Here is a 57,671-nt window from a genome sequence, read left to right on the forward strand (position 1 = left end):
TGATGCGGGGCCTGATCGCGTTCGGCTTCGCGGCCGATGATGAAGTAATCAAGATCGGATTGATCTGATGCCTCATGCCGGCCATAGGAGCCGGTAACCACGACGCAGAAGGTATCACCAGACAGGTTCTTGCCCAACGCATCGCGCATCTCCGCCAGACGGGTGGCAGAGTATTCCTGATTGGTTGCGATGGTCTTGGGTAACAAGATCGGGACAGCCTCTTGGTACAACTCGTTGATTACCAAGTATCTGCCTATCGCTTAAAGATTAATACCGCGTTTAACTGATATGACTTGGGGGCGATTAACGCGATTAACGCGATTAACGCGATTGACGCTTAAGCAAAGCAAACCATAGTTTGTCGGTGTTTCCCATTTGCTGAACGCATCTGCCCCACAATCCTTGCGAAAGAATACCTCGCCATGAACATTTCTGATCTGCCATTTGGTACTACAGACTGGTCGCGCATTGAGACCACCGAACATGTTGGCGAAGCCGGCATGGCAACATGGCGAACACAGAAATTTGGTCCGATCCGGGTCCGCATGGTGCAATATTCGCCGGGTTATCTGGCCGATCATTGGTGTTCGAAGGGCCACATTTTGCTGTGTCTTGAGGGCGAACTGGTGACCGAGCTTGAAGACGGTAGGACCTTCGTCCTTAAGCCGGGTATGAGCTATCAGGTGGCGGACAATGCCGAAGCGCATCGCTCATCGACGGAGACCGGTGCGACACTGTTTGTTGTCGATTAGGTAGAAACAAACTCTAGTCGAACAGACTTGCCGCAGCAGCCTGTTGGGCCGGGTCCGTCAGGCTGCCGACACGACGCAGGAACGAGTTTTTTTCCTCGTAATAGCGTTTGGAAAGGTCAGCAAAGCAGCGAACTTCGACATCCTTGTTGATGTGGAACTCGCGACGCGGAACCTTGGCTTCGTTCAGATCAAACGTGCTGGCCGATACGCTGATCTGGTTGTCCACGGCATCGGCAACGCCATCAAGTTCAATGCGGTTCTTAAGGCTATGCAGGAATTTCTTGAAGGCCGGGTGGCTGTTCAGGAATGCCTTTTCGGTCAGCAGGAAATCATCGGCGGCAAAGTCCGGGGCATTTTTCACGACAAATTCGCGGCACAGATGGTCGGTGGCAAAGCACATCGGACCAAAGATGAAGTTGCGATAGATGTCTTCTTTGAGCTGCCAGAACTTATCCAGGCGCTTGAGCGAGTCTGCATCAAGCTTGACCGCAGCCTCAAGCAGCAGGCGCGGATGGCAATGCACATGGTTGGGATGCACATAGGTTTTTGTGCGGCTGATGCCCTCAAGCGTGTCGATATTGACCGGGCCGGAGAACAGGCTGGCATGCGGGTGATTGGACTTCTTGGAGAGAAGCGCGATCACTTCATCAGGATCGACATTATGTTTGACCAGCAGATGATTGACCGACAGGTCGAGCTGAACTTCACCCGTGATGATCTGATTGGTCAATTGATGGTGGTTGCGGTTAAACCGTCTTGCAAATTCCGGTTCCAGCGTATGGGAAAACGGTCCATGGCCGATATCATGCAGAAGGGCTGCAGCGCCCAGTAGATCACAATCGGCATCCGAGAGGCCCATCAGGCGGCAATAACGCTGCGAGAGCAGGGCGACGCCGATGGTGTGGTCATAACGGGAATGGCGGATATTGGCCGGGCGTCCGTTCGGGTGGAACAGATAATCAATGGCACCCAGGAACGAGATTTCGCGTAACCGTTCAAATGCATGAGAGGCGATCAGCTTTTTATGCAGCGGCCGATCAAAGGCCGAAGCGATCTGCGCACGTTTGAAATGGTAGTTATATTGCGGGACATCGCGAAACAGCAGTTCCCATTCGGCAATGTCGGCAGCGTTGAAGTTGGTGTCAAACAGATCGCCAATTTCCGGTCCGTCATTTTTGGCGGCCTTGAGCGCGGCAGATTCCTTTTGTGGTGCGGCAGGCTTGGCCTCCGCGCGCGGTGCAAAAAGATCTAGCTGCGGTTTGGGACTCATGTTTTAGACGGATACACTGTGTCGGTTGTTACGGGCGATACCGCAGGCATAAACGGATTTTCCGGCCATGTCATTGCGGTTTTTCCACAGGCCTGACCCGCAAAAGGCGGCTTCAGACAAGGTTGTTGTCGAGTTGATGCGAAACGGTGGTAAAAGCACACCGTTTTCACCATAATAATAGCTCATAAACACAAACGGTTAACAACACGTGACACGGCACGCATCCGAGCAAGCTTCTGATCAGGCTTTTGGTCTCGCTGGGGGAAAGAAACAGGTGGTGGCATTTTTGCGCAAATTGCCAAAAGCCCGTCTGTCTGCGTTCTTGGCGGGAACCAGTGCTGCTGTTTCGACGCTGATTCTCTCCTCCTCGATCCATGCGCAAGAAAAGTTTCGGCCCGTGCCGTCGCCAGATGCACCGGCACCTGATGGCATTGGCGCGACCATTTTTGGAAGCCTTGCTGGTTTAAGCGATCAGGACTGGCTTGTCGTGGCATTGGCCGCGGCAATTGGTGCGGGGATTGCCGGTTGGGTTGGCTGGCGCCTGTCATTGCGGATGCGCCGCCATCTTGAAGAGGTTGAGGATCACGAGCACGAATTGGCCGGTGAGACCGAGCTTTTTACCCATTTGCTGTTTGCCGGTCCCGACCCGGTTTATTATTGGAACCAGCAGGGATTTGCCGAGGGGGCAAGTCCGTCGCTTCGCCGGGCGTTTCAGTTGGGCAATGACGGGCGTTTTCCTGATCTGCTTGATATGTTGCGCGATGAGGATGCCAAGGCGCTTAAGGAACGGGTTCGCAACCTTAAATCCGGGCATGACCGGTTTGAGCTTTGGATCACGACCCTTGATGAACGGAAATTCCATGTCACGGGCATGGCCGCACGCAAAGACCGGTCATCGGCGGTGTTGGCGCATGGTTTGTGGTTCCGTGATGAAACCCGTCATTCGCGCGAACGTGAAAGCCAGTTTGGTGATTTTCAGGCGCTGAAGCACGAAGTATCGGGCTTGCGGTTGTTGCTTGATAGCCTGCCCTTCCCGGTTTGGCGGCGTGATAGCGAGCTTCGCCTGATTGATTGCAACGACGCCTATGCCGACGCGGTTGAGCAGCCAAGCATCGAAGATGCGCTGGCCAATCAATCGGAAATCGGAGCGGGAATTATCCCCGATCAGGGTAAGTCATTGGCCGCATCCGTACAGCGCAATGGTGAGGGCCTTACACGCGATTATCACGTGGTGATTCGCGGTGATCGTAAATTGCTGCGCATCACCGAATCCCCGTCACGCCAAACCGATGGGTCGGAAGGCCTGATCGGCTTTGCAATTGATTGCACCCCGGTCGAAGAATTGCAGTCTGATCTGTCACGCCATATTCGCGCCCATGCCGAGGTTCTTGAAAACCTTGGCACTGCGATTGCGGTTTATGGTGGGGATAAGGGGCTTATCTTCTTTAACACTGCCTTCACCAAGCTTTGGGATCTTGATGATGAATGGCTGTGGTCCGAGCCGACCCATGATGATGTTCTCAGGCGTCTGCGTGATGAGCGCAAACTGCCGGAAGTCACCGATTTCACACAGTTCCGCAATACCGAGAACCAGCGCTTTACCGATCTTCTTAAGCCTGAAGAAGATCTGATGCATCTGCCAAATGGCATGACGCTCAGACGCTTTATCTCGCCCCATCCGTTTGGCGGACTGATGTTTGTCTATGAAGATGTCACCGACAAGCTGGTTCTTGAAAGTTCCTATAACACCCTGATCGCGGTTCAGCGCGAGACGCTTGAAAGCCTGCATGAGGCGGTCGGCGTGATCAGTGGAGATGGGCGGTTGCGCCTTTATAACCATGGCTTTGCCGATCTTTGGGGATTGGATGCGGCATTCCTGGATGCGGCACCGCATCTGGCCGATGTTGTGGAAAAGGCCAAGGATTATTGGCGCGAACGCGATGATTGGGACAAGTTCAAAAGCCGGATGGTGGCACGTATCACCAATCATGAGCCGATGAATGGCCGACTTGAGCGATCAGACAACACGATCATTGATTTTGCGATTGTGCCGCTGCCCGATGGGGCTGTGATGATGTCTTATATTGATGTCACCGATACGATCCGGGTCGAACGTGCGCTTCGCGAACGCAATGAAGCGCTTCGGACCGCCGATCAAATGAAGTCTGATTTCATTTCGACCGTGTCACGTGAACTGACCAAGCCACTGGATCATATCAATGGCGAATCTGATCGTTTGATCCCGCATCTGACCGGCAATGTCGCGCGGTCTGTCGAAACGATCCGGGCCGAAGCCCAAAGCATGCTGGCACTGGTGGATGATATGCGCGATCTGGCGACATTGGGATCGGGGCAAGTTGCACTTGAGCTTGATACGGTTGATCCGCGCCGCTTGCTCCGCTCGCTCGAGGCACTTACACGTGCGCGTCTGGCTGAGCTTAACGTGTCGCTGCGGCTTTATTGTTCGCGCAATATTGGCTGGATGGTGGCTGATGAACGCCGCCTGAAACAGGCTTTGTTTATTCTGGTGACCAACGTGCTGCGCACAGCACCAGAGGGCAGCGAAGTGTCGGTTGTTGCCCGTCGTCGTGGCGATGATATCGATATTTCGATCTCGCTTTCGGATGAAGCTCCACAGCCGATGCTGTTTGAAGGTCTGCGCGATGGTGAAAGTCCATCGGCCCGCCGTGCGCTGGGTATGGCTATGGTCCGGGCTGTGGTGGAGATCCATGGCGGTCGGGTCAAGATCAGCCGCGATGGGCGAGAGATTGCCTGTATTCTGCCTGCGGGCGAGGAAAGTGATCTGGGTTAGGGTAGCTAAACACCAAGACACGAAAAAGGCGCCGAAATCGGCACCTTTTGTTTTTGCGACGTTGTCTTCTCAGTTTGATCAGACGGTGTAGGGAACGTCCTTGCCAGCAATAAAGGCATCAATGTTATCAAGCGCACGGAAGCCCATGGCATTTCGGGTTTCAACCGTAGCCGAGCCCAGATGCGGCAGCAGGAACGTGTTTTTAAGATCGCGATAGGACGGTTCGATATTCGGCTCACCGGCAAACACATCCAACCCGGCAGCGGTCAGTTTGCCTGATTTCAGGGCTTTGATCAGGTCCTGATCATTGACCACATCTCCACGCGCGGTATTGACGATGATCGCGCCATCCGGAAGTTTCGAAATGAAGTCCGAATTCACCATTCCACGCGTTTCGGGGGTGGATGGGCAATGCAGCGACAGGAAATCACAATGGGGCAGAAGGCCCTCAATACTGTCGTGATAGGTCGCGCCATATTCCTGATCCGCGGGCAGCTGACGACGGTTGTAATAATGGATTTCCATATCAAAACCGCGCGCACGTTTGGCAACCGCCTGACCGATCCGGCCCATGCCAACAATGCCAAGCTTTTTGCCCGTGACCTGCGTTCCCATCAGATGGGTCGGACGCCAGCTTGACCAGGTTGCATTACGGACTTCGGCCTCGCCTTCGCTGGCGCGACGTGCAGCACCCAGGATTAGAAGCCAGGCGATATCAGCAGTCGCATCCGTCAGAACGCCCGGCGTGTTGCCAATGATGACGCCCTTTTTCTTGGCCGAAGCAAGATCGATATGGTCGGTACCCACCGAGAAGGTGGCGACGATTTTGACACTTTCTGGAAGTGCGTCAAAAAACTCTGCATCAATCGGATCACCAACGGAAACAAGGGCTGCGTCCGCACCGTGGCAGAGGGCCAGGATTTCGTTGCGTGACAGCGGGTCGTCGTCTTCCTGGGTGCGGATGTCATAGGTTTCGGCAGCGCGTTTCGCGACAGCTTCTGGCAGTCTGCGGGTCACGGCAAGGACGGGTTTCATTCGGTATTTCTCCCTGATGAGGATGATTATTTTTCGATTTGTATTGTTAGAATAGCTGTCCAACAGCCAGACGGATACCGATTGATGTGATCACCATCGATAACAGGAAATCGGCCATGACAATGGCGCTTGCCGTCGGGATCGCAACGGAGAGTGTGAGCTTGGCGATATAGACGCCATAGACCAGCATGGCGAGAACGGCGATCATCACGAACCCGCCCGCGCCCAGTGACGGGAACAGAATGCCGAGCAAAAGGGCGACCAGATAAACCGCCATCTGCAAAACGCTTGCCCAGTTATAGACGGTGATGAAGGCAACATATCGTTCGGCGCGGCCCAGCATTGGAATGATGTGAAACATCACAAGCGGGAATGCGACCCATTTGATGACGTAGGCAATCACCTCAACCACCATATAGCGCGCGACCGGAAAGTCAGCGGGTGCGTCAAACAAATCGTGCCAGCGCAAAAAGGCGAATGCCGGAAAAACGATGATGGCAGCCAAGAAGGACCGCCAAAATCCATCCATCGAAAACTCAAAATACTGCAGACCATTGGCATCGCCACGGGCAATGCGCCAAGTGCCGTAAAGGGCGCGCAGGGTTTCAGACGAGGTGCTCATATGGGGCTGTGTTTCCGGGCGTGGACGAAATGTGGGTCCAGTCTGTCTAGCAGGCTGATCGCGACAGTGAAATAGCTTATCCCTGATTGCCCTTCCTTCACAAGATACCCGCAAGGAACGTCTGTTGCTGTACCCGGCCAAACCGGTCGGGTTGATGGCAACATGAGGTGGCGGGACCAGGATGGGCGACAAATCGGACGAATATGCGTTGCGCTTGTCCTATCTTGAACAGACAGATGCCAATTCACTTGCCGTCGCGCGCCTTTATCTTGAAATGGCAAGCAACCAAACACCCGATGATCGCGATCAGGCATTGATCCTGTTTGATAAGGCAGATGCGATATTTGCCCGGCATTTGCCAACCGCGCGCGATGCCGCGATAGCCGGGTTAGCGCTTAGTCTTAATAATCGCTCAGCCCTTGAGATCGAGGCAGAGCAATGGGATTGGGCGGTTGATGCGGCAAGCCAGGCGGTCGAGCTGAGACGTGATCGATTGCGCAATTGTATCGGGCGCAAGGATGATGTTGAGCGGCTTGATCTTGGCTACTCGATCGCGGCCTTGGTCCTTGCCCTGCGCGGAGCGGGGAATATTGATCTGGCACGTGATGCTGCGGGCGAGGGGGTTAAGGTTCTTGGGACCTTTGCGGGGCAAGGCAATCAGGAAGCCTTCATTCTTCTGACCAGGCTTATCTGCATCTATGCCGATCTGTGTACTTCGACCGATCAGCTGCCTGATGCCGGATTGCTTCTGCCGCTTGCCAAGGCGTTCTATAGCAGTCGTAAGGACCGGAAGTAGTGCATATGAAAACGGCCGCAAAGCGGGGTTTGCTTCGTGGCCGTTCAGATTGGGGGGCGGATCAGCGGGTGCTGCTGACCGACCAGGTCAGGGATGCCTCGCCATTTGCGGGTACCTTGATTTCCCATTCAATCAGGCCCGGTTGCGGGCGTTCATGTTTGTGGCTCTCGGATGTAACGGTCCAGTCACTTGGGACATTCTCGCGAATGGTGATGGTTTCTTCGCGGTCGCTTGTATTGCGGATGTTCCAGCCAAGATCGGCAGCAACTTCGTCCGGTAAGTTCGGGCGTGCTTTGCGCGAGAAGGATTTAACGTCACGCGTGCCGGAAATGTCGCTCGCCTTGCCAAGGCGAAGCGTTGCTTCACGTCCGACCGGGGTCAGGGACACATGGTCATCGGCGAGATAGCCGGTGTCACCGGACGGGGTTTTGGCATAGATGCGCACAAGACCATCCGGCCACGGGCTTTTGGCATCCTTGCCACCTTCATTGGTGATTTCGATTTGCAGATCAGGTCGAACAAAATCACCCTTGCCGGTGCCGGCTATGCCGTACGGATTGCTTGCGGCTTCGAAAACCGCACGGCGTTTTGCAGGCAGGGTTTGCGTATCAAGCAACGGCAGGATTACAAAATCCCCATCTTGCATCGAAAGGCCTTCGAACGGGCCGTAGACATGAAGGTTTTCGAAGCTCTCGCGATTGGCACCGTCTGCTGCACCGGTGCTATCTGCCATGGCAGACATCATCATTTCGGTGCGTGCGGCCTTCATCATTGGTGGTTGCTGCGCCCGGTTGGGATCACCAGCGACCAGACGTAACTGGGCACCGTCATAGCTGCTGCCGGAATTGTTGGTTACGCGTGCGATTGCCGAAAGTTTAAGCTGGTTTTCAGCGCTGTCGTAATGCGCGACATAGGATGTGTTCCAGCCAATCCCGCCCAAAAGATACGCCATCGAGATGTGATCCAGTGGTGCACTGGTGGCGATATCGGCATCAATTGATGGGGTAACCGTGAAACCGTTTGGCAGATCGGAGATAATGATTTGATCAAGCGGGATTTGCTCGATACCCGCATCGGTTCGCACCAACGCAATGTGAGTTACGGCCAAAAGTATGCCTTCTTCAAGGTCGTCATCATCGCGGCGGATGGTGACGGTTTTGCCAATCTGGGCCTTGAGCAGCGTATCAAGTGCGCTATAGCCGTTGGTTCGGTTGCGAAGAGATGTCCAGACCAGATCACTGTCTGTTGCTGTTCCCAGCAGAAGCAAGTCATCCATGATCGTTCCGGGTAGATCAGCCAGACGCAGCAGGCTTTGCCCATCAGGGATATTTGCCGTGCGCTGTTCGGCGATTAGCGACAGGTTGCCGGGATAAACGGTGAGCTGCAGTTTGCTACGGTTCTGGGCGGGGACGGCGATGGCCGGGCTGGTGTTGTTGCGGTTTTCGACCGAGTCTTGTGCGCGAACTGGTTCGATATCCTGTCCGAAAAACACTGCCGTGCCCAACAGTGCGGCCAGTGCAAAACGATTGCGTAATGCTGCAGACATTCCCGATCCCTTGTCTGGTTATGTAAGTTTTGTCGACGCTACCCTTGCGCGAAAAAGTGGCAGGATCAAGGACATGTCGGGACGAATTCAAGGGAGTGACATAGGCGCAAAACAAAACGACAACGCTTCTTATGCGTTGTCGTCTCAGAGCGATATGGACAGAAGGAACATCTAGCTCAGCTCGTGATGGTATGAGTAACCACTGCTATCAGGCAAATGATGTTGGAAAGCGGCCTGTCGGGAAGTGTCGATGAAGATCGGTGCGCGCAAGTTCACCGACATGATAACATCTCCATCATCAGGTTTGTGCAGCGTTACGACGAGCAACACAGCGCCGTCCTCTTTCTTGATGCCGTAAATCCCAAAGGCTTGTTCAAGGTGTTCCGGCTTGAGAGTGTCGCTCTCAAGATTGTAGGGGGCGACGATGAAAGCGAGTTCCGGCTCAGTAAGGGACTGCATGAGAATAAAGGTTGCGCCACCTTCACCAGGAAAAGTCGCCAGAGCAAAGACGTTGTGATCGGGAAAGCCCTTGAGCCCTGCAGGAAAATAGATGGCCTTATCCCATGAAAACTCGCGTTCACCGAACAAGGTTTTCAGTTTCACAGCCGTTGGAGCATCGCCCGCATCTGGTTGATTTAAATCTGTCGTCGATACCATCGCTTTCTCCCCCATGACTGTAAGTCAGAGTTTACCGTGCAATATGAAAAGCATTTTGGATCGGTATGCCCGAAATTCAAGGGCTTGGCCAATATGCTTGGTGTTACGGTTGAGTTTTATCACGATTGTGTAAACAGAACGCCAACAGGCTCGCTAAATCCTTTGACCTGAATGGTTTCTTTCTGATTGTAGCGACCAAGCAGCACGGGTGCGCAAATCGGCGCTTCTTCGACGAGTTTCTTGGCAAATTGCGTGCTTAGAACCGCATCGCTGGAAAGCTCGCGGGTGGCCTTTTCAAGGCGCGCGGCAAGATTAACCGTCGCCCCGATGACGGCCGGTGTGACGGCTTCGCGTTGGCCGATATCGCCAACAACCGCGGGGCCGAAATTCAAGCCAACTCCGATCTTGAGCGGTTCGCCCGCATTGGCCGGATCACGTGCCTGCCATTCCGCGACTTGGGTTATGATGGCTTGTGCTGTGCAAAAGGCATTGGCTGCGGGCTTTTCCAGATCATCAAAGGCCGCAAAACTCGCCATCACAGCATCGCCAATATATTTCTCGACAATACCGCCATAGGCCCCGATTTGCGAGGTCGCGATCTGATGGAACTGGTTGAGAAACCGCATCACTTCTTGCGGGTCGCGTTTCTCTGCAAAGCGTGAGAAGCCGATAATGTCGGCAAATAAAATGACGCAGTCACGTCTTTCACCAACGCGCACCGGCTCATCACGATCCGCCAGTTGATCGGCAAGGGCGGTTGGGAAATAGCGCGCAAGGTTGCCATGGGCACGTTCGGCAGCCGCGAATTGATTAATCAAAACACGCAGTCGCGAAACCATCACCGCACAAGCAAGCGTAAAGACAATGACGATAATGACCTGTTCGGCCAAGGCGGAGATATCGACAAATTCCGGCAGGTTATAAGTGTCGATAATTTCCTGCTGGGTCGGGTTCCATTCATCCCCGAAATGCTGCGAGACAATGACACCAGGCCGTGTCATCAGCCACCAGATCGCCGCACACCATGCAGTAAACAGCCAGAAGCCAAACCAAAGGATCAGTCGGGGTGAGAAGGTCATGATGACCAGCGCCATCATGATCATGGAAAAGACCACGCCGCGGTCACGCACAACGAATCCATAAAGCCATGCCGGGTGATCAAGAAACGGGTTGAGCGGGTCCGGGACGACCGAGACATAAACGATCAATCCAGCATCAATCACGGCCAGAAGATAGATCATCCAATAGGATTTGCTGCCACGAAAGGCGACAAACAGCTGGATGAATACGCCTGGGATGAACCAGCCAAGGACTTCAAGAAGGGTATAGAGCTTGCCGGTAGGCGAATCCGGTTTGCTAAACAGCAACAGGATGAAGGCCAGCATGCAGATGCGCAAAAAGGCAACAAGGATCAGCCCGCGTTTTTCTTCGCGGGCGACAAGCCGATCAAACAGCGTTTCAGAAGGCTCAGTTTTTGATGGCATCAGCAAGAAGTTGTTTCAGCCCGTCGCTATCCTTGATCACCAAACGGCCATCACGGCGCGTGATCATCCCCTGTTTTTCAAGTTCACGCAGTTTCTTGTTCACCGCTTCACGGGTCACACCAAGCATCAATCCAAGTTCCTGCTGAGACAGCGGAAGGGCAATGCGAATGCCCTCCGGGTCCGGACCGCCATGACGTTCGGCAAGCCACAGGATGCGCTTGATCAGGCGCGCTGTGAGATCAAGGAAATTGGCATCTTCAAGCAGATCACTGACCCAGCGCAGACGACGGCACAAAAGGGCCGTGATGTGACGGCGCAGCGGTGCTTCGCGATCAAAAATCTCAAAGAAGTCATCACGTGAAATGAATAGAGTTCTGGTCGGGCCGACAGCACGCGCGGTTGCGGTACGCGGTTCGCCATCAAGCAACGCGATTTCTCCAAATACAGCACCAGGTGCCAAAACGTTCAGAACGATTTCCTTGCCGGTTTCCGAAACTGATGAAATGCGAACCTTGCCGGCCTCAACCGCATAAAGACCATCCGCAGGTGCGCCCTTTTCAAACAGCAACTGGCCGTCTTCAAGGCGTTTGACCGTGGCCTGACTTGAGAGCTGTTCAAGCAATTCGGGGTCCAGATCCTCAAACAGGAAGCTGCCTGCCAAAATGCGCGAAGCAATTTTTGCGAGTTGCGGAGAAGTTGGGCCGTTTACACTGTTCACAGGATTCACTTTGGAAATAGCGTTATTTCAAGGATCGAATCGATAAATTTCCCAGCCAAAGTAGCACAAATAACCGGATTTACAGCAAGCTGTTTTCCATTCTGTGGATAAGAGCAGCCTCTGCGCCAAACCGGCTGGAAATATGTCGTTTGGGCATGTTTGATCATTTTCTGCGCTGGAACTTCTTGTGACGATCCCCAATTTGAGAATGGGTCTTTGAGTGGTTTTTACGTGAATTTTGCGGCCTGGAGCACAGCAATTTGAATGTGTCTTACGAAACGAATTGTCGAAAAATCCATATAAACTGCTGTTTTACGGTAAAATATAGAACGTTTGACAAAATCTCCTATGTTTTTTAAATTATCCTAATTCCGAAATCAGACTGCTCAAGAACAAGATTGTCAAAAGCAACCACGGTCTGCGGGATTTCGTTCAATCGGGAGGAAGTAATGAAGATGATTTCCAAAGGTGCCCTGTTCGGCGCCGTTTCAATGGTCGCCGCGTCTTTTGGTTTTAATGCGCAGGCAGCCGACGTGACCCTGAACTTTGCCCATGTTGACCCGGCAGAGTGGACCACCTCGAAAAAAGGTGCGGCGTCACAGGTCTTTAAAAACATTGTTGAAGCAGAATCCGCTGGCCGTATTGAGGTCGCGCTATTCCCGGCCGGAGCGCTGGGTGGTGAAACGGACCTTCTGCAGAATACCCAGGACGGTACGCTGGCCATGTCGATGGTTTCAGGTCCGTTCTCCAAAGTCTGCCCTGAGGCAGCTGTTCTGGACATTCCATATGTATTCCCGAACGCCAACGTTGCCTGGAACGTTCTGGATGGTGATTTCGGTAAAGAACTTGCTGCTCATTGCCTGGAAAAAACCGGCCTGCGCACGCTGGCTTATGGTGAAACCGGTTTCCGTAACTTCACCAACTCCAAACGCGCTGTTGCAGAACCGAAAGACATGGAAGGTCTGAAAATCCGTGTCATGACCGTTCCGCTGTTTGTGGAAATGGTGAAGGCCCTTGGTGGTGACCCGACCCCGATTCCGTGGCCGGAAGTTCCGACTGCCCTTACCACCGGTACGGTTGATGGTCAGGAAAACCCGATCAGCGTGATCTATGCCAACAAGTTCTATGAAATGCAGAAATACCTGACGCTTGACCGTCACGTATATGGCACCGACTTCATCGTGATCAACGAAGCAACCTATCAGGCGCTGTCTGAAGCAGATCAGGCGCTTCTGCGTCGCGCTGCGGGCATTGCTGCAAATGTTGGTCGTGCGATCCAGCAGTTCAACTCTGCCGAAGGCGTAGCCAAGCTGGCTGAAGAGGGCATGGAAGTAACCACGCCGAGCGCAGAACAGCTTAAGGCATTCCGCGATGCGGCTCAGCCTGCTGTGATCAACTGGCTTTCCGGTCAGATTGATGCCGAGTGGATTGAAAAGCTGCAGACTGCCGTTTCAGAAGCTGAAGCTTCGATGTAATCGGTATTGGCGGGCCTGATACCCCTCCTTGTATCCGGCCCGCCCTTTTTTCCCGTCACCGTGCTTCCAAAAGCATAAGAATTTTCCGCGATGATCCGGGGGAACCCATGCAACGCGCCGAGAATGCGTTTAAGCGTTTGCTCGCCGGACTTTCGGGGCTCAGTATCCTCGTTGTCTTTGGTGTAGTTTTTGCTGGCAGTGTAAGCCGCTACCTTTTTCTTCCCCGCTGCAATGGAGCGAAGAAGTCGCGAAATACGCGATGATCTATGGCTGCATGTTTGGTGTGGCTTACGCCTATCTGCAGGGTACCCAGATTACGTTCAGTATTGTGATTGATACCGTCCCAAGCGCCTTGCGTCGCAAGCTCGCCGTGGTTGTTGATGCCGCGACCCTGGTTTTGGGTGGTGTACTTGCCTATGCCGGATGGATTTTTGCTGCAAAGCGCGGCGGTATTGTTGCCTCAGGCATTGGTATTCAGATGTATTGGGCGCAGATCGCCCTGACCATTGGTGGTGTTTGCCTTGTGATCGCAGCGATCCTGCGCCTTGCGTCCGCCCTGAATTCGAAGCCGACCGGGGGTGAGGCATGATTACTGGCGTTACCCTTTTTGTATTGCTTGCGATTGGTGCACCTGTCGCCTTTTCTATCGCGCTTGGTCTGGTGGCCTATATCAGCACCGGGACCTTTGGCATTGATCTTTTGCCGCAGCGTATTTTTGCCGGCATGGACAGCTTTACCATTCTGGCGATCCCGCTGTTTGTTTTGGCCGGCGAATTGATGAATGCCAGTGGCATCACATCGCGTGTGATCAATCTGGCCAATGCATTGGTGGGCCATGCGAAGGCCGGACTGGCGCAAGTCAATATCTGGTCTTCCGTGATCTTTGCCGGTCTATCTGGTTCTGCTGTTGCGGACACATCGGCGATTGGCCGTATCTTTATTCCATCGATGGAAAAAGAAGGTTATCCGCGTGATTTCGCGGCGGCTCTGACCGCTGCATCCTCGGTGATTGGCCCGATCATTCCGCCAAGCATTCCGGTCATTATCTATGCGCTGATCACGACCAATGTGTCGGTACCAGCCCTGTTTTTGGCCGGGATTGTTCCGGGCGTTTTGCTGGCAATTGCGTTGTCGGTTTATGTGCGCTTCTTTGTGAAGAACTACGCCAAACCGCGCGAACGGATGAATGTCGGTGAGAAGCTGAAAGCCGTCTGGAATGGTTTGATCCCGCTTTTCATGCCGGTCTTTGTGATTGGCTCGATCCTGGCAGGGATCGTGACGCCAACAGAGGCCGCAAGCTTTGCGGTGTTTTATGCGCTGGTTGTTGGCCTGTTTATTTTCCGCGAGCTAAAGCCATCTGATCTTCCGGGCATCTTTTCCGGTGCGATGCGCAATTCATCAAGCATCCTGATCATCATGGCGACCGTTGCTGCAGCCAACTGGTTCATGACTTTTGCCGGTATTCCCCAGGCAATCAGCCAATTCGTTCTGGGCTATGTCGACAGTCCGGTCACCTTCCTGATCCTGATTAACCTGATGCTTCTGGCGGTTGGTCTGGTGCTTGAAGGGATTGCCGCGATGCTGGTTCTGGTGCCGATCCTGCATCCGATTGCGATCAGCCTTGGCATCGATCCGACCCACTTTGGCATCATCGTGATCTTTAACCTGATGATCGGTTTGATTACGCCGCCTATGGGGTTGTGCCTGTTTGTTGCGGATGCGGTTGCCGGGGTCGGAATGGCCAAAATGATCCGCGCGATCATGCCGTTCTTCATCGTCGAACTTATGGTGCTGATCATCATCACCTTTGTTCCGCAGATCGTGACCTTCTTGCCTAACCTGTTTGGATTTTAGGATACCTGTCCATGTTGAAACTCGGTCTTATCGGTAAAGGCATTTCGCGGAGCCAGTCAGCACGACTGCACGTATTGCTGGGCCGTATGTGCGGGAAGGATGTTACTTACGATTATCTCGATAGCGATCAGATCGCAGACTTTGATCTGATCAAGCAACTGACCACCTGTGCGGAAACCGGCTATGCCGGGGTCAATGTGACCCATCCCTACAAGACCAGTGCGCGCAAGCTGATCACGCCGCGTAAACGGCTTCCCGAAGCATTGGGATCGGTCAATACCGTGGTGTTCCGTGAAGATGGCTGGCGTGGGGACAATACCGACTTTGTTGGTTTTATGCGTGGGTATCGCGGGCAGTTTGGCGATGCCAAACCGGGCACGGTCTTGCAGCTTGGTGCGGGTGGAGTTGGTCTGGCAACGGCATTTGGTCTGCGTGGATTGGCGGCTGATAACATCCTGATCCACGACAAGGATGTTGCACGCGGCGAGGAGCTGGTTGCGACGCTGAAGGCGGCGGATGCCAACGCGACTTTCATCACCGAAGACGCGCTTTCAGATGCTGTCCGGTCTGCCGATGGTTTGATCAATTGCACACCGATCGGCATGAACCAGTATCCGGGCAGTCCGTTTGATGCAGACCTTCTGGGCGGACAGAAATGGGCCTTTGATGCCGTTTACACCCCGGTCGAGACCGCATTCCTGCGATCAGCGGCGAAATCGGGGATTGAAGTCATGACTGGCTTTGAACTCTTCTTCTTTCAGGGTATTGAAGCATTCGAGGTTTTCAGCGGGGCAGATATTGATGCCGATGCTGCAAGAACAGAATACTTCAATGCCTATCCCGAGGCATTGACGGGTTAGGGGGAAACATGAGCAGCAGCACAGTTGCCGAGACAGTCTATAACGAAATTCGCGACGACATCCTGTATGGCGAATTGCAGCCGGGCGTGAAGCTTAAGCTTGAAGCGCTCCGCGAACGTTATAGCGTCGGGGTCAATACGCTGCGCGAAGTGTTGAACCGTCTTGTCGCATCGGGCTTCGTATTTGTCGAAGGCCAGAAAGGTTTCCGTGTTGTCGAAACATCGCCGTCCAATTTCAAGGAATTGACCGCGATGCGGCTGTTGCTTGAATGCGATGGCCTGACGGCATCAATGAAACACGGTGATGTGGAATGGGAGGCCCGCGTGGCAGCGGCCCATCACAAACTGGCCGCGATCGAAAAGAAGATGATGCTTGAAGACAGTCGTGAATTGACTGTCCGGTGGAGCCAGTATGACCGGGAATTCCATCAGGCCCTGATTTCGGCCTGCGGGTCTGACCTGCATCTGCGCCTTCACCGCGAGATTTTCGATCAGTTCCGACGTTATGTCGTGATCGAACTGAAAACCCACGGGTTCCGTGGGCAGGAAATTATCGACGAGCATCGTGCACTCTGTGAGCTGGCATTGGCCCGTGACGCGGATGCTGCGATTGCACGATTGACCGATCATATCGAAACATACCGTCATCGTTCTCAGGACTGATTTGACGACCGGGCTTTGTTGCCCATTGCCTTGGCAGGTCGCGCTATTCATTCCTGAGAAGACCGGTGTTCTATTTGCGTAGCCCGGAGGGATAATATGCTGACCTCGATTGCCACAGTTTCACTGTCAGGCGACCTTCAGGAAAAACTCGATGCCATCGCCGCTGCCGGCTTTGACGGTGTCGAAATCTTTGAAAACGATCTTCTGTCCTTTGACGGATCACCTGCCGATGTCGGCAAGACGATCCGTGATCTTGGCCTGAAGCTTGTGACCTTCCAGCCGTTCCGCGATTTCGAAGGTATGCCTGAACCCCAGCGCACCCGTGCGTTCGAACGTGCCGAGCGCAAGTTTGATTTGATGGAAGAACTGGGCACCGATCTTTTGATGGTGTGTTCGAACGTATCACCCCATTCGCTGGGCGGTCTTGATCGTGCAGCAAAGGATTTGGCGGAGCTTGGCGATCGTGCGGCCAAGCGCGGACTTCGCGTCGCGTTCGAAGCACTTTCATGGGGCAAGCATATCAGCGATTATCGCGACAGCTGGGAAGTGGTGCGCCGTGCCAATCACCCCAATGTCGGTTTGGTGCTTGATACTTTCCACATTATGGCGCGCAAGGTGCCGCTTGATGCGATTTCATCAATCCCGGGCGACAAGATTTTTCTGGTTCAGGTCGCAGACGCACCAACCCTTGAGATGGATGCATTGTCCTGGAGCCGTCATTTCCGTTGCTTCCCGGGCCAAGGTGACTTTCCGCTTGATGAGTTCATGCGCAATCTTGCCATGACCGGTTATGACGGGCCGCTGTCACTTGAGATTTTCAACGATCAGTTCCGGTCAAGCTCGACCAAGAACGTTGCCAAGGATGGTCTGCGTTCGCTGATCTATCTTGGCGATGGGGTTGAGGGCGTTAAGGTCGGTGAAAAGGGCGCTGACCTTCCGCCCAAGGCGCATGCCAAGGAAGTCGGCTTTGTCGAGTTTGCGGTTGAAGAAGAGACCGCCGACAAGCTTGCCAATCTGTTTGCAGGGCTTGGTTTTGAAAAGCGCGGCAGCCACAAGACCAAAGCGGTTACCTGGTGGAAGCAGGGTGATATCAACCTTGTGATCAATTGCGACAAGGACGGTTTTGCCCATTCTTACAACATCGTGCATGGCCCGTCGGTCTGTGCGGTGGGGCTTAAGGTCGATGACGCCAAGGCCACCCTTGATCGTGCGCAGTCATTGCTGGCCGCACCGTTCAGTCAGGCGGTGGGCGAAGGTGAAATTGAAATGCCGGCCATCCGTGGTGTGGGTGGCAGCCTTGTTTACTTCCTGGATGACCATAGTGAACTGTCGCGCATCTGGGATGTGGAGTTCGAACCTGCCAAGACCGTAGACAATGCCAAGGCGAAGCTTCGCGCGGTCGATCATGTTTCCTACTCGATGCAGTATGAGGAAATGCTGACTTGGCTTCTGTATTTCACCTCAATCTTTGATCTGGGCAAAATGCCAACCCTTGATATCCCTGATCCGGGCGGGTTGGTGCAGAGCCAGGTGGTGCAAAGCGATGCGGTGCGTTTGATCCTCAATGGTTCGCAAAGCCCGCACACCCAGCATTCCCAATTCCTGAACGAGTTCTTTGGCAGCGGCGTTCAGCATCTGGCGTTTTCAAGCGATGATATCTTTGCCTCGGTCGATTACTGCATCGCCAATGGTGTGGAGATTCTGCCGATCCCGGAAAACTATTATGACGATATCGAAGCCCGGTTTGGCTTGGAGCCAGAATTGCTGGATCGTTTGCGCGCGCGCAATATGCTCTATGATCGGGATGACGAGGGTGAATATTATCAGGCCTATACGCGCACCTTTGCCAATCGTTTCTTCTTTGAATTGGTAGAGCGTCGCGCGTATCGTGGGTTTGGGGCGGCCAATGCGCCGATCCGGCTAGCATCGCAAACGCGGATGAACCGTCGAAACGAAGCAGCGAAATAGATAAACGACCGAAACACCGGGCCTCAGGGGAACAAAGAAATGAGCGTGCAGGAAATCCTTGTCATTAACGGACCGAACCTGAACCTGCTTGGGCAGCGTCAGCCGGAAATCTATGGTTATGACACGCTGCAAACCATCGAAGCAAAATGCGTGGAACTGGCAAAGGATCTGAACGTTTCTGTGCGGTTTGGTCAGTCAAACCACGAAGGCGCGATCATTGATATGATCCACGAAGCCCGCGAAAAGTCGGCTGCCATCATCATCAATGCCGGGGCTTATACCCATACATCGGCTGCGATCCATGACGCGCTAAAAACCTTTGATGGTTATATTATCGAACTGCACATCTCCAACCCGCATGCCCGCGAAGAATTCCGCCACAAAAGCTGGATCAGTTCGGTTGCAGATGCAGTGATGGCCGGTGCCGGTGCATATGGTTATGAGCTGGCAACCCGTCTGGCGGCAGAAAAGATCAAAGCACGCTAAAGTCAGGTTTGAAATTTCAAGTCATTAGGTGGGTTTGTGTTGCTTTTGTCTGGAAAAATGATTTGAAAAATCACGACATGGCATTCAAAGGGGCAGCATCAGGCTGCCCTTTTTGTTTGCGGCTTAAAGCGTGTCAGACAGAGCTTCTTGAACGAAGGGCTGCGGCCAATGTACCGTCATCAAGATAATCAAGTTCACCACCAACCGGGACACCATGGGCAAGGCGTGTGACCTTGACCCCGGTTTCGATCAGGCGTTCGGTGATGTAATGCGCCGTTGTCTGACCGTCGACCGTGGCGTTGGTGGCAAGGATGACTTCAACTACCGCACCCGAACGCACGCGATTAACCAGCTGATCGATTTTCAGATCATCCGGGCCGATGCCATCGAGTGGTGACAGGGTGCCGCCCAGTACATGATATTGGCCCTTAAACGATGCACCGCGTTCGAGTGCCCAAAGATCCTGAACTTCTTCGACCACACAGATGATGTCGGTACCGCGATTGCCATCGGCACAGATGTGGCAGGGATCGGAGACATCGATATTGCCGCAGTTCGAACAGGTTGTCATGGCCTCGGCCGTTTCATGCAGCGCATCGGCCAGCGGGATCATCAGGGTTTCGGGCTTTTTGAGCATCTGTAGAACCGCACGGCGGGCCGAACGCGGGCCAAGGCCCGGCAAGCGCGACAGAAGCTTGATCAGATTTTCGATTTCCCGTCCGGTCATATTGATCCCGTTTATGGTGTTAGTGTCCTGATCTTGTATCAAAAACAAAGGGCGGCGCAATGCCACCCTTTGCTGCGTACCATCAAAGTACGAATTTTATCGCGCGTTCGATGCGTGATCAGAACGGCAGTTTGAAGCCTTCCGGCAGGTTCATACCGCCGGTGACGTCTTTCATCTTTTCCTGAACGGCGGCCTCAACCTTGACCTTTGCATCGTTATAGGCAGCAACGATCAGGTCTTCGAGGACTTCGGTGTCGTTCGGGTCAACGATGCTTTTATCAAGCGACAGGCCACGCATTTCGCCTTTGCCGTTCAGCATCACTTTGACCATGCCCGCGCCGGACTGGCCTTCGATTTGGAGTTCAACCAGACTTTCCTGCATTTCCTGCATTTTGGTCTGCATTTGCTGGGCCTGTTTCAGCATCCCTGCAAGGTTCTTCATAGCTCGTCGTCTCCTTCGAGATAAAATGCGTCGTCATATACTGAACCGCTTTCGTCTTCTTCGCCCTCGGTCATTTCCTGACCCGGTGGCAGATGGACGGCAACGATTTTGGCTTTTGGTAAACCATCAAGAATGGCCTTGACCAGCGGGTCTTGCGAGGCGTCAGCCTTACGCTGTTCAAGGGCTTCAAGTTCCTGTTCCTTAAGCGTCGGTGCACCTTCTTCGCGCTCGGAAACACTGACCAGCCAACGTTGACCGGTAACCGTGTTGAGCGCCTTGATCAGCTGGGTCGACAAATCGGAACGTGCACCGCGTGCCGGGCGAAATTCAATCCGGCCCGGTTCGTATTTCACCAGATGCATATAGTTTTTGACCTGCATGGCAATGCCGGTCGTTTCGCGTTCCTTGCCCAGAAGTTCGGCAACTTCGGCAAAGCTTTCGGGCATTTTGGCATAGGCAACCTGGGCGACCTGTTCTGGTTCGCCAAGCGGATCCGGGCGGCGTTGTGCAACGGCTGCGGCACCGCCGCCACCACTGACGACCTGCATACGCGGGCCGGGGCCGCCCCCATTTCCGCCACCACCTTGCGGGGCGCTACCCCCGCCAGCATTGGCCATATCCTGACGCAGCTTTTTGATCAGATCACCGGGCGGCGGCATTTCAGCGGCATAGGCCAGGCGGATCAAGATCATTTCAGCAGCCTGAATGGGCGATGGTGCGATCCGGGTTTCTTCAAGACCCTTAAGCAACATCTGCCAGGCGCGGGTAAGCTGCGGCATAGCAAGCTTGGCGGCGATTTCCTTGCCGCGTTCGCGTTCGATCTGCGACACGCCCGGATCATTCGCAGCATCAGGCGACAGCTTTACACGCGTCAGCCAATGGGTCAGATCAAGCATGTCTTGCAGCATCACGGCCGGATCACCGCCAAGTGCATATTGTGCACTTAGAAGTTCCAGTGCCTCGTTGATTTCGCCTTTCATGGTGAAATCAAACAGATCGAAGATGCGTGATCGGTCCGAGAGACCCAGCATGTCACGGACCTGCTGGGTGGTGACTTTACCTGCACCATGCGAAATCGCCTGATCAAGCAGGCTCATACCATCACGAACAGAACCGTCAGCTGCGCGCGCGATCAGCGCGACGGCCTCTTCTTCAATCTCGGCCTTTTCCAGCCCGGCAATGCGGGTGTAGTGCGCGGCCAGTTCATCGGTCTGAACACGACGCAAATCAAAGCGCTGACAACGCGACAGAACCGTGATCGGGATCTTGCGGATTTCGGTGGTGGCAAAGATGAATTTCACATGCTCTGGCGGTTCTTCAAGCGTCTTGAGAAGCGCGTTGAACGCACTTTTCGAAAGCATGTGCACTTCATCGATGATGTAGATCTTGTAGCGGGCCGAGGTCGGGCGATATCGCACACCTTCGATCAGTTCGCGAATGTCATCAACGCCGGTACGCGACGCGGCATCCATCTCCAGAACGTCAACATGGCGGTCTTCGGCGATTGCCCGGCAATGTTCGCACACACCGCAGGGTTCGATCGTCGCCCCGCCTTTGCCGTCCGCACCGATACAGTTCAGCGCGCGTGCGATGATACGGGCGGTCGTAGTTTTACCAATCCCGCGCACACCGGTCAGGACAAAAGCATGTGCCAGACGGCCACTTTCAAGCGCGTTTGACAGGGTCTTGACCATTGGCCCATGGCCGATCAGCTCATCAAAGGTTTTCGGGCGGTATTTCCGCGCAAGAACCTGATATTCGCTTTTGGCTTCTGGTTCGGCCACAGCGGCGGGCACGGTTGCTTCCGCAGCACCAACTTGTTCAGCCGAGGTCGTTTCACCTTCAGGCGCTGTTTCGCTCGCGGTCTCGATCTGATCGCTCATTCATCCGGTCCGGATTGTTTTAATTCTCAGTTGGTTTTAGCAGCTTCGAGCCGCGATGGGAAAGGCCAAGTGGGAATTTTCCCATACAAAAAACCACATGCCCAAAGATGGTCCAGGCAAGTCAAAAAGCAATCGTATGTCGGGGGGAAATAGAAGGGTGAGAGACTGGACAACGACCCGGAAAAACTCGTTACGGCTGCTACCTTCCGGTCCTGACCGGGTTGGCGAGCGGTCCGTCCACTGCCAGCCTCTCGCCCCCTATATCGCGCAAGGAGCAGTAAAACGCAAGCGTTGGCTGGGATTTTTTCTGTGTTCAAGCAATCGTGGCTTTTGACCAGACCGTGTGCGGGTTAATGTCGTGATCCGCCACCACAGAAAATCCCGGCTCCCCAGTGGGTTGATCCCGATTATGGCCGGAAAAGAATTTTGGGAAATGCACCACCATGAACAGGCAGTTCTTCGAAGCCATCGATCTTGATCGCGATGCGGTCCTTAGAAAAGACGATAACTGGCAGCAGATTCTTATGGCAGAGGAGTCGCTTCGTATCCTGATTTGCCATGCCGGTGATCCGCTTTTTGCCTGGCCCGAAGACATGGATGCGCATGAACTTGTTGTACTGGGTGCGCCCGCCATTTCCCATCTGGATGTCGATCTTCATGGCGGTGAATGGATTTATCTTGGCCGGGATGCCAATGGCCCGGTGATTGCCGTTGATATCGAAGCTGTCGTGATTGACCGTGATGATGCCGTGCGTCGTCTTGGCGGTGGATTTGGTGATATACGCAACCGAATGGCCGCACTTTCGATTGATGAGGCGGCCTTGGCAGCACAGGCGCGTGCAATTTTTAACTGGCATCGCGGCCATCAGTTCTGTGGGGCATGTGGCCATCCCAATCAGGTGGCAGAGGCCGGATATCGGTTGCAATGTAGTAATCCCGATTGCGGCAGATCGCATTTTCCGCGCACCGATCCGGCCGTAATCATGCTGATTCATCATAATGATCACGTTCTTTTGGCACGGTCGCCGCAATTCCTGCCCGGGATGGTGTCGGTTCTGGCGGGGTTTGTTGAGCCGGGCGAAACGTTAGAGCAAGCTGTTGCGCGCGAGGTCTATGAAGAAGTCGGGGTGAAGATCAAACGGGCGCAATATGTTGCATCCCAACCTTGGCCATTCCCAGGTTCTTTGATGTTGGGCTTTATCGCCGAGGCCGAAACGACCGATCTGTCACCCGATGAGGAAGAGATCGAATTTGCCATGTGGGTGCATCGCGACGAGGTCGCGAACCTTCCGGCCAAGGGGATAAATCTGCCACGGCCGATATCTATTGCGCGATACCTTCTGGAAAACTGGTGCGCGGGACGCATATAGAAAGAAGGACACCGATCAATGTACTGGCAAATGCCGGTGCAATTTGGTGTGCGGATTTGTTAATCGGGTAGCTGCAGGTAGGATTTTGGTGGCGACACATCGTTTGATGCGAAATGTGGGTTCGGTCCTTGCGATCATGCTTGGCGTCTTTGCGTGGACGACAGTTGCAGCCAAGGATCGTATTCCGGTCAAGGTCGGGGCTTATGAGTACGGCGTCGTCTATTATTTCGAAAATGGCGAACCCAACGGCATCGTCCCGATTCTGATCAAGATGCTCAATGACATCCAGACAAACTACGACTTCCAGCTGGCGGAAACGTCCTCACGGCGGCGCTATCGCTCAATTGAGGCGGGCGAGGTCGATCTTGTTCTTCTCGAAAGTTCGCAATGGGAATGGCAGGAATTCGATGTCGGCTTTTCCGAGCCGATTGTTCGGGAAAAAGACCTGTATGTCGCATTGGCTGAGCGAACCGACCTTGATCAGCTTTTTGCCAATGTGACCACTCAGCCGATGTTATGTGTGCTGGGTTTCCATTACGGATTTGCTGACTTCAATGCCGACCCGGATTTCCTGCAGCAGAACTTTGATGTGCTGCTGCGCTATAACGAAAAAGAAGTCCTGAACGGCCTGGTCGCGGGTGAAGCCCCGATCGGCATTGTGTCCGCAGGTTTCCTTGCACGCCAGTTTGTTGCAGACCCGGGATTGCGTGATCGTGTGGTGATAGCAGATGAACCCGATGCGACCTATGACCTTGTGTCGGTCGTTTCAAACAGCTCTGCCATTCCGATTGCGGACTTTAACAAGCTGATTGATCAGCTTCATGCAACTGGCGAAGTCGAACGCCTGTGGCAGCAACTGCATATCGGTGTTTCGGGTTAACGGGCAAAACCCGGCTTAGCCAAGCGGGGGAATGCGGGCAATCACGTTGCGGCGCAGGCTTTCGGGGCGTTCGCGCCAGGCAACAATACCATCTTCGCTTTGGGCATATTTATCGGCCAGTTCGCACAAATCATCGATCATGCTTTCGGGATCGACATTGCCATAGACATATCCCCATTTCCCGGCCCCATTAAGCGCAATGGAACAACCCGATTTGCAATTGGTCAGGCATTCAGCCGGATGCAGATCAAACGGCAAGTCACGCGTTTCACAGACTTCCTGCATGCGATCAAAAAGCTGCTTTCCATGGCGCGGATCAGATTGCCCATCAGCGTTGGACGCGGTGCAGGTGATGCAGATATTCAGGCGTGGCTTGGTGGTCATGAATGCGATCTTTGATTTGCGGGATACAAAACGGCGTCAGTTTTTATTGGCGCGCATCCAATCAGCTTGCAGCCGCCTCGGTCAAGTCATCATCGAGATTTTGGCTCACATAATCCTGAATGGCGGCGGCAAGTTGGCGGCTGACCAATGGGTGTGCACTTTCGGCCAGCATCACGGCCACCCCGACGGCGGGAAGCGGTGGGAAGCCATCGCGACTATCAAGGATCTGGAACTCGTCGGTTACACTGGCCGCAGCAAGGGCGGCAACACCCAATCCATCGCGCACCAGATGCAAAAGCGATGCGGCCTGACGGGTGGTGGCAAACAGATTGAACGGCCTGCCGGATTTGGAAATCGCGTCAATCGCCCAAGCATGAAACTTACAATCCTCGGCCGGCAAAACCAGCGGTAATGGATCAAGTTCATGCTGTCGATGGATCGGGGATGTCACCCAAACGCCTGGCTCATGACGCAGGAAATAGCCCTCTTCGCCCATGGCCGAACGGCTCACGAGCGAGATATCAAGCTCGCCTTGATCGAGCATGCGTTGCAACAAGATGGTCGGGTTGATCGAGATGAAGAAAGTGGCTGACGGGATTACGGCGCGAATGGCACGCAAAACCACCGGCAGGATTTTTTGCGCGTAATCATCGGGACAACCGATCCGGATCGGACGACTGGCATCCTTTGATTGCAGCTTGCCCATGGCTTCGTCTTGTAGCGTCAGAATGCGTCTTGCATATCCGACGAAGGTAATCCCTTCGTTGGTGAGCAGGACATTGCGGCCGTCACGTTCAAACAGCTTGTTATCAACCAGTTCCTCAAGACGCTTCATCTGCATGGAAAAGGCCGATGGCGTGCGGCCGATGCGGTCAGCAGCACGGTTGAAACTGCCGCATTCAGCAAAGGCGACGAAGCTTCGAAGCAGATCGGAATCCAATGGCCTCTCCTTTGTTCAGAAATATTGATCAAGGAAATTGAACTATTGGGTCAAAACTATTCGATTGTTTGGATCGCATCCAGCGGCAAATATCAAACCCGGCCGGCCAATGCTGTAACGCGAATGCTTTTGATGCATATGCCACAAGGAATTTCACGATGATTTTGAACGACTATTTGCTGTCGGGGAACGGCTATAAAATCCGTTTGCTGCTTTCGATGATGGGCTTGCCGTTTGAGTATGTCGAACGCGATATCATGAAGGGCGAAACACGCACGCCGGAATATCTTGCGACCATTAACCCGAACGGCAAAATCCCGGCGCTTGTGTTGGATGATGGCCGCGTGTTGGCGGAAAGCAACGCGATCCTTGGCTATTTGGCCGAAGGTACGAACTTTATCCCCGAAGACCGCTATGCACGCGCGGAAATGATGGGCTGGTTGTTCTTTGAACAATATGACCATGAACCAAACGTTGCGGTTCTGATTTCATGGTACGAGATCAAAGGCCTGCCGGAACATGCAGATATTTTCGAACCGATGAAACAGGCCGGTGCAAAGCGTGCGCTTGATCTGATGGAAAAGCGGTTGGCGGAACATAACTGGCTGGTGGGCGAAAGCCTGACGATTGCTGATATCTCGCTTTATGCCTACACGCATCGCGCGGAGCTTGGAAAGATCGATATGAAACCCTATCCGGGCATTCGGGCGTGGCTTGACCGGTTTGCCGCCGTCCCCGGCTACGTTCCGATCACCTGGACGCCGTAATTCGACAAAAAAGGGGCCACCAAGGGAAGGCAAATCCACCTGTTTATGGGGGAAGGGGCAGAGCAAAGCCCCCCAATGGTGGCCCAATACCCTGACGCGATTAAGGGGAACGTCAGGGCAGCGGTCAAAACCAAACAGATCAGGCTGATTTCAAAATCTGTTCGGGCAGAAGCGGGTCGGTCTGAACGGCAGAACTTCTTGCCTTGAAACGCTGATAGGCGCTCTGCACATTCGGCGCATCACCAATCATCTCTGCCCCGCCGGGCATGGCATTTAAGTAATGCATCATCGGCATGATCATCATGTCGGGCAGGGTAAAGCGATCGCCGAACAACCAGCCATCAGCATATGCCGGATCAAGCACCGCCAAGTCGTTCCGGATCGTATCAGCGACCTGGTTCATATGGATGGCAAAGCCCGGATCATGGCGTTTGGCATGATCCGCAAAGGCCATCGGAATGACGAATTTGCGAATGATATTTTGATCAAACCGGGTCATTGCCAAGCTGATCCACTGGTTCATCCAGGCGACCTTGGTTGCGCGCACCGGTCGCAATAATGGTCCCGGGAAATTGTCATCGATATAGCGGCAGATGGCAGCAGTTTCATACAGAACGAAACTGCCATGCATCAGGACGGGCACCTTGCCGAACGGATTGTGTTTCAGAACTTCGGGCGTTGCACTTTGGCCCGGTGTCTGAACATTGCGGCTGGTGAATTCAAACGAGATTTCTTTTTCGATACAGGCAATTCGAACACTACGCGTCAGGTTGCTGCGCGGCATTCCGACAATGGTGACATCCGTCATGACAGGGTCCTTTGCTGCATGATGTTTGGTTCGAACGCCAATCCAATCGGGCAATCTCAACACCAAACGTGCAGACAGGATCGCGGGTCTCATAATATGTTCAAGAACATATTATTTTGATGTGTCATGGTGGCATCTACCCAATCAGACCGTCAGTCGGAGGTCAAAATGCCTTACAAAGCTTCGCACAAACCCAAAACACGGATCCGCATTATCAATGCGGCTTCCGCCCAGTTTAATAAACACGGGTTTGAAAATGTGACGATTGATCAGGTGATGGCAGCGGCTGGTCTGACGCGTGGCGGGTTTTACGCGCATTTCAAGAACAAGGAAGACCTGTTCGTCGCTTGCGTTGAAAACGGTATGTCGCTGTTGGCGTCGCCAGTTCTGGCCAAATTGCGCAAGGCTGAACTTCGGGGCAATGACTGGGTCACATCATTTGGCGAGCTTTATCTATCGCGCCTGCATATCGAGAACCCGGATATGGGCTGTGCCTTGCCCACCCTTTCGACCGAGGTATCCCGATCTGGCGACAAGGCACGCAGTGCTTTTTCAAAGCTGGTCAATCATGCGACGGAGAAGCTCGCCTGGAAACTCGCCAAAGAAGATGGCGTGCCCGGGATCGACAAACATGTCGACATTAATGCAGCGGCAAAGCCGCGCAACATCCCTGCAGAATATGACCGCGAATCAACGGCTATGTTGGCCATGCTGGTCGGTGCGGTCGTGCTCAGCCGCGCGGTGGATGACGAAACTGCCGATAACATCCTCGGTCGCACGCGCGACAGCATCCTTAGCAATCGCGCGAAGCTTGATGATACCGATCAGCAGAAAAAAACCGGCTGATCAGTCAAAGAAGCCGTTCAGGACTTCGGCATAAATTTTCACAAGGTTTTCGATGTCATCGACCATGGCGTGCTCGTCGACCTTGTGCATGCTTTGCCCGACCAGGCCGAATTCGGCGACCTCGGTATATTTCTGAATGAAACGTGCGTCGGACGTGCCGCCCGTGGTGCTCATTTCCGGGCGTTTGCCTGTGACCTTTTCCGATGCATCCGCAATCAGGCCGGCAAGCTTGCCCGGATTGGACAGGAACGCTTCGCCGGAAATTTTGACTTTAAGTTCATGCGCACCGGCATGTTCGGCGCAGACATCTTCGATCCACTTCTTAAGATCGGCACCGGTGTGCTGATCGTTAAAGCGGATATTGAATGCCGCACTGACCTTGGCTGGAACCACGTTGGTTGCGGCATTGCCAGCATCAACCGTGGTGATTTCCAGATTGCTTGGCTGGAAGTGATCGGTGCCCTGATCAAGCTCGCGGGAATTAAGCACATCAAGTGTCTTGATCATGCGCGGGACCGGGTTATCGGCCAGATGTGGATAGGCGACATGACCCTGTGCGCCAAACACGGTCAGCCAGCCGGTAACAGAACCACGGCGACCAACCTTCATCATCTCGCCGAGGTATTTCGGGTTGGTCGGTTCACCAACGATGCAGCAATCGAACTTTTCGCCTTCATTGTCGCACCATTCGACCAGCTTGACCGTGCCATTGATGGCATCGGCTTCTTCATCGCCGGTGATCAGGAACGAAATGGATTCGTCGAAATCCGGGTGAGCCGCCAAAAAGGCATCGACACCGCCGACAAAGCACGCAATCCCGGTTTTCATATCAACCGCACCACGGCCAAACAGACGGCCATCAATCACATCGCCACCGAAGGGATCAACGGTCCATGCTGCGGCATCGCCAGCCGGGACAACGTCGGTGTGGCCAGCAAAACAGAAATTGCGACCCTTGGTGCCAAGACGGGCATAAAGATTGTCGATGGCGTCGCTATCATCGCCGTCAAATACCTTGCGTTTGCATTCAAACCCGCGTGCTTCAAGCGCCTTTTGCAGAACGTCAAGCGCACCGGCATCGGCCGGGGTAACAGACGGGCAGCGGATCAGCGACTGGGCAAGTTCAAGGGCAACGGACATCAGACAATCTCATATTTTGTAATGATCGGATCAAAGGCGATCACGGATGGCATGTGTAGAAAAGGGCAAAACGGACTGGCCGTTTTGCCCCTTATAAATCATCAATCTGTGCGCTAACAGAAATCAGTCGCGCAGCAATTCGTTGATCGAGGTTTTCGAACGGGTTTTCTCATCAACACGTTTGATGATGACCGCGCAATAAAGGCTCGGACCCGGGGTGCCATCCGGAAGCGGCTTGCCCGGAATGCTGCCCGGAACAACGACCGAATATGCCGGAACGCGACCCATAAAGGTCTCGCCGGTGGTGCGGTCGATGATTTTGGTCGATGCGCCGATGAAGACACCCATCGAAATGACGGCACCTTCTTCAACGATGACGCCTTCAACGATTTCCGAACGTGCGCCGATAAACGCGTTGTCTTCGATGATGACCGGACCAGCCTGAAGCGGCTCAAGCACGCCACCGATACCCGCACCACCTGAAAGGTGAACGTTTTTACCGATCTGTGCGCAGGAACCAACAGTCGCCCAGGTATCAACCATCACGCCGGTATCGACATAAGCGCCAAGGTTAACGAAGGACGGCATCAGGACGGTGCCCGGTGCGACATAAGCCGAACGGCGCACGATGCTGCCCGGAACGGCGCGGAAACCAGCTTCTTTGAACTCGGCTTCACCCCAGCCATTGAATTTCGACGGAACCTTGTCCCACCAGTTGGTGTTTTCACCCGGACCGCCGGAAATGGTGGTCATGTCGTTCAGACGGAAAGACAGAAGAACCGCCTTTTTGGCCCACTGATTGACAACCCATTTGCCGTCGATCTTTTCGGCAACGCGCAATTCGCCGCTATCCATGGCAGTCAGTGCCTGTTCAACAGCTTTGCGGATTTCGCCCTGGGTGGCGGAGCTAATTTCGTCGCGGTTTTCCCAAGCGACGTTAATCACGCCTTCAAGTTCAGTCTTGTTCATTTTCGAAGGTCCTTGCGGTCAGCCAAAATTTCGTCGGCGGAGAATGGTCAATGAAGCCCATGAAGTCAACTCCGCCAGTTTGCGTAGAAATGCCCATTTCGGGCGGTTTCCGTTCCTGATCCCTGTGGCCGATAGACATAGCGGATCATGGCGCCAAGCTCAATCGTGGAACCGTTACAAATCCCGCCCTTAACCGTAATCCGGTTGGTAAGTGGATTGCTGTGGCATTGGGCCGGAATTGTCGGCGATCAGGATGCCGTCGCCAGATTGCGCAAAAAGCCAACGATATCATTGGTTTCATGGTCAATGCGCGGATCATCACGGCCGTGTTGCGCCCATTCAAGATCGGTATGAACCCAAACCGTTGTCATGCCCATATCCTTGGCCGGCAGAAGGTTTTTGGCCATATCTTCGAAATAGACAGCGCGGGTCGGATCAATCCCGTCACGGGCCAGCAGGCGGTCATAGGGCTGCTGCTGCGGCTTGGGAATATAATCTGCATCGACAATGTCAAAGATGGTTTCAAACCGATCCGCAATACCCAGACGGCCCATCACACGTTCGGCATGGCCACGCGATGCATTGGTGAAAATCAGTTTGCGGCCCGGCAATTCTTCAAGCGCGCTTGCCAAATCCGGTGCCGGATCAACAACGGACAGATCAATGTCATGCACCTTGGCCAGATAATCTGCCGGATCGACATCATGTTCGGTCATCAAACCGCGCAGTGTCGTGCCATAGCGGTGGAAATAATCCTTTTGCACGCGATAGGCCGCATCGGGTTCAAGCTTCAGCGTTTCGCGAACATATTTCCCGATCAAATCGGAAACCTGTGAAAACAGATCGCAGGCCGCAGGATAAAGCGTGTTGTCGAGATCAAAGATCAGAACGCTGTCCTGATCAATACGCGGCAGGTCGGTTTTGATTTTCGGGGCGATGGTCATTGCAGATGGCCTTGTCGATGATGGGCGTGATGAGTGTCTGCCGCCATTTGTAAGGCATCAAAGCCCACTTGCATACTGTCCGCACAGGATTGTGCAATTTAGCATTGTAGTTATGCGGCATATGCAACCTATTAAAGGTCGAATTATGACAGATGGGGGTTTAAAAGCCGCAATAACACCAAAGATATACTGAGTCTGCGTTTTGATATGATTGGTAAATCTTCATCTGTCTGAGGCTTTTGGTGCTGCTTGGGGTATGGCGGAAGTATCGAACTTATCCGTCAGAGTAGGAAACATTGAATTTGTAAAACCCTTGTTAATCACAACGGGTTGATCATTGGGCAAAAGCCAGAATGGCATAAAGCGATTTCCGTGTTCGGGGGAAGTGGAAGTCGCTGGTTAAAACGGGCAGCGTGAGAGGGCGCATTGGAAAAACTTATAAAAGCTCGAACGACCGAACTACGGAATGAAAGAAACCGGTTCGCGGCACTGGCCTTCGTTTGGGGGGACCTGCTTCTTGAGCTTGATGGCGACCTTCGGATCGTTTTTGCATCGGGTGCATCGGACGGCATTCTTGGGCATCGTCCAAGTGATCTTGCCGGGAAGCTTTTCACCAACTTTTTGGCCAAGCAGTTCAAGCCGCTTGTGACCGAGATGTTGCAGGTTGCGCGTCGTCGTGGCCGCATGGACAATATTCAGGTGCGCTTTAACCAGCGCGAAGAAATGCTAAGCCCGCCCGTTTCTATGAGCGGCTATTTCCTGCCTGATCTTGGTGATCATTTCTTCGTCGCCCTGCGTGTGGCGATCAATTCGCTCCCGCCGGAACTTGCGGCATCTATCCAGCGCGATAATGCGACCGGGCTTCTTGATGAAGAAAGCCTGTCAAAAGTTGTGACCGAACGACTGGTGGCACAGCGTGAAACCGGGACCGAACATAAATTCACCCTGATGACGCTTAATGCGTTTGATCCGCTTTGCAAACGTATGGAGCAGGTCGAACGGGCCGAACTTATGGCAAGTGTTGGCGCGTTTTTGCGCGCGCATTCTGTGGCCGGTGATACTGCCGGGCGTTTGGGGGCTGATCAGTTCGGGATGCTGCATCGCCCGGATGTACCGATTGGCGATCTTGAAAAACGCATTGCTGAATGTGTGCGCGATGCCGATCCAAAAGGCGTTGGCGTTGAAGTCAGCTCAACCGTGACAGACTTTACCGCCGAAGTGATCCCACCAGGCGATCTTGCGCGCGGGGTTTTGTATTCCATTCGCCGGTTCTGTGACCGACAGGATCACAGCTTTACGTTCTCAAGGCTGATGGGGCAGGCCGATAATCTGGTCAATAACACCTTCTCGGCCATGCAGGACTTTGGCATGCGGGTCGACAAGTTAAAATTTGATGCGGTGTATCAACCGATTGTCCGGTTGCCCAATGCCGAAATCCACCATTTTGAAGTGTTGGTACGCTTTTATGATGATGAAGGGCAGTTGATCCCGACCCAGGACCTGATCACTTTTGCCGAACAGGTCAACATGGTGCACAGGCTTGACCTTGCGATGCTGCGTCGAAGCATCAAATGGATCAAAGGACAGCTGGAATCAGGTATTTCTGTTCGGGTTGCCGTGAACGTCTCGGGTCATTCGATCGAAAATCCGGACTTCTGTCGGTCGGTAATTGCGTTGTTTGAACGCAACCGGGACACCCTTAATCAGTTGATGCTGGAGATTACCGAAACATCAGAAATTCGCGATATCGATACGGCAGCCAAATGGATCAGCCGGTTCCGCGAATTTGGCATTGAGATTTGCCTTGATGACTTCGGCACCGGGGCATCGAACTTCCGCTATTTGAGCGCGATGGAAGTCGACTATGTGAAGATAGATGGAGAATCCATTCGCCAGTCGATGAAAACCAGCAAGGGCATGGCGTTCCTGAGATCGCTGGTCGATTTGTGTCACGAGATCAATGTCGAAGTCGTTGCCGAGATGATCGAAACCGACAAGATGCGCGATATGGTGACCAAAGCCGGGTTCGATTACGCGCAAGGTTATCTGTTCGGTAAGCCGGAATCCGACATCACGCTTTATTGGCGCGATACGCCGCAATGGCGATAAGCCAAACATGATCTTAAAGGTCGCCTTCTGGCGGCCTTTTTTGTTGAGATCGCTATGCTAAATAAACACCAGAAGTGCCTTTGCAGTGTGTCGCGATCGCACTCTCAAACTTTTACTGGTTTTGACCCGGCAGGAATTTGGATGCGTCGGATGTTATCCCGTATTTTTCCAAAATGCCGTCATAAACACCGTTACTGCGGATGGTTTTCAGGCCGATATTGAGCTGCCTTAAAAGGACTTCGGCCTTTTCGGATTTTTTGGAGATGCAGGAATAATACGGATTGTTGGCGATGACCTTAGTTTTAATCTTGTTGGTATCGGCAATCGAATTTTCCCCGACATTAAGCAGATAGTCCATTGGTGCCGTGAATGACAAAGCAGCATCCAGTCTGCGTGACATCAGCAAATTCACCAATGTCATTTCGCTATTGGCGACAACAACGTCGAGATTAGCCTCTCGTGCGGTGGCCTCAAGGCTATAGCCATTGACCACACCGACGGTCATTTTGGCGGCGTCTTCCAACTTCTTGATCGGTTCAAGGACTTCGGGGCGTGTTGAATAAAACGCGATCCGGACATGCCCCAATACATCGGAATAAAGAAAATCGCCTTCACGCTCGGGTAGATAGCTGCAGGAACAAAGCCCGTCAACCTGACCGGTTTCCGCCAGGAAATAGGCCCGCTTCCAAGGATTAAACGGTGTAATCAAAGAGATGTTGCGCGACATGAAGGCTGCGCGCAGAACTTCAACATCATAGCCCGGAAGCGTATTGTTATTGGCGATCTTTGACGGTGGAAACGGGTTGCAGGCAAGGGTGACTGTTTCGTGCTGTCCCGCTGGTGATATCAACGAGTTTTGCGCTGCCACAGGATTGCTTGCTAAACCCAACACAGTGCTGACGACACCCATCACCACAAGGCTTTTTGCCGCAAGATGGCGCCACTGACGGACCGCACCTTTGGTGGCCCGGCGTAGGGAAACGTCAGGAAAATTTCGTTCAGGTCGGCTAAGGGTCACGTGATCGGCAATCAATTATGTGGCGCGTGGCGGCATCCTAACATGTTGGTCCGGGCAATAAATCGAATTTTCGTCTAATGCCCAAGCAAAAAACGCCTAATGGTTGCGTGTAAGACTTCTAAAAGCCGCAGCAAATCCAATGGTTAGCTTGATTACAGGTCGTTTGATCGGGGTTTTGGCAAGACGCCATAGCGTTCAAGAATGGCATCATACTGGCCTGATGTCTTGATCGTCTCAAGGCCTTCATTCAGACGCTCTACAATGATCGCAGCATTTCCAGCCCGCTTGGACAGGCAGGAAAAATACGGGTAAGCAGCGGTTTCATGATAGGTGGGTTCAAGCGTTTCGTTGGTTGCCTGATTATGTTCACGCACCACCGTTGCCATGGTTTCATGAAATGCATAGATCGCATCGATCCGGCCAGTGCGCAAAAGCGCGAGAAGGCTTTTTTCCGAGTTCGCACTGACTGTATCAAGCCCTGCTTCCTTGGCGTATCGTTCCAGGGTGTAACCGGCAACCACACCCACGGTTAAGCCAGATGCCTGATCAAGGTTTTTGACTTCCGAGAGGATATCAGGTTCGAGCGCGAACAAGCCGACATGCTGCAGGCCGATCTGATCGGAATATTGAAAGATGGCTTCACGTTCGCGCAGATAACTGCATGAACACAATCCGTCGACATCACCGTTTTCGGCCAGAAGATAGGCGCGTTTCCAAGGATAAAACGGGGTGTTGAGCTTAACACCACTGGCAGTGAATGCTGCGCGCAGGATTTCAACGTCAAAGCCCGGTTCAAGGGCACGATCAGCGATCTTTGATGGGGCAAAGACATTGCAGGCCAGGGTGACTTCAAGACCCGTTGCATCAGCCGCCTTGTCTGCTGCGGATGCCGATTGGTCAAAGCTTGTGCCCAGAGCAAACCCAAGCCCAAGCGTTGCTATCGCCGCAACTTTAATCAAAGGGCGGATAGGCAATAGCTGTCTTGTCTTTTGGTCACGGACCACGAAAGCCTCATTGCGTGATGACGACCTGTTGGCAGCTTGCCCTTAAATATCAGGGTTGGCGCTACGACAATCAAGCATTTGGCGTGTGAAGATCGTGATCAAAACAAAAAAGCCGGCGCACAGGGCACCGGCTTTTTCAAGAAAATTCAAGTGGGCTTATTCAGCCGCTTTGACTTCTGCGCTGTTGCGGATGGCCGCTTCGCGGACATCGTCGGTGACATGTTCTTCGAACTTCGCGAAGTTCTTTTCGAACAGACCGGTCAGGTTGGAAGCGGCCTTGTCATAGGCTGCCTTGTCTTTCCAGCTGTCACGCGGGTTCAGAACTTCTGCCGGGATGTCGCCACAAGCGGTCGGATATGCCAGACCGAAATACGGATCGGTTGCAAATTCGGCACTTTCCAGCTCGCCATTGAGCGCGGCATTGAGAAGACCACGGGTGTAAGCGATCTTCATGCGCGAACCAACGCCATAGCCGCCACCGGACCAGCCGGTATTGACCAGCCAGCAATTGGCTTCATGTTTTTCCATCATTTCACCAAGCAGCTTGGCGTAAACCGACGGATGACGCGGCATGAACGGTGCACCAAAGCATGCGGAGAACGCAGCGGTCGGTTCCTTGACACCTTTTTCGGTGCCAGCAACTTTTGCGGTGTAACCCGAAAGGAAGTGGTACATCGCCTGTGCCGAGGACAGTTTTGCGATCGGAGGCAGAACGCCAAACGCATCACAGGTCAGCATGATGATGTTTTTCGGGTGACCACCACGACCGGTTTCCGATGCATTCGGAATGAATTCGATCGGATAGGAGGAACGGGTGTTTTCGGTGTGACGGGCATCGTCGAGATCAAGCTCGCGCGACTGCTTGTTCATCACGACGTTCTCAAGAACGGTACCGAAACGCTCGGTGGTCGCATGGATTTCCGGTTCTGCTTCTTTGGAAAGCTTGATCACTTTCGCATAGCAGCCGCCTTCGAAGTTAAAGACGCCGTCTTCACCCCAACCATGTTCGTCATCACCGATCAGCGTACGCGATGCGTCAGCCGAAAGCGTGGTTTTGCCGGTGCCCGACAGGCCAAAGAAGATAGCGGTGTCGCCGTCTTTGCCCATGTTGGCCGAGCAATGCATCGGCATAACGCCTTTGGCTGGGAGGATGTGATTGAGAACCGAGAAGATCGATTTCTTCATTTCGCCGGCATACCAGGTGCCGCCGATGATGACCATTTTACGCTCGAAGCTGACCATCACGAAAACTTCGGAACGGGTACCATCCACTTCCGGATCTGCCTGAAGGCCCGGTGCGTGCAGAATGGTGAATTCCGGTGCGAAGTCGCGCAGTTCTTCTTTCTGCGGCTGGATGAACATGTTGCGAGCGAAAAGGTTATGCCATGCATTTTCGTTGATCACGCGAACCGGCAGGCGGAAACGCGGATCGGAACCGGCAAAGCAATCCTGAACGAACAGTTCGGTGCCTTGGAAATATGCGCGCACTTTCTGATACAGGCGCTCAAATACTTCCGGGCTGACCGGGCGGTTTACATCGCCCCAATCGATATCTGCCTTGGTGCTTTCTTCTTCAACGACGAAGCGATCCTGGGGGGAGCGGCCGGTATGTTCGCCGGTCAGTGCGACGAATGCACCACCCTTGGCGATCTTGCCTTCGTTGCGACGGATCGCATGTTCGTAAAGGCCGGCAGCGTCAAGGTTCCAGTGAACGGCGCCAAGGTTTTTGAGGCCATGAGTTTCAAGGCCTACACGGCTGACAACGGGTCCTGATTGCAGCACAAATCTCTCCTGGTGGGTTTAAAAGAGCTGGGGGTTAATGTCCTAATTTACACAACAAATTGTGGGTAATTTATTGCGTTGAGACATATTGTTACAAAGGTGTCTTAAAAGCAACCGGTCCTTTGGCCTAATACCAAGGAAAACGTAGCTGTTTTTGCGTTTGCGAAAATTCGATTTTCAGGGTCGCGGGTTAAATGTTCAGAATACAAATGGTCCGACTTATCCGCGCCATTTTTTGCACATTTTGACCAAAATTTCCCGTGCTTCGCCGGGATTATGGATGGGTTTTGGGAAATCAATTCTGATGGGCGGGGAATCGGTATCATGACTGCTTAAAACCATCCCGTCACAATCAATCGAATGCATCAGCCAACCGGCGTCGGGATCGTAATCGGAATGGTTTGAAACGATGTGGGAGATCGCATTGGCGTGATCTGTATTCATATGGCCGATGATGTCGTCATGTCCGAGCACAAGCGGATGGCAATCGGCCTCGATGAACTGCGAGCCTGGCAAGCGACGCTGTTTGCCAAATCCGCCAACCCAATAGATCGCATCAACATCGACCCGATAAAATCCGAAATCGGCAAAATCCGCATATTGGGCCGCGTCCGGGTGGCTGCGCAGATAACAGGCGCGCAAGGCCGCATCATCATTACGCACGGCCCGACCAAACACACTTAGGCGGGCGGTGTCGGTTTCAATGGTTGCTGATGTGCCATTGGCAGAAGGGCCAAACAGCATCGAGACGCGATTGTCTGCGGCAATGTGGCGGGTGTGATCGGCAAGATCAGAAATCAACAGGATCGGTGAACCGTCAATGTCGGTGCCCGGGACGACCATGGATGTTACCGGCCAACCGTCTTCGACCTGCTTGTGACCGGTTGCGATGGTGGCAAGGGCTGCATTGGTGGCGACACGGCACATCCGGCGCAAGGCAGCACAATTGGGTGCTTCGAGATCATCAGACATGGGTGGCTTCCTGTCCTTTGTGAACTACGGATGTGATGATGACCGATTTCATGGGTTTTGCGCAAGATTGCTGCTAGTTCGATTTTCGAGCCTGTATCGAAACATCGAACTTGCGGCCAGAAATTCCGGGATTTCCAAGGTCTGGAATTGGAAAAATTACAAACCTGCCAGTAACTTGATCCTGCCTTTATATGAACCTATTCGAATAAAATGTTGTTGGCATTGCTCTAAATCAAATTATATATCTATGTATAGTATAAAGTATGGGTTTAGGTATTGGGTCATGTCCGATAACAATCCTTCCGAAGGGTTGAGTACGTTGCAATGTTGACCACATTCAAATGACCAGTATTCGCTGGAAACTTGGTTTGAGGACATTCGGGAACGGCTATGACGTGAGCAAAATTGGTCAGTGCCGATGCAGGTCTGAAGGGGCTTGGTGCGGCATTTCCGATTGGGGAGTACGACGATGGGCGTTGGTGATAACCGGGAAACTCCGGATACAACATCTGATGGTCTAACGACTTCATCAAAGGGCGCGTTTGAAGAAAGCAGCCTTTTTCCAGAGAATAACTGGAAAGTGTTGGTGGTCGATGACGATGTAGATGTGCATGAAGCCACAGAATTTACTTTATCCAGCGTGAAGATACTTGGGCGCCCCTTAAAGCTGCTCCATGCGGTTAGTGCGGACGAGGCGCTGAATTATCTTCAGGTGGTACCGAATGTTGCGGTGATATTGCTTGATGTGGTGATGGAGTCACCCGATACCGGACTTCGTTTGGTCAGGGAACTGCGCGCGCGGCTATAAAGAACCCCGGATTATTCTCAGGACCGGATATCCCGGGTTGGCTCCTGAAAACTCCGTCATTCAAGACTATGAAATCGACGATTACTGGACCAAGGATGAACTGACCCGGTCCCGATTGATCACGTCGCTTACCACAGCCATTCGCGCCTATGACTATATCCGGACATTAAGTGCCACCAAGGCCGGCCTTGAGATGGTGATTGAAGGTACTCAGCAACTATTTGGCAACAAGAACCTGGATTTGTTTGCCGAAGGTGTGCTGCGTCAGATCGCCGCCGTTCTTCGATTGCGCCCCGAAGGTGCAATTTGTGCGCTGGGAAGTTCCGAAACACGTGCGGCCAATATGGTTGTCATGTCGGGTGTCGGGCGCTTTTCTGGGCATGTCGGTGAAAGTCTGTCCGAACTTAAAGACGTCGATGCCGAGATGATCCGCCAATGCGAGGAAAAGTATAACAAGCCGGTCATCGTCGGATCAAAGATTGGTCTTCGGCACAAAAGTGCGACCGGCCGCGAGATGCTGATTTACTTCGAACATGGCGGCACCTTTACCGAAAGCAGCATGGTCTTGCTTCAGGTTTTCTCCAACAATCTGGCGATTTGTTTTGAAAACCTGGCCCTGATCAATGAGTTGGGTGAGCTTGCCTTCCATGATCAACGCCTTGGTGTGCCCAACCAAAACGCCTTTGATCGGGAACTTCTGACCCTCAAGGCCAAAGGCCAAGAAGCCGCCGTGATTGCCATGATCAGTGTGGATGACGCTCCGGATCTTGCGGTGGCATTCGGGATGTCGATGGCAGAGGCCCTGATGCTGGCGGTTTATGAACGTCTGGCCGCAGTGACAGGCGAGGGGACATTGATTGCGCGCGTTGGTGAATTCACATTTGGCGTTGTCGACAGTACCGGGAAAATTGAAACAACTGCCCTCGAGGCAGTGTTTGGCGAGCCGTTCAATGTTTTTGATAATCATCTGAAAGTGAAGTCGACCATCGGTATTGTGCGTGGGAACCTGAAATCAGATCGTAGCTTTGATATCCAGCGCGCCGCGAGAATCACGCTTCTCAAACAGGAACAAAAGGCCCCTGGCAGGATATCGGAATTTGACCCGGCCATGGCTGATGAAGTTGAGCAGGTCATGCGTTTGCGTGGTGCCCTTCAAGGGGCGCTAAAGGCGCGCGAAATCTATTTTGTGTTCCAGCCAAAGATCAATCTGCAAACCGGCAAGGTAATTGCCAGCGAAGCACTATGTCGTTGGGAGTTAGATGGAAAGCATGTTTCGCCCAGTGTTTTTATTCCTGTTGCGGAGCGCGCCGGGCTAAGTGCAGACATAACTTTTCAGTGTTTGGACAGTGTGAAAGACATGCGCGCTGCCTTGCAGGAAAACGGCTTTGATCAGATGCGGGTCGCGGTCAATCTTGCGGCCAAAGACGTCTGTAATATCGATTTCATCAAGGATCTGATTGGCCATTGTGAAAGCCTTGAACTGGGCATTGATGCGGTTAGCTTCGAGATCACGGAAAGTCACGCCTTTACCAACGAGGATGATGCTACGGCGGGTCTGAACTTGCTGGCCAAGAAGGGCTACAAAATCTGGTTGGATGATTTTGGCACCGGGTATTCATCGCTAAGTCATCTCAATCTGTTGCCGGTTCATGGAATCAAGATTGACCAGTCCTTTGTCAAAAACCTGACAATTGAACGCGCGCGCGGAAGTGTTGCGGCATCTGCGGCTGCCATTGCCGAAAACCTTGGTCTTAAAGTTCTCGCCGAGGGCGTTGAAGCCCGTGAACAGCATCAAATCGCGCGGTTCCTGGGCATCGACGAGGTGCAAGGGTACTTTTACAGTCCGGGGCTGAGGACGCCGGATTTCATCGAATGGTACAAGGGGTGGAACCTTTCAGAGAAGCTCATCCATGAGTGAAATCACAGCGCCACAGGTAAAAGACCGACCGCGCGAGACATCATTTGCCGAGGCGGTCGGTCGTGCCTGGTATCAGACCCGTTATTTTTGGCGTGTGAGCCTGACATTATTCGTAATAGGGACTGCGGTTTTACTGGCGGGATGGTTCATGTGGCATCAAGCAGAAGCCACCCGCCGTGATAATGCGACAACCCGCCAATTGATCGTGGATAGCGAAGCACAGACGACCAGTTTGCTGCGATGGTATGAAACAGCCATCCAAAGTGTGAAGCTGTCTGCAATGCATCCTTCAGTCCGCGGATTTCGGGAAAACCCGGCCGCAGCACGTGATTATTTCAAGCAACTTTCGTCGGTGATCAAACGGTTCAGCCAGATCCGCATTCTTTCGCCCGATGGCATGGAAATGATGCGTGTTGATAGCCGCAATGGTCGGGTCTTCGTCGTGCCGCAAGGTCAGTATCAGAACAAGGCCGGTCGTTACTACTTTGAAGCTGCGCGGCAACTGGGACCGGGCCAAGTTTATATCAGCCGTCTTGATTTAAATGTTGAACATGGTCGGATTGAAATTCCGATACGACCAACATCGCGCCTGATTACGCCGATCATGTCGGATCGAAACGAACTGATCGGCTATTTTGCGATCAATCTTGATATGGCCGAAGGATTGGCCGGCTTCGCCCAAGATCCCGCCAGTGCGGTGTCGCGTGCGTTGCTTAATCGCGACGGTTATTGGTTGGCAGGGCTCGCTGATGAATTTCTTTGGGGCTTTATGCGCAATGAAGAAACAACACTTGCGGCTCAGGACCCGGAACTTTGGGATCAGATTAGAAACACCAATCTACGCAATAGCTTAACCTATGATGGGATGATTTATTCTGTTGTGGTGTTTTCGATTGCCGATTTGGCCGATGCATCGGGGCAGGAGCTGGTTTTACCAGATCAGACAAAGCTGTTTGTTGTCAGCAAAGCGCCCAGATATGACCGTTTGCTGGGGCTAAAATTCAATGACCTTTTGATTTTGTCAGGCATTTTGCTGCTGATTGCCGCTGTTTCTGCGTTGATCGGTTACTTTGTCGTGCGCAGGCAGCAAGCGATCGATATTCAGCATCGCATTGAAGCCAATCTGGTTTCGGTTCAGCGCATGGCATCCCTTGGGCGTATTGTTGCCGGTGTGGCCCATGAAATGCGCACACCGCTTGGCAATGCACTGACGGTCAGTACGACAATTATCCATGATCTTGATGACATCATGGTCAAGTTCGCCAAGGACAATGGTCATCATCTTGAACAGGATGAAATTGATCATATCCTTCGCGGTGTTCGGATCATTCAGAGGAATATCGAACGCACAAGCGCACTGGTGTGGAACTTCCGAGAAACCGCTACCGATCAATCCAATCACATCCGCCGGAAATTTGATTTGGTCAAGGTTACGCGAAATTTGATTGGTACCCTTGAAACGCAGCTTGGCAAAAAAGGTGTTACACTAAGCGTAACGGGTCCAGCCACAGCGCCGATTGAGAGTTTTTCCGATGCGGTGGATCAGGTTCTGCTGTCGCTGATCACCAACGCTGTCCAACATGCCTTTGTCGGGCGTGAAACGGGGCGGATAGACCTTCTGGTCGTTGATTATGACGAGCAGTTTTATCAGGTGGTTGTTTCTGATGACGGGGTCGGCATTGATCCCAAGGATCATCAACGTGTTTTCGAACCGTTTTGGACCAGTGATTTACCAGATCGGGGAACGGGTCTTGGATTGGCGATTGTCAGCAATATCGTCGTCGGCGTTTTGGGGGGCGAGATCACTTTGCAATCTGAACCCGGGCTTGGATCCAGCTTCCTTGTGATGATCCCGAAAGCAGCCCCGATCCGTGATGCCCTGAACCCCTATATCGTCACGGATGAAAGCCAAACCAGGCCGGTGGCACTTGGCCAAGGACGATCAAAACAAACCGGCTAACCCCGTTCAATAGGGCGATTTTCCCCGTTCAAATTGTGCCGATATGAAGCAGCACTGAAGCAGAGCTTTTTGCTGAGATAGAGGTGATTCAAGGATTTATTAGAATAATCCTAATCTTTCGGGCAGGGCGCCTATACATAAGCGCTGGTTGAACCAAATTGCAAACTCACCACGTAAAACCCTAGATGGAATTGTTGCGCGTGAATTCGTCGTAAGACAGAAAATGTCTTTTACGGCGGGAACAGACAAAGTCCGATTTGGGTTTACGCGATCACGAGCATTGGAGATCCTCGTGGGGGATAGTCAACTACAGCAAGTTTCAAATGATGATGATATCGTCATCGTCAATGACGAAACGCCGAAGTCCGGACGAACTCGGTCCGCGCGCGGTTGGCGTGTTATGATTGTCGATGATGACGAAGATGTTCATCAGGCAACCGAGTTCGCACTTAATGGTGTTGAGATTGATGGTCAGGCGCTTAATTTCCTGCATGCTTATTCCGCAGCAGAGGCGTTTGATCTTTTATGCCGTGAAAACGATGTTGCTGTCGTGCTTCTTGATGTTGTTATGGAAGAAGATCAGGCGGGACTTAAGCTTGTTGAGCGTTTGCGCAGTCAGGGTTTTGAGGACCTTCGTATTGTTCTGCGCACGGGAAATCCGGGTTACGCGCCCGAAGCATCCGTCATCCGCGATTACGATATCAACGACTATCACACCAAGGATGATCTGACGCGCACACGCCTTGTAACGGCGCTGACAACTGCCATTCGCAGTTACAACCATATCAAAATCATGGCGCAAACCCGCGAAGGGCTCGATCAGATCATTCGCGGGACCGAAGCCCTTTATACCAAACGCAAGTTTGATGATTTTTCTGAAGGTGTTCTTAAACAGATCGCGGCCCTTTTGGGGCTTGAACCGCATGGTGCGATTTGTGCGGCAAGCGATCCTTTTGGCGCGGTGGATCGGGAAAAACCCAGCATTGCGATCAATTCGCTAACCATCCTGGCCGGGCTTGGCCGGTTTGCCGGTAATGTTGGGGCAAAGCTTGCGCAGTTCCCGGAATTTGACAAAACCATCTTGTCTGATCTGAACGCGACGTCGATCGAGCCAGCGATTGACGAGGACTCGGTTACCTTCAAGATGCTGACAAGCAGCGGCAAGGTCATGGTTGTTTATTTTGAACATGGTGGCCGGGTTGACCCACATGCAGTGTCGTTGCTTAAGATGTTTGCAAGCCAGCTGTCGCTTTGCTTTGAAAACATCGCACTTCTGACCCGATTGGATCAGCTGGCCTATGTCGATCAGGGCATCCATATTCCCAACCAGAATGCCTATCATCGCCAACTTGCACGGCGTCTTGATAGTGGCGATTGCAAAGATGCACTGGCGATGGTCGAGATTAACGAGCTGTCGCATTATGGTGCCGTATTTGGTCAGGCATCCTCGGAGCAGCTTGTTTTGGGCGTTTATCAGCGCTTGCGCGACATGCTGGGCCAGGATGCCTTTATTGGCCGGGTTGGCGAATTCCGCCTTGTGGTCATCAACTCGCGCCCTGACCTGTTAGCCACGGTTTTGGAAACGGCGTTTGTGCGTCCCTATCAGATGGGGCTTAGCAGTGTGACGCTGAGCATTTCTGGCGGTATTCTGCCGTCCCTTGCCGGGTTCAAGGATACCATGGCCTGTGATCAGGCGGTGCGCACAGCATTCCTGAATGCCAAGTCGCATGAAACCGAAAGTGTCGTTTTCTATCAGCCCGAAATGGAAGACACGATTGCAAGGTCGCTGCGTCTGAAGACCGAACTGATAGCGGCACTTAAGCAGGGCACGATTGATTTCCATTTCCAGCCACAGATCGACATTGCAACCGGCGCGCTTGTGTCGGTTGAGCTTCTGGCGCGTTGGCAGTTAAACGGTGATCCGGTTGAGCCAGGCCTGTTTGTATCGCTTGCCGAGAAATCGGGGCTTTCAAGTGATCTTGCATTCCAGGCGGTGCGCGCCGCCGCCAAGTTTACTGCCAAACGCCGCGAATTGGGGCTGCGTGATATTGTGTGTTCGGTGAACCTGTCATTTTATGACATCAGCACACCGGGTTTTGACGACAGCATGTTGGCGCTGGTCAAACGGTTGGGATTGTCGCCTGAAATGATCCGGTTTGAGATCACCGAAGGATCGGCGATGCAGCAGTCTGAACTGACATTGCTGATGATGGAACGATTGATCGATTTTGGTTTCACCATGTCACTTGATGATTTTGGGACCGGCTATTCGTCACTCAGTTACCTAAATATGTTGCCGGTGCAGGAACTTAAGATCGATCGGTCCTTTGTCTGGATGTTGCAGGCAGAAACATATCGCGAAAGCATCGCGTCATCGGCCAATCTGATTGGCAGTAACCTTGGTCTTGAGGTGCTGGCAGAAGGTGTCGAAACGATTGAGCAGCACAATATGGTCAAGGCCATCGGCATATTGCGCGGGCAAGGGTATCTGTATTCTCCGGCACTGGATCTGGATGCCTTTATCCAATGGGAACGTAACTGGGATCCGGAAAGCCTGCAGGTGCGCGCATGAATATGTCGATGCCTGTCGGGCCATCTGGGCAGCCCGAGGATGAAGAAGAAGAGCCATCTGGTGCAAAATCCCGGACACGCAAATGGATTTTGCCGGTCATCGTTTGTTCGGTTTTCTTGCTGGCGTGTAGCTTGTCGATTGGTAGCTGGGCGCTTTGGAACCATTTCGAAAATCAGCGTCAGCGTTCTGATGCGATTCAGGAAATCAGCACTGAGCTTGAAGAACGAACCAGCGTGTTTGTTACCGCATTCGAAGTGGTCAAACAACAAATCCGGATTGCGGCCGAAACAACGGATTTGCAAGATTTCAGATCGAACAAGGATGGTGCGCGCAATCACCTGATGACGATCATCCGAAACTTCTTTGACATGTCGCAGGTCCGCATCCTTGATCTACAGGGTATGGAAGTCATTCGTATCCAGCGTGAAAGCGGTGGCTTCACCAATATCGGTGACGATCTGCTTCAGGATAAATCCAGCCGGTACTATTTCCAGAACGCGGTTGATCTTCGGCGTGGTGAGGTTTTCATATCCCACCTTGATCTGAATGTTGAGAATGGCGAAATCGAACGCCCCTGGGTGCCGACTGTGCGCTTTGTTGCACCGATTTTCTCGCAGCAGCGCGAAAAGATCGGCTTTCTGGTTTTCAATATCAATATGTCGCCCGTTTTGCGGGACTTCCAGCAGGCCGAATTTCGTTCTGTGGCATCTGCTTTGATTAACACTCAGGGCTACTGGCTGGCGGGGATGAAGCCCGAACGGCTTTGGGGCTTTATGACCGGGTCGAATGTCACGGTTGCCAGTGAACGCCCTGATCTGTGGCAAAAGCTTCAGGAAACCGAAAGTCGCGGTTCATTTGTTCTCAATGGTCGGATCTACATGGCGCGATCCATCGCCCTGACCAACATGGTCGATACGGGTGGTGGCGGCCTTAATCCGCTGCGCGCAGATGAAAGCCTGACCATTTATGTGTCAACCGCGATCACGGATCGGTTGCTCAGCCCGCGGAGCCAAGACGTGTTTTTCTTGGCACTGGTGGTGATGCTGTCGGCAGCATTGTCTTATCTGGTAGCCCGCCTTTATCGCGCACACCTTCAGGCCAAAACGATCGAGCAGGGGATTTCCCAACAACTGGCGGGCATTCAGCGCATGGCGTCCTTAGGGCGGATTGTGGCCGGTGTTGCCCATGAATTGCGCACACCAATTGGCAATGCACGAACGGCCGTCACAGCCCTTGGCGACAATATCGCCGAATTTGACGAGGCGGTTAAAACCAACAGTCTGAAGCGATCCTATCTGGAAGCCTTTATCGAACGAATGCGTTCCGGCAATCAGATTGTTGAGCGTAATATCGAACGATCAGTCTCCCTGATCGGGCATTTCAAGCAAACCGCCGCCGATCAGACCAATCAGCGCCGTGAAAAGTTTGATTTGGGCAAAGTGCTGTCGGATCTATGCGAAACATTGCGTCTTCAATACAAGAAGCGCGGCTATGAGCTTGAACTGACGGCGGAGCCCGGGCTTTCGATGCAAAGTTATCCCGGGGCGATTGACCAGATCATTCTTAATCTTCTGCAGAATGCGGAAATGCATGCCTTTAGGGAAGATGCCAAGAACAAGAAGCTAATGATCCGGGCAACATCAATGGGCCGGCAGACCGTGCGCATTGAAATATCGGATAACGGCAAGGGCATCCCGCCTGATCACGTCGAACGCATTTTCGAGCCGTTCTGGACAACCCGGCGTGGCGGTGGTGGCACCGGCCTTGGTCTTAGTATCGTTGCCAATATTGTGCAGAAGGTTCTTGAGGGCGATATCCGCGTCAGCAGCGTGCAAAATGAAGGCACGATCTTTGTCATGACGCTTCCGCGCACCGCCAGCGAAAAGACGCCCGGCGTTCAGGGAAGCGGGCTTGATATCAGTTCGTTCTGATGGTTTGTGACGGGCGGCCGGGGAGCCTAACTTGCTTCTGCGGCCCGGTTGTTAGCGTGCTTTGGCATGCTGGCCTTGCGTTTGCGGGCCTTGTCGATGACGCGCTTTTTGTTGCCGTCACTAAGCCCCATCCACGCGCCAATTTCATCCCCGGTGCGATAACATCCGATGCAGAAACCTGATCTTGGGTCGAGCACACAGGTGCCGATGCATGGTGATTTGACGGTCATATGGCCCAGAAAGTCCTGCGGAACGATAATGGCGAATTGGTTTGCCATACAAAGCAGCTTCGCGCCCGCCAATCAAGGGGGCAGAGCGACGGGCGCGGACAAAATCACGATTGCAACGGTGATCCTGGTTTAGACAGGTTACAGACGATTGAACCAGTTACGGATTTGGCGATCAGCTTCTTCGCGCTCAACGCCGTAGGCTTCCTGAATAAGCCCAACCAGTTTGTCACGTTGGCCATCAACGGCCTTTACATCGTCTTCGGTCAGGCGGCCCCATTCGCGTTTCACGCCGCCCGCGATCTGTTTCCAGCGTCCTTCGATTTGATCCCAGTTCATGCTTTTCTCCTGCATCCGTGGGTGATTTGCTCGTGGGTTAGGCTTTTGCCTTCTATGAAGTTCTAACGGCGTGGCGGGGTTGTTGTTCCGAATTTGGCGGGTCTTGGCATGGCTGCAATGTCGGGCGGTTTGCTTGCCATATCGGTCTTGGGGGGGTATAGCCGCACCAGTATTTTTTATGGAGATGATATCGCACGGCCCAAAACGGGTAGGCCCATCGGGCAGAACGTGCGGCACGGAGGAAGATATGCGCGGCTATTTCGGGATTGGAATTGAAGGGGCAAGCAAGCCTTTAAATGTGGGCACGCTGTTTCGTTCCGCCCATGCCTTTGGCGCAAGCTTTGCGTTTACGGTGGATGCAGACTTCCGCGAGGAACGCTCCAACATCACCGATACATCGAAGTCGGGCGAACAGATGCCCTACTATCATTTCCCGGATCACAACAATCTGCTTCTGCCGCAGGGCTGCCGCATGGTCGGTATCGAACTGACGCCAGATGCGATTGAACTGCCAAGCTTCAAACACCCGTCGCAGGCGGCTTATATCCTGGGCCCGGAACGTGGCAATCTGTCAGAAGAAGCGCAGGCGAAATGCGATTTTATCATCAAGATCCCGATGAGCTTCTGTGTGAATGTCGCGATTGCAGCCAATATCGTGATGTATGATCGCCTGATCAGCCTGGGCCGTTTTGCCCCGCGCCCGGTCCGTGCTGGCGCGCCGACGGAGCCAAAACCAGAAGCTCATTATGGTGGCTGGATTTCGCGCACCCGCGAAAAGCGCAAAGGCGATCCGGAAAAATTCCGTCAGGCTCCACCGCCCGATTACAGCGTGATCGACGGGACTTTGGATGACGACGACGCCTAAGCCGTTCGTCGATCCGGTCTTTCAGACTACGAGATAAAAAAAGCAACGGCCGCGAGGGAGGAGCGCGGCCGTTGCGCTATGTGATCTGCGCTGTTGTGCCTTAACAGGGGGGGCTTGGCACAGCGCAGATCAGGTGCAAATCGTTAGGTTATGCAGCCTTGTCGGTGCTTGGCTCTGACATGTCTTTATCTTCGTCCTCTTGCTCGGGCAGTTGTCCCTGCGGATTGCGCAGAAGGTTCGCGATCATGCGCATGCCAACGTCACCTTGCAGGGTCAGAAGGCTTTCCGGGTGGAACTGCACCGCACTGATCGGAAGGCTCTTATGGCGAATGCCCATGATCACCCCGTCATCACTGCGCGCGGTAACGGCAAGGTCGGCCGGCATTTCGGCGGCCTTGGCGAACAGGGAATGATAACGCCCGACGACGATGTCTTCTGGCAGGCCTTCAAATAGTGGATCGGTTGTATCGAGTTTCACCTTTGACGGTTTGCCATGCATCGGTGTGACAAGTTGGCCAAGCGATCCGCCAAAGAACTCCACAATGCCCTGCAGACCAAGACAAACACCAAACACCGGAAGACCAGCTGCAAGGGCGCGTTCAATGCTGTCGCGCAGATGATAGTCATCAGGGCGCCCTGGACCGGGTGACAGGAACACCAGATCAGGTTTGAAATCATCAAACGCCTGATCGGGGAAGCCCGGACGTAAAGTAAGGGTTTCGGCACCCGTCGCACGGATGTAGCTGGCAAGGTTCTGCACAAAGCTGTCTTCGTGATCGATCAGAAGAACGCGTTTGCCAACGCCCGATACTGTGGGATCAATGGTGACTTCATCCTTGGCGTCACGGGTGACTGCATCAATCATGGCCGATGCCTTCAGCACGGTTTCGGCTTCTTCGGCATCTGATTCGCTATCATAAAGCAGGGTCGCACCAGCGCGGACTTCGGCGACACCCTGTTTCAGGCGAACGGTGCGCAGGGTCAAACCGGTGTTGAGATCCCCGTTGCACAGAACCGCGCCAATCGCCCCGCCATACCATGCACGTGCACTGCGCTCGACCGCTTCAATATGCTGCATGGCCGCACGTTTAGGCGCACCGGTGACAGTGACGGCCCAGCAATGCGTCAGGAAGGCATCAAGTGCATCAAAACCTTCGCGCAGGCGGCCTTCGACATGATCGACCGTGTGGATCAGGCGCGAATACATTTCGATCTGACGACGGCCAAGGATACGGATACTGCCTGGTTTGCAGACGCGTGCCTTGTCGTTGCGATCGACATCGGTGCACATGGTCAGTTCCGACTCATCCTTGGTCGAATTCAAGAGGGTGCGGATGTTTTCGGCATCTTCAATCGCATCACGACCGCGCGCAATCGTGCCAGAGATCGGGCAGGTTTCAATGCGTTGTCCCTTGACGCGAACATACATTTCCGGTGATGCGCCAATCAGATGTTCGCCGTCTCCGAGATTGATCAGGAAGCCATAAGGGGCGGGGTTGCGCCGTTTCAGACGGCGGAAGATTTCCGATGGTGCGGTGGCGCAAGGGGTTCTGAAAACGCGGCTGGGGACGACTTCAAACAACTCACCACGGGCAAAGCGCGGTTTGGTCTCATCAACGATATTGGCGTATTCGCCGGTCTTCATATCGTTTTCGACGACCGCATTATTGCCGCGAGACGGCGGGTGGGGCTGTGATGTGCGGTCCAGTCCGACGGTGCTGTGACCATCGGGTGTGATGAATTCATAATCGATCTTGGTGGCGATCTTTGAGGCATGATCAACCGTGACCAGCTGATCTGGCAGGAACAGGTGGATGTCCTTATGATCTGATGGGCGGTCCTGGGTCAGATTGATCTGTTCGAAATGAAGGGCGATGTCATAGCCAAACGCACCATAAAGGCCAAGCCGCTCATCCCCCTTATGGGCAAACAGGTCACGCAAAGCACGGACAACGGAAAACAGGCTTGGCTGTTGGCTGCGTTCTTCTTCGGGGAACCAGGAATCGGGTTTTTTGACGACACCATAAAGCCCGTCTTCGCCATCCGTGATGCTCTCGACATGATCGTGACGGGCAAGCGCATCAGAGACAACATCAAGAAGAACGCGGCCGCGATCATTAAGCGCGCGAACCGCAAAGCCACGTTCACGGCCGATGATTTCAAGCGGCGGGGCATCAAACCCCATGTCCCAACGTGAATAGCGACCCGGAAACTCATAGCTTGAAGACAGCAGCACGCCCTTGGTCTGATCAAGCGCGTCAATCAGGCCTTCGGTAGCATTTTCATAGGGCACGGTGGACATGCGGCGAATGACTGCCACACCGCCATCGGTGGTGTAGCGATATTCGCTGCTTTGATCCTGTGTGCCGGTTTCCTGATGTGGGGTCGTCACGTTTTTTACTCCTAAGTGGGGCCTTAAGCCGCAGGAGCCGTGTGATCATCAGGTAAAAAGAAAGTCTGAAAACACAAAGCCGCCTGCAAGAGTGAGGCGGCCGGTATGTTCAGGGCATAAGTATTGGCCGCCCGCTTAAGCGAGCCACCACCAACGATTGGAAATACGGATCGGGTTCATGCCATGTGTTTTCATGTCACAAACCATGTCGCTAAAAAATGCAGGCGTCAAGACTTTTGCGGAGACGGGTTTGTTTCTGCGTCGCGCAGTTCAAGATGAAGTGGCTGATGACAATGTGGACAGGTAAAAATCTCGTCGCTTTCATTGCGATGAACATCGCGAATGTCTTCGACAATTGATTGAGCCTGTTCGTCGCTGATGCCAAGTTCTTCCTGATGGGATTTCAGTTTGTGGCGCACCCGATCAGTAAGGCGTTTGCCCAGCAATTGACGACTGGCCTGATGGCGATAGGCCGTTTCACGACGGCGCAGTTCGGAGTTAAAGGCCGAGGCCAAAATACCGGCGGGAACCGCAACAATACCGATCCCGGTGAGCGAGATGATGCTAGCCAGAAACTTGCCAAACGGTGTGACAGGGACAATGTCGCCATACCCGACGGTGGCAAGCGTAATCACGCTCCAATAAAGCGCATCCAGAAGGTTTGCGAATTTGTCCGGCTGTGCTTCATGCTCGGCGAGGTAAATCGCACCTGCGCTAAATACCAGCATACAGGCAAGGGCGGCACTGGCCGCGCCAAAGATGCCCATTTGCTGGCGAAATACCAGCAGCATCAATTCAAGCCCGGTGGAATAGCGGGTGAATTTCAAAAGCCGCAGCAACCGGACAATACGAACAAAGCGCAGATCGGTTGAGGTCAAGAACCACAGGAAGATCGGTAAGATCGCCAGAAGGTCAATCAAGGCCATCGGGGTCAGCATATAGCGCAACCGCGGCCAGCGACCTTCAAAGCGTGGATCTTCGGGGGCAGACCAAACGCGTAGGCCGTATTCAACGGCGAAAATCAGCGTACAGACAATCTCGATAACCGCAAACACAACGAAGTAGCGTTGGGCATATTCATCAACGGAATCAAAGATGACGGATGCGACATTTATGACGATTGCGCTGGCCAGAATCAGATGAACCAACAGCGAAAAATGCGACTCACGGTCAACGCCATGAAGTAGCTTATGGGTTCTTGCGCGAAGGGTTGGTTTCATGTGGTGCGTACTCGATCCGGGCCATGATCAGTCATCATGCCCGGTGAGTTTTGCGCCAATCATTTCAGAAATGGTTAAACTACCCGAAATATCAGGTCAGTAACCCTTGGCAGCCTTGATGAAGTTGGCGATCTTGCGTGCGTCTTTGACACCCTTGGATCGTTCCACCCCGGATGAGACATCCACCCACGGCGCACCGGAAATACGAACGGCTTCGGCAACATTATCGGGATCAAGGCCACCGGCCAGCATCCAGTTGCTTTTGAAGTTCTGCCCGGTCAGGAGCGTCCAGTCGAACGAGACTGCGTTGCCACCAGGAAGAACGCTGTCTTTGGGGGGCTTGGCATCAAACAACAGGAAGTCACAGGCGCCGTCATAATTGGCTTTGGCGCTTTCAATGTCTTCATGGGTGGAAACCGAAATCGCCTTCATGACCTTAAGTCCAAAGCGTTCCTTTACTGCGGCCACGCGTTCCGGGCTTTCCTTGCCATGAAGTTGGATGACATCAAGATTTCCGGCCTCAATCGCGTTTTCAAGCGCCTCGTCACCGGCTTCGACAAACAGGCCGACCTTCAGGATGCTGTTGGGCACCCGTTCGGTCAGCGTCTTGGCCCCTTTAAGCGAGATGTGACGCGGGCTTGGCGGGAAAAAGACATAGCCCAGTGCATCGGCCCCTGCGCTCATCGCTGCCATCAGGGCATCTTCGCTATTGATTCCACAGATTTTCACCATGCAGCTCATCGGGGCATCCTGTGTTGTCTTTATCCAATTCATTGCGGCCGATAAAAGCCGCTTTTTACTGGCTTATCAGAAAGCACTGCGATCTCACAGGATATTTGCGATTTTGGTGGCTTTCCACTGGCAGGATACCGATTGCTGCGCTATTTTCCCGACCATGAGCAAGCACACAGACCCTGCCGCGGGCAAAAACGGCGAAAACACAACCCATTTTGGTTTCCGGGACGTTCCCGAAAGCCAGAAGGCATCCATGGTGCGCGAGGTTTTCGATACCGTTGCGTCCAAATATGACCTGATGAACGATCTGATGAGCGGCGGCATTCACCGCCTGTGGAAAGATACCTTCATCAACGAGCTCAAGCCGCGTCCGGGCATGAAATTGCTTGATGTTGCCGGTGGTACCGGGGACATCGCGTTTCGCTTCCTGAAAAGTGGCGGCGGGTCGGTCACGGTCTGTGACATCAACTATGAAATGCTTCATGTCGGCCGCGACCGTGCAGCCGATCATGGTATCCTGAAAAATATCAACTGGACGGTCGGGGATGCGCAAAAATTGCCGCTGCCTGATCATTCGGTGGATGCTTACACGATTGCCTTTGGCATTCGGAACGTGACCCGTATCGAAGAAGCACTTTCAGAAGCCTATCGTGTGCTGCGCCCGGGCGGAAAGTTCCAGTGTCTTGAATTTTCCAAGGTGGTCGTGCCCGGTTTCGACAAGGTCTATGACACCTATTCCTTCAAGCTTTTGCCAGAAATTGGCCGCTTCATTGCGGGCAATCGCGAAGCTTATCAGTATCTTGCTGAAAGCATCCGCAAGTTCCCGGATCAGGAAACCTTTGCATCCATGATCCGTGCTGCCGGGTTTGAGCGGGTCAAATACCGCAATCTGTCTGGTGGGATTGCTGCCATTCATTCCGGTTGGCGGGTTTGAGGACATCTGACGCATGATCCGGTTTGTTCGCAACAGCTTTCGCCTGCTCGCCATGGCGCGTACTTTGGCACGTCATGATGCGTTGTTTCCGCTTGCTCTGGTGCCGGGCGGGAAGCTTTTGGCATTCTTCGCCCGTCTGACTGCACCGTTTTCCGGGCGTTCTGATTTGCCGCCCGGTCGCAGGCTTGCACGTGCCCTTGAAGAACTTGGACCGGCTTTCATCAAGCTTGGTCAGACGCTGGCAACCCGGTCTGATTTGATCGGCGACGATGTGGCGGCTGATCTTTCTTCGCTTCAGGATCGTCTGCCGCCATTTTCGGCCAAGATCGCCAAGCGCGTGATCACCGAACAGCTGGCCGAGCCGTTTGATGTCTTGTTTGAAAGCTTTGACGAGCAGCCGGTGGCCGCGGCCTCCATCGCGCAGGTGCATTTTGCCACCACGACCGATGGTCGCGATGTTGCGGTCAAGGTTCTGCGCCCGGACATCAAGGTGCGCTTTGCGCGTGATCTTGATCTGTTTTACTGGGTTGCCGAAATTGTCGAACTGACCCAGCCGCGCTTGCGCCGTCTTAAGCCGGTTGAAACCGTCAAGGCGCTTGAAGACAGTGTTCATCTTGAGATGGATCTGCGTTTTGAGGCCGCGGCCGCGTCCGAATTCCGTGACAATTTCGAAGACGATCCAACCTATTACATCCCGCAGATCGATTGGGAACGGACAGCCGAACATGTGATGACCATGGAACGGGTCAAAGGTGTTCGTATCGACAATGTCGAGGCGCTTGAGCGCATGGGTGTTGATCGATCTGCCCTGCTTGCCAAGGCGGCTGGTGCGTTCTTCCAGCAGGTGTTCCGCGACGGATTTTTCCATGCGGATATGCATCCGGGGAACCTGTTTGTCGATGAAACCGGTCGGGTTAGCATCGTCGATTTCGGCATCATGGGGCGGGTTGATAAACAAACGCGTCTTTATCTGGCCGAGATGCTTCTTGGCTTCCTGACGCGTGATTATCATCGTGTCGCCGAAGTTCATTTCGAAGCAGGCTACGTTCCGCGTAACCAGTCGCTTGAAAACTTCCAGCAGGCTTGTCGTTCAATTGGCGAGCCGATCCTGGGCAAGGAACTGGCCGACATTTCGGTTGGGCGTTTGTTGGGGCAACTGTTCCAGATTACTGAGCAATTTGGCATGGAAACCCAGCCGCAGCTTCTGATGTTGCAGAAAACCATGATCGTTGCCGAAGGCCTGTCCCGTATTCTTAGTCCCAATGAGAATATGTGGGAGCTTTCGCGCCCGCTGATCGAAGACTGGATGCGCGAAAACCTGGGTCCGGAAGCAAAAATCAAGGAAGCCACCCTTCAAGCAGGATCAATGCTGCGTCGTTTGCCCCGCGTGCTTGAGGCGGCAGAACGGGCATCATCGGTTTTGACCGATCAGGGCCTTCGCCTGCATCCCGACACGGTTGCTGCCATGCGCGGCAAGTCGGGCAATGGTAACCGCAAACCCGCTGGCGTATCGCGCCAGACGCTGGTTCTGTGGGTGGCAATCGCAGCCCTTGCTGTCGCGGTTTACCTGAAATAGGAAAACGTCCTTACCCGTTGGGAATATGTGATGACGGATGGCAACAAGACCATAGAAATCAGTCTGGATCGGGCACGGCTTGATCTTGATTATTGCTATGATTTTATCGGTTCATCCTATTGGTCGGGGGGCCGCACGCGCGGCGAGTTCGATCAATCTGTCGCCGTTTCCTTTCCGGTCGGGGCCTATTGTGACGGCCGTCAGGTCGGCTTTGCCCGCGTGGTCAGTGATCAGTTTGCCATTGCCTATGTCGCAGATGTTTTCGTCGATCCCGATTATCGGCGGATGGGCATTGCCGCAAAGATGCTTGATGCCCTGCACGGCCATCCCGATTTGGCGCGCGTGAAACGCTGGATGCTGGCAACGGCTGACATGCAGCCGCTTTATCGACAGCACGGATATGAAGACCTTGATGACATGATCATGATGCGTCTCGATGAAGAGGCGCAAAAGCGCGATCCGATCCGTTGATTGAAATTGATAAAACCAACAAAAATGCCGCCCCGAAGAAGGGCGGCTTTTTTTAATGTTTTAGGACGCTTGTTTAGCTAGCGCGAACTTCATCAAGGAAGTTGCCGACCTCGCCACGAAGCGTGCCGGACTGGCTGTTAAGCCTGTCAGATGCGCCAAGCACCTGATGGGCTGCTTCGCCGGTCTGACGGGCTGCTTCACGCATTTCATGGATGTGATTGGTCACTTCCTGCGTGCTTTGAACAGCCTGCTGCACCGAGTTGGAGATCTCGGTCGTGGCTTGGCCCTGTTCTTCAACGGCGGCTGCGACTTCGGCGGCGATTTCGTTCAGGTTGGCGATGATGCCAGTGATGCCATCAATCGCGCCCACAGCTTCTTGTGTTGATCCCTGAATGCCGGAAATCTGGGCCGAGATATCCTCGGTCGCACGTGCAGTCTGGTTGGCGAGGTTTTTGACCTCGTTGGCAACCACGGCAAAGCCTTTGCCGGCGTCACCTGCACGGGCTGCTTCGATCGTCGCGTTAAGAGCCAGAAGGTTGGTTTGCTCGGCAATCGCCTGAATGATCTGAACAACTTCACCAACTTTCTGTGCCGATACGTCAAGTCCCTGAACCATCTCGTTCACACGGGTGGCTTCGGTGCTGGCGTTGGCTGTGATGTTCGACGTTTCGTTCACGCGTGCGCTGATGTCGCGGATCGATACAGCCAGTTCTTCGGCGGCACTTGCGACGGTTTCAACGCTGTGATTGGCCTGTTCGACCGCGGCAACAACCGCCTGAGAGCCGGCTTCGTTTTGTTGAACGGCAGCAACCATCGTCTGGGCGACTTCCTGCATTTCACCGGATGCACCCGAAACGCCATCAACAACGCCCATAACGGTTTGTTCAAACCGCCCGGCAAGACCCATCATGGCCTCGCGACGTTTGCTATCGGCACGTGCGCGTTCCTGTTCACGTTCGCGATCAAGTTGGCCAACGCGTTTGGCGTTTTCCTTAAAGATCTCGACCGAAGACGCCATTTCGCCGATTTCGTCTTTACGACCAAGGCCCGGAACATGGACATCAAGATCGCCATCGACCAATGCATGCATGGTGGCGTTGATCTTGACCATCGGGGTCAGGATCTGATTGCGCAGCACAAACCAGGTTACACCCAGAAGAACGATCAGAATGGCGGCAGCAAGAGCCACCTGAACAATAACTGCCTGCTGAACTTCGGCATTCACGCGATCAAGTGACCATGCGGTGACAAGCATGCCGCGGAACTGGTCTTCATCGCGGCGCTTGGAATATTTGGTGATCGGGGCGCCGACAATCACGGCATTTTCCGAAATGAAGCTGATGACTTCCTTGTTTTCAAGTCGTTCAAGATACGGCTCGATCAGGGCAGCCAGATCATGCTCGCGGAGCGTTTCGGACTGATAGGTGCCAATGGCGTCGCCACCGGGGTTGGCTGCAATCAGGCTGGCCAGCTGAGAGCCTTCTTTATCGGTGATCTTGCGGAATTCTTTTTCAACCGATGCGCCGTCCATAGCGATGAAGCCCGGTTGAACGGCAGTCGACAGCATCTCGGTTTTTTCGACCGACTCATTATACATGATCTCGATCATGGCGTTGCGCTTCGAGACGGTCTGAATGGTCATCATTGCGCCAAAGCCGACCACCAGCAATGCGACGATGACAAGAATAACTTTACGTCCGACAGAAGCACCGGATCTTTTTGGTTCGGCCATTTACGGTCT

The 57,671-nt window shown here is 53.4% G+C and carries 51 protein-coding genes and 1 other RNA gene (1 of these 52 cut by a window edge); 24 read left to right on the forward strand and 28 right to left on the reverse strand.

Annotated elements, in window-relative coordinates; genetic code table 11:
• Positions 1-206, reverse strand: partial view of a DUF294 nucleotidyltransferase-like domain-containing protein gene (locus ACMZ66_RS03465; protein ID WP_416934437.1) — the start only. 730 nt of this gene lie to the left of the window's left edge; 206 of the gene's 936 nt are visible here — the first part of the coding sequence; its start codon is at positions 204-206; the stop codon falls past the left edge of the window.
• A gap of 216 nt (positions 207-422) precedes the next feature.
• On the opposite strand from ACMZ66_RS03465, the gene ACMZ66_RS03470 reads away from it, so the two are divergent.
• Positions 423-752 carry a DHCW motif cupin fold protein gene (locus ACMZ66_RS03470; RefSeq protein ID WP_416934439.1) on the forward strand — a complete coding sequence of 110 codons (330 nt, stop codon included), beginning with the start codon at positions 423-425 and terminating at the stop codon, positions 750-752.
• 13 nt (positions 753-765) lie between these two features.
• On the opposite strand, the gene ACMZ66_RS03475 is transcribed toward ACMZ66_RS03470, so the two are convergent.
• A complete protein-coding gene (locus ACMZ66_RS03475) occupies positions 766-2,022 on the reverse strand; it encodes an HD domain-containing protein (RefSeq protein WP_416934441.1) in 1,257 nt (418 codons plus the stop codon).
• A 277-nt stretch (positions 2,023-2,299) separates the two neighbouring features.
• Here ACMZ66_RS03475 and ACMZ66_RS03480 point away from each other — a divergent pair, with 277 nt between their 5' ends.
• Positions 2,300-4,834, forward strand: a complete 2,535-nt coding sequence (locus ACMZ66_RS03480; protein ID WP_416934443.1) for a PAS-domain containing protein — start codon at positions 2,300-2,302, stop codon at positions 4,832-4,834.
• Positions 4,835-4,912: 78 nt separating this feature from the next.
• Here ACMZ66_RS03480 and ACMZ66_RS03485 read toward each other — a convergent pair whose 3' ends face one another.
• Together ACMZ66_RS03485 and ACMZ66_RS03490 are read right to left on the reverse strand one after the other, a co-directional pair.
• A complete protein-coding gene (locus ACMZ66_RS03485) occupies positions 4,913-5,869 on the reverse strand; it encodes a 2-hydroxyacid dehydrogenase (protein WP_416934445.1) in 957 nt (318 codons plus the stop codon).
• A gap of 46 nt (positions 5,870-5,915) precedes the next feature.
• On the reverse strand, positions 5,916-6,491 hold the full coding sequence (locus tag ACMZ66_RS03490) for a hypothetical protein (RefSeq protein ID WP_416934447.1): 576 nt from the start codon (positions 6,489-6,491) through the stop codon (positions 5,916-5,918).
• Positions 6,492-6,672: 181 nt separating this feature from the next.
• Here ACMZ66_RS03490 and ACMZ66_RS03495 point away from each other — a divergent pair, with 181 nt between their 5' ends.
• On the forward strand, positions 6,673-7,287 hold the full coding sequence (locus ACMZ66_RS03495) for a hypothetical protein (protein ID WP_416934448.1): 615 nt from the start codon (positions 6,673-6,675) through the stop codon (positions 7,285-7,287).
• 61 nt (positions 7,288-7,348) lie between these two features.
• Here the strand turns inward: ACMZ66_RS03495 and ACMZ66_RS03500 are convergent, their stop codons facing one another.
• The 4 genes from ACMZ66_RS03500 to ACMZ66_RS03515 all read right to left on the reverse strand — a co-directional run bounded on the left by ACMZ66_RS03500 (position 7,349) and on the right by ACMZ66_RS03515 (position 11,692).
• A complete protein-coding gene (locus tag ACMZ66_RS03500) occupies positions 7,349-8,833 on the reverse strand; it encodes a DUF4139 domain-containing protein (protein ID WP_416934450.1) in 1,485 nt (494 codons plus the stop codon).
• A gap of 171 nt (positions 8,834-9,004) precedes the next feature.
• Positions 9,005-9,490 (reverse strand): flagellar assembly protein FliW, encoded by a 486-nt coding sequence (gene fliW / locus ACMZ66_RS03505; RefSeq protein WP_416934452.1) that lies wholly within the window; start codon positions 9,488-9,490, stop codon positions 9,005-9,007.
• A 119-nt stretch (positions 9,491-9,609) separates the two neighbouring features.
• Complete coding sequence (locus tag ACMZ66_RS03510; RefSeq protein ID WP_416934454.1) at positions 9,610-10,974, reverse strand: adenylate/guanylate cyclase domain-containing protein; 1,365 nt, start codon at positions 10,972-10,974, stop codon at positions 9,610-9,612.
• The gene (locus ACMZ66_RS03515; protein ID WP_416934456.1) at positions 10,958-11,692 is read right to left on the reverse strand and encodes a Crp/Fnr family transcriptional regulator; all 735 of its coding nucleotides are present in this window, start codon (positions 11,690-11,692) and stop codon (positions 10,958-10,960) included. Before ACMZ66_RS03515 ends, ACMZ66_RS03510 begins: the two co-directional genes overlap by 17 nt.
• A gap of 449 nt (positions 11,693-12,141) precedes the next feature.
• On the opposite strand from ACMZ66_RS03515, the gene ACMZ66_RS03520 reads away from it, so the two are divergent.
• The 7 genes from ACMZ66_RS03520 to aroQ all read left to right on the forward strand — a co-directional run bounded on the left by ACMZ66_RS03520 (position 12,142) and on the right by aroQ (position 18,997).
• Positions 12,142-13,167: a DctP family TRAP transporter solute-binding subunit gene (locus ACMZ66_RS03520; protein WP_416934458.1), complete on the forward strand. Its 1,026-nt coding sequence runs from the start codon at positions 12,142-12,144 to the stop codon at positions 13,165-13,167.
• Between the two features lie 259 nt (positions 13,168-13,426).
• Positions 13,427-13,756, forward strand: a complete 330-nt coding sequence (locus ACMZ66_RS03525; protein ID WP_416934460.1) for a TRAP transporter small permease — start codon at positions 13,427-13,429, stop codon at positions 13,754-13,756.
• Positions 13,753-15,021 (forward strand): TRAP transporter large permease, encoded by a 1,269-nt coding sequence (locus tag ACMZ66_RS03530; protein WP_416934462.1) that lies wholly within the window; start codon positions 13,753-13,755, stop codon positions 15,019-15,021. Before ACMZ66_RS03525 ends, ACMZ66_RS03530 begins: the two co-directional genes overlap by 4 nt.
• Positions 15,022-15,032: 11 nt before the next feature.
• Entirely contained in the window at positions 15,033-15,881 is an 849-nt protein-coding gene (locus tag ACMZ66_RS03535; protein WP_416934463.1) for a shikimate dehydrogenase family protein, read from the forward strand.
• A gap of 8 nt (positions 15,882-15,889) precedes the next feature.
• Entirely contained in the window at positions 15,890-16,543 is a 654-nt protein-coding gene (locus tag ACMZ66_RS03540) for a GntR family transcriptional regulator (protein ID WP_416934465.1), read from the forward strand.
• A gap of 96 nt (positions 16,544-16,639) precedes the next feature.
• Positions 16,640-18,511: a bifunctional sugar phosphate isomerase/epimerase/4-hydroxyphenylpyruvate dioxygenase family protein gene (locus ACMZ66_RS03545; protein ID WP_416934467.1), complete on the forward strand. Its 1,872-nt coding sequence runs from the start codon at positions 16,640-16,642 to the stop codon at positions 18,509-18,511.
• A gap of 39 nt (positions 18,512-18,550) precedes the next feature.
• The gene (gene aroQ / locus ACMZ66_RS03550; protein ID WP_416934469.1) at positions 18,551-18,997 is read left to right on the forward strand and encodes a type II 3-dehydroquinate dehydratase; all 447 of its coding nucleotides are present in this window, start codon (positions 18,551-18,553) and stop codon (positions 18,995-18,997) included.
• Positions 18,998-19,130: 133 nt separating this feature from the next.
• On the opposite strand, the gene recR is transcribed toward aroQ, so the two are convergent.
• The 4 genes from recR to ffs all read right to left on the reverse strand — a co-directional run bounded on the left by recR (position 19,131) and on the right by ffs (position 22,301).
• Positions 19,131-19,724, reverse strand: a complete 594-nt coding sequence (gene recR, locus ACMZ66_RS03555; RefSeq protein WP_416934471.1) for a recombination mediator RecR — start codon at positions 19,722-19,724, stop codon at positions 19,131-19,133.
• Positions 19,725-19,842: 118 nt separating this feature from the next.
• On the reverse strand, positions 19,843-20,166 hold the full coding sequence (locus tag ACMZ66_RS03560; RefSeq protein ID WP_101246944.1) for a YbaB/EbfC family nucleoid-associated protein: 324 nt from the start codon (positions 20,164-20,166) through the stop codon (positions 19,843-19,845).
• Positions 20,163-22,049, reverse strand: coding sequence for a DNA polymerase III subunit gamma/tau (locus ACMZ66_RS03565; RefSeq protein WP_416934474.1), 1,887 nt, complete (start codon positions 22,047-22,049; stop codon positions 20,163-20,165). The genes ACMZ66_RS03560 and ACMZ66_RS03565 overlap by 4 nt, the downstream gene beginning before the upstream one ends.
• A 157-nt stretch (positions 22,050-22,206) precedes the next feature.
• An RNA gene (gene ffs, locus ACMZ66_RS03570) (signal recognition particle sRNA small type) lies at positions 22,207-22,301 on the reverse strand.
• A 191-nt stretch (positions 22,302-22,492) separates the two neighbouring features.
• Here ffs and nudC point away from each other — a divergent pair.
• Complete coding sequence (gene nudC, locus ACMZ66_RS03575) at positions 22,493-23,419, forward strand: NAD(+) diphosphatase (RefSeq protein WP_416934475.1); 927 nt, start codon at positions 22,493-22,495, stop codon at positions 23,417-23,419.
• A gap of 88 nt (positions 23,420-23,507) precedes the next feature.
• Positions 23,508-24,299, forward strand: a complete 792-nt coding sequence (locus ACMZ66_RS03580) for a hypothetical protein (RefSeq protein WP_416934477.1) — start codon at positions 23,508-23,510, stop codon at positions 24,297-24,299.
• A gap of 15 nt (positions 24,300-24,314) precedes the next feature.
• Here ACMZ66_RS03580 and ACMZ66_RS03585 read toward each other — a convergent pair whose 3' ends face one another.
• Both ACMZ66_RS03585 and ACMZ66_RS03590 read right to left on the reverse strand, forming a co-directional pair.
• Positions 24,315-24,683, reverse strand: a complete 369-nt coding sequence (locus ACMZ66_RS03585) for a DUF1636 family protein (protein ID WP_416934479.1) — start codon at positions 24,681-24,683, stop codon at positions 24,315-24,317.
• A 61-nt stretch (positions 24,684-24,744) separates the two neighbouring features.
• Positions 24,745-25,623: a LysR family transcriptional regulator gene (locus ACMZ66_RS03590; protein WP_416934481.1), complete on the reverse strand. Its 879-nt coding sequence runs from the start codon at positions 25,621-25,623 to the stop codon at positions 24,745-24,747.
• A gap of 158 nt (positions 25,624-25,781) precedes the next feature.
• Between ACMZ66_RS03590 and ACMZ66_RS03595 the strand changes: the two genes are divergently transcribed.
• The gene (locus ACMZ66_RS03595; RefSeq protein ID WP_416934482.1) at positions 25,782-26,390 is read left to right on the forward strand and encodes a glutathione S-transferase family protein; all 609 of its coding nucleotides are present in this window, start codon (positions 25,782-25,784) and stop codon (positions 26,388-26,390) included.
• Between the two features lie 139 nt (positions 26,391-26,529).
• On the opposite strand, the gene ACMZ66_RS03600 is transcribed toward ACMZ66_RS03595, so the two are convergent.
• Positions 26,530-27,198, reverse strand: coding sequence for a glutathione S-transferase family protein (locus ACMZ66_RS03600; protein ID WP_416934484.1), 669 nt, complete (start codon positions 27,196-27,198; stop codon positions 26,530-26,532).
• Positions 27,199-27,366: 168 nt separating this feature from the next.
• Here ACMZ66_RS03600 and ACMZ66_RS03605 point away from each other — a divergent pair, with 168 nt between their 5' ends.
• Positions 27,367-28,044 carry a TetR/AcrR family transcriptional regulator gene (locus ACMZ66_RS03605; protein WP_416934486.1) on the forward strand — a complete coding sequence of 226 codons (678 nt, stop codon included), beginning with the start codon at positions 27,367-27,369 and terminating at the stop codon, positions 28,042-28,044.
• Here ACMZ66_RS03605 and dapE read toward each other — a convergent pair whose 3' ends face one another.
• From dapE to ACMZ66_RS03620, 3 genes are all read right to left on the reverse strand, one after another.
• Positions 28,045-29,184, reverse strand: a complete 1,140-nt coding sequence (gene dapE, locus ACMZ66_RS03610) for a succinyl-diaminopimelate desuccinylase (RefSeq protein ID WP_416934488.1) — start codon at positions 29,182-29,184, stop codon at positions 28,045-28,047.
• Positions 29,185-29,307: 123 nt separating this feature from the next.
• A complete protein-coding gene (dapD, locus tag ACMZ66_RS03615) occupies positions 29,308-30,153 on the reverse strand; it encodes a 2,3,4,5-tetrahydropyridine-2,6-dicarboxylate N-succinyltransferase (RefSeq protein WP_416934490.1) in 846 nt (281 codons plus the stop codon).
• A gap of 248 nt (positions 30,154-30,401) precedes the next feature.
• Positions 30,402-31,097 carry a pyrimidine 5'-nucleotidase gene (locus ACMZ66_RS03620; RefSeq protein ID WP_416934492.1) on the reverse strand — a complete coding sequence of 232 codons (696 nt, stop codon included), beginning with the start codon at positions 31,095-31,097 and terminating at the stop codon, positions 30,402-30,404.
• Positions 31,098-31,523: 426 nt separating this feature from the next.
• Between ACMZ66_RS03620 and ACMZ66_RS03625 the strand changes: the two genes are divergently transcribed.
• Positions 31,524-33,206: an EAL domain-containing protein gene (locus ACMZ66_RS03625; protein WP_416934494.1), complete on the forward strand. Its 1,683-nt coding sequence runs from the start codon at positions 31,524-31,526 to the stop codon at positions 33,204-33,206.
• Between the two features lie 112 nt (positions 33,207-33,318).
• Here ACMZ66_RS03625 and ACMZ66_RS03630 read toward each other — a convergent pair whose 3' ends face one another.
• The 4 genes from ACMZ66_RS03630 to ACMZ66_RS03645 all read right to left on the reverse strand — a co-directional run bounded on the left by ACMZ66_RS03630 (position 33,319) and on the right by ACMZ66_RS03645 (position 37,982).
• On the reverse strand, positions 33,319-34,074 hold the full coding sequence (locus ACMZ66_RS03630; protein WP_416934496.1) for a substrate-binding periplasmic protein: 756 nt from the start codon (positions 34,072-34,074) through the stop codon (positions 33,319-33,321).
• Between the two features lie 302 nt (positions 34,075-34,376).
• Complete coding sequence (locus tag ACMZ66_RS03635; protein WP_416934498.1) at positions 34,377-35,198, reverse strand: substrate-binding periplasmic protein; 822 nt, start codon at positions 35,196-35,198, stop codon at positions 34,377-34,379.
• 186 nt (positions 35,199-35,384) lie between these two features.
• Positions 35,385-37,010, reverse strand: a complete 1,626-nt coding sequence (locus ACMZ66_RS03640; RefSeq protein WP_416934500.1) for a phosphoenolpyruvate carboxykinase — start codon at positions 37,008-37,010, stop codon at positions 35,385-35,387.
• A 219-nt stretch (positions 37,011-37,229) separates the two neighbouring features.
• Entirely contained in the window at positions 37,230-37,982 is a 753-nt protein-coding gene (locus ACMZ66_RS03645) for a HugZ family protein (RefSeq protein ID WP_416934502.1), read from the reverse strand.
• Positions 37,983-38,451: 469 nt separating this feature from the next.
• Here ACMZ66_RS03645 and ACMZ66_RS03650 point away from each other — a divergent pair, with 469 nt between their 5' ends.
• The 5 genes from ACMZ66_RS03650 (at position 38,452) to ACMZ66_RS03670 (ending at position 47,171) form a co-directional block, all read left to right on the forward strand.
• The gene (locus ACMZ66_RS03650; RefSeq protein ID WP_416934504.1) at positions 38,452-38,790 is read left to right on the forward strand and encodes a hypothetical protein; all 339 of its coding nucleotides are present in this window, start codon (positions 38,452-38,454) and stop codon (positions 38,788-38,790) included.
• Positions 38,791-38,827: 37 nt separating this feature from the next.
• Entirely contained in the window at positions 38,828-40,708 is a 1,881-nt protein-coding gene (locus ACMZ66_RS03655) for an EAL domain-containing protein (protein WP_416934506.1), read from the forward strand.
• A complete protein-coding gene (locus tag ACMZ66_RS03660; protein WP_416934508.1) occupies positions 40,701-42,668 on the forward strand; it encodes a sensor histidine kinase in 1,968 nt (655 codons plus the stop codon). The genes ACMZ66_RS03655 and ACMZ66_RS03660 overlap by 8 nt, the downstream gene beginning before the upstream one ends.
• 292 nt (positions 42,669-42,960) lie before the next feature.
• Positions 42,961-45,240 carry an EAL domain-containing protein gene (locus tag ACMZ66_RS03665; protein ID WP_416934510.1) on the forward strand — a complete coding sequence of 760 codons (2,280 nt, stop codon included), beginning with the start codon at positions 42,961-42,963 and terminating at the stop codon, positions 45,238-45,240.
• Positions 45,237-47,171 (forward strand): ATP-binding protein, encoded by a 1,935-nt coding sequence (locus ACMZ66_RS03670; protein ID WP_416934512.1) that lies wholly within the window; start codon positions 45,237-45,239, stop codon positions 47,169-47,171. The genes ACMZ66_RS03665 and ACMZ66_RS03670 overlap by 4 nt, the downstream gene beginning before the upstream one ends.
• Positions 47,172-47,197: 26 nt before the next feature.
• On the opposite strand, the gene ACMZ66_RS03675 is transcribed toward ACMZ66_RS03670, so the two are convergent.
• Entirely contained in the window at positions 47,198-47,449 is a 252-nt protein-coding gene (locus ACMZ66_RS03675) for a DUF1289 domain-containing protein (RefSeq protein ID WP_416934514.1), read from the reverse strand.
• A gap of 90 nt (positions 47,450-47,539) precedes the next feature.
• Positions 47,540-47,737 carry a CsbD family protein gene (locus tag ACMZ66_RS03680; RefSeq protein ID WP_416934516.1) on the reverse strand — a complete coding sequence of 66 codons (198 nt, stop codon included), beginning with the start codon at positions 47,735-47,737 and terminating at the stop codon, positions 47,540-47,542.
• A gap of 247 nt (positions 47,738-47,984) precedes the next feature.
• On the opposite strand from ACMZ66_RS03680, the gene ACMZ66_RS03685 reads away from it, so the two are divergent.
• Positions 47,985-48,602: an RNA methyltransferase gene (locus ACMZ66_RS03685; protein WP_416934518.1), complete on the forward strand. Its 618-nt coding sequence runs from the start codon at positions 47,985-47,987 to the stop codon at positions 48,600-48,602.
• A gap of 148 nt (positions 48,603-48,750) precedes the next feature.
• Here ACMZ66_RS03685 and ACMZ66_RS03690 read toward each other — a convergent pair whose 3' ends face one another.
• The 3 genes from ACMZ66_RS03690 to ACMZ66_RS03700 all read right to left on the reverse strand — a co-directional run bounded on the left by ACMZ66_RS03690 (position 48,751) and on the right by ACMZ66_RS03700 (position 52,955).
• Positions 48,751-50,994 (reverse strand): anthranilate synthase component I, encoded by a 2,244-nt coding sequence (locus tag ACMZ66_RS03690; protein WP_416934520.1) that lies wholly within the window; start codon positions 50,992-50,994, stop codon positions 48,751-48,753.
• Positions 50,995-51,221: 227 nt separating this feature from the next.
• Positions 51,222-52,214 (reverse strand): ion transporter, encoded by a 993-nt coding sequence (locus tag ACMZ66_RS03695; RefSeq protein WP_416934522.1) that lies wholly within the window; start codon positions 52,212-52,214, stop codon positions 51,222-51,224.
• 96 nt (positions 52,215-52,310) lie between these two features.
• Complete coding sequence (locus tag ACMZ66_RS03700) at positions 52,311-52,955, reverse strand: phosphoribosylanthranilate isomerase (RefSeq protein WP_416934524.1); 645 nt, start codon at positions 52,953-52,955, stop codon at positions 52,311-52,313.
• A 154-nt stretch (positions 52,956-53,109) separates the two neighbouring features.
• Here ACMZ66_RS03700 and ubiE point away from each other — a divergent pair, with 154 nt between their 5' ends.
• From ubiE to ACMZ66_RS03715, 3 genes are read left to right on the forward strand one after another with little or no spacing between them, the layout of a single operon-like run.
• Entirely contained in the window at positions 53,110-53,883 is a 774-nt protein-coding gene (gene ubiE, locus ACMZ66_RS03705) for a bifunctional demethylmenaquinone methyltransferase/2-methoxy-6-polyprenyl-1,4-benzoquinol methylase UbiE (protein ID WP_416934615.1), read from the forward strand.
• Between the two features lie 13 nt (positions 53,884-53,896).
• Positions 53,897-55,459, forward strand: coding sequence for a 2-polyprenylphenol 6-hydroxylase (gene ubiB, locus ACMZ66_RS03710; RefSeq protein ID WP_416934526.1), 1,563 nt, complete (start codon positions 53,897-53,899; stop codon positions 55,457-55,459).
• Between the two features lie 30 nt (positions 55,460-55,489).
• Positions 55,490-55,930 carry a GNAT family N-acetyltransferase gene (locus ACMZ66_RS03715; RefSeq protein ID WP_416934528.1) on the forward strand — a complete coding sequence of 147 codons (441 nt, stop codon included), beginning with the start codon at positions 55,490-55,492 and terminating at the stop codon, positions 55,928-55,930.
• A 73-nt stretch (positions 55,931-56,003) separates the two neighbouring features.
• Here the strand turns inward: ACMZ66_RS03715 and ACMZ66_RS03720 are convergent, their stop codons facing one another.
• Positions 56,004-57,662: a methyl-accepting chemotaxis protein gene (locus tag ACMZ66_RS03720; protein ID WP_416934530.1), complete on the reverse strand. Its 1,659-nt coding sequence runs from the start codon at positions 57,660-57,662 to the stop codon at positions 56,004-56,006.
• Between the last annotated feature and the right edge of the window lie 9 nt (positions 57,663-57,671).

This window comes from Thalassospira sp. (genome assembly GCF_048059015.1).
Lineage (GTDB): Bacteria > Pseudomonadota > Alphaproteobacteria > Rhodospirillales > Thalassospiraceae > Thalassospira.

Excerpts from the sequence above, each read along its gene's own strand:
- ACMZ66_RS03470 (WP_416934439.1), top strand. The coding sequence starts at position 423 with ATGAACATTTCTGATCTGCCATTTGGTACTACAGACTGGTCGCGCATT.
- ACMZ66_RS03475 (WP_416934441.1), bottom strand. The coding sequence starts at position 2,022 with ATGAGTCCCAAACCGCAGCTAGATCTTTTTGCACCGCGCGCGGAGGCC.
- ACMZ66_RS03485 (WP_416934445.1), bottom strand. The coding sequence starts at position 5,869 with ATGAAACCCGTCCTTGCCGTGACCCGCAGACTGCCAGAAGCTGTCGCG.
- ACMZ66_RS03490 (WP_416934447.1), bottom strand. The coding sequence starts at position 6,491 with ATGAGCACCTCGTCTGAAACCCTGCGCGCCCTTTACGGCACTTGGCGC.
- ACMZ66_RS03495 (WP_416934448.1), top strand. The coding sequence starts at position 6,673 with ATGGGCGACAAATCGGACGAATATGCGTTGCGCTTGTCCTATCTTGAA.
- ACMZ66_RS03500 (WP_416934450.1), bottom strand. The coding sequence starts at position 8,833 with ATGTCTGCAGCATTACGCAATCGTTTTGCACTGGCCGCACTGTTGGGC.
- fliW (WP_416934452.1), bottom strand. The coding sequence starts at position 9,490 with ATGGTATCGACGACAGATTTAAATCAACCAGATGCGGGCGATGCTCCA.
- ACMZ66_RS03510 (WP_416934454.1), bottom strand. The coding sequence starts at position 10,974 with ATGCCATCAAAAACTGAGCCTTCTGAAACGCTGTTTGATCGGCTTGTC.
- ACMZ66_RS03520 (WP_416934458.1), top strand. The coding sequence starts at position 12,142 with ATGAAGATGATTTCCAAAGGTGCCCTGTTCGGCGCCGTTTCAATGGTC.
- ACMZ66_RS03525 (WP_416934460.1), top strand. The coding sequence starts at position 13,427 with ATGATCTATGGCTGCATGTTTGGTGTGGCTTACGCCTATCTGCAGGGT.
- ACMZ66_RS03530 (WP_416934462.1), top strand. The coding sequence starts at position 13,753 with ATGATTACTGGCGTTACCCTTTTTGTATTGCTTGCGATTGGTGCACCT.
- ACMZ66_RS03535 (WP_416934463.1), top strand. The coding sequence starts at position 15,033 with ATGTTGAAACTCGGTCTTATCGGTAAAGGCATTTCGCGGAGCCAGTCA.
- ACMZ66_RS03540 (WP_416934465.1), top strand. The coding sequence starts at position 15,890 with ATGAGCAGCAGCACAGTTGCCGAGACAGTCTATAACGAAATTCGCGAC.
- ACMZ66_RS03545 (WP_416934467.1), top strand. The coding sequence starts at position 16,640 with ATGCTGACCTCGATTGCCACAGTTTCACTGTCAGGCGACCTTCAGGAA.
- aroQ (WP_416934469.1), top strand. The coding sequence starts at position 18,551 with ATGAGCGTGCAGGAAATCCTTGTCATTAACGGACCGAACCTGAACCTG.
- recR (WP_416934471.1), bottom strand. The coding sequence starts at position 19,724 with ATGACCGGACGGGAAATCGAAAATCTGATCAAGCTTCTGTCGCGCTTG.
- ACMZ66_RS03560 (WP_101246944.1), bottom strand. The coding sequence starts at position 20,166 with ATGAAGAACCTTGCAGGGATGCTGAAACAGGCCCAGCAAATGCAGACC.
- ACMZ66_RS03565 (WP_416934474.1), bottom strand. The coding sequence starts at position 22,049 with ATGAGCGATCAGATCGAGACCGCGAGCGAAACAGCGCCTGAAGGTGAA.
- nudC (WP_416934475.1), top strand. The coding sequence starts at position 22,493 with ATGAACAGGCAGTTCTTCGAAGCCATCGATCTTGATCGCGATGCGGTC.
- ACMZ66_RS03585 (WP_416934479.1), bottom strand. The coding sequence starts at position 24,683 with ATGACCACCAAGCCACGCCTGAATATCTGCATCACCTGCACCGCGTCC.
- ACMZ66_RS03595 (WP_416934482.1), top strand. The coding sequence starts at position 25,782 with ATGATTTTGAACGACTATTTGCTGTCGGGGAACGGCTATAAAATCCGT.
- ACMZ66_RS03600 (WP_416934484.1), bottom strand. The coding sequence starts at position 27,198 with ATGACGGATGTCACCATTGTCGGAATGCCGCGCAGCAACCTGACGCGT.
- ACMZ66_RS03605 (WP_416934486.1), top strand. The coding sequence starts at position 27,367 with ATGCCTTACAAAGCTTCGCACAAACCCAAAACACGGATCCGCATTATC.
- dapE (WP_416934488.1), bottom strand. The coding sequence starts at position 29,184 with ATGTCCGTTGCCCTTGAACTTGCCCAGTCGCTGATCCGCTGCCCGTCT.
- dapD (WP_416934490.1), bottom strand. The coding sequence starts at position 30,153 with ATGAACAAGACTGAACTTGAAGGCGTGATTAACGTCGCTTGGGAAAAC.
- ACMZ66_RS03620 (WP_416934492.1), bottom strand. The coding sequence starts at position 31,097 with ATGACCATCGCCCCGAAAATCAAAACCGACCTGCCGCGTATTGATCAG.
- ACMZ66_RS03645 (WP_416934502.1), bottom strand. The coding sequence starts at position 37,982 with ATGTCTGATGATCTCGAAGCACCCAATTGTGCTGCCTTGCGCCGGATG.
- ACMZ66_RS03650 (WP_416934504.1), top strand. The coding sequence starts at position 38,452 with ATGGGCGTTGGTGATAACCGGGAAACTCCGGATACAACATCTGATGGT.
- ACMZ66_RS03660 (WP_416934508.1), top strand. The coding sequence starts at position 40,701 with ATGAGTGAAATCACAGCGCCACAGGTAAAAGACCGACCGCGCGAGACA.
- ACMZ66_RS03670 (WP_416934512.1), top strand. The coding sequence starts at position 45,237 with ATGAATATGTCGATGCCTGTCGGGCCATCTGGGCAGCCCGAGGATGAA.
- ACMZ66_RS03675 (WP_416934514.1), bottom strand. The coding sequence starts at position 47,449 with ATGGCAAACCAATTCGCCATTATCGTTCCGCAGGACTTTCTGGGCCAT.
- ACMZ66_RS03680 (WP_416934516.1), bottom strand. The coding sequence starts at position 47,737 with ATGAACTGGGATCAAATCGAAGGACGCTGGAAACAGATCGCGGGCGGC.
- ACMZ66_RS03685 (WP_416934518.1), top strand. The coding sequence starts at position 47,985 with ATGCGCGGCTATTTCGGGATTGGAATTGAAGGGGCAAGCAAGCCTTTA.
- ACMZ66_RS03695 (WP_416934522.1), bottom strand. The coding sequence starts at position 52,214 with ATGAAACCAACCCTTCGCGCAAGAACCCATAAGCTACTTCATGGCGTT.
- ACMZ66_RS03700 (WP_416934524.1), bottom strand. The coding sequence starts at position 52,955 with ATGAGCTGCATGGTGAAAATCTGTGGAATCAATAGCGAAGATGCCCTG.
- ubiE (WP_416934615.1), top strand. The coding sequence starts at position 53,110 with ATGAGCAAGCACACAGACCCTGCCGCGGGCAAAAACGGCGAAAACACA.
- ubiB (WP_416934526.1), top strand. The coding sequence starts at position 53,897 with ATGATCCGGTTTGTTCGCAACAGCTTTCGCCTGCTCGCCATGGCGCGT.
- ACMZ66_RS03715 (WP_416934528.1), top strand. The coding sequence starts at position 55,490 with ATGACGGATGGCAACAAGACCATAGAAATCAGTCTGGATCGGGCACGG.
- ACMZ66_RS03720 (WP_416934530.1), bottom strand. The coding sequence starts at position 57,662 with ATGGCCGAACCAAAAAGATCCGGTGCTTCTGTCGGACGTAAAGTTATT.